The 55,974-nt window shown below is 70.9% G+C and carries 51 protein-coding genes; 11 read left to right on the plus strand and 40 right to left on the minus strand.

What is annotated here, in order from left to right; all coding sequences use genetic code 11:
* The first annotated feature begins 396 nt into the window (after positions 1-396).
* Positions 397-717 carry a glycoside hydrolase domain-containing protein gene (locus tag JMO03_RS21450; protein ID WP_202839853.1) on the plus strand — a complete coding sequence of 107 codons (321 nt, stop codon included), beginning with the start codon at positions 397-399 and terminating at the stop codon, positions 715-717.
* A 448-nt stretch (positions 718-1,165) separates the two neighbouring features.
* Here the strand turns inward: JMO03_RS21450 and JMO03_RS02420 are convergent, their stop codons facing one another.
* The 6 genes from JMO03_RS02420 to miaA form a co-directional block, all read right to left on the minus strand.
* Positions 1,166-1,351, minus strand: coding sequence for a DUF2065 domain-containing protein (locus JMO03_RS02420; protein WP_202839855.1), 186 nt, complete (start codon positions 1,349-1,351; stop codon positions 1,166-1,168).
* A 246-nt stretch (positions 1,352-1,597) separates the two neighbouring features.
* A complete protein-coding gene (gene hflC, locus JMO03_RS02425; protein ID WP_202839857.1) occupies positions 1,598-2,461 on the minus strand; it encodes a protease modulator HflC in 864 nt (287 codons plus the stop codon).
* Positions 2,458-3,594, minus strand: a complete 1,137-nt coding sequence (gene hflK / locus JMO03_RS02430; protein ID WP_202839859.1) for an FtsH protease activity modulator HflK — start codon at positions 3,592-3,594, stop codon at positions 2,458-2,460. The genes hflC and hflK overlap by 4 nt, the downstream gene beginning before the upstream one ends.
* 144 nt (positions 3,595-3,738) lie before the next feature.
* A complete protein-coding gene (hflX, locus tag JMO03_RS02435; RefSeq protein ID WP_202840083.1) occupies positions 3,739-5,076 on the minus strand; it encodes a ribosome rescue GTPase HflX in 1,338 nt (445 codons plus the stop codon).
* Between the two features lie 103 nt (positions 5,077-5,179).
* Positions 5,180-5,455 (minus strand): RNA chaperone Hfq, encoded by a 276-nt coding sequence (gene hfq, locus JMO03_RS02440; protein ID WP_202839866.1) that lies wholly within the window; start codon positions 5,453-5,455, stop codon positions 5,180-5,182.
* Between the two features lie 630 nt (positions 5,456-6,085).
* The gene (miaA, locus tag JMO03_RS02445; RefSeq protein ID WP_202839868.1) at positions 6,086-7,117 is read right to left on the minus strand and encodes a tRNA (adenosine(37)-N6)-dimethylallyltransferase MiaA; all 1,032 of its coding nucleotides are present in this window, start codon (positions 7,115-7,117) and stop codon (positions 6,086-6,088) included.
* A gap of 422 nt (positions 7,118-7,539) precedes the next feature.
* Between miaA and JMO03_RS02450 the strand changes: the two genes are divergently transcribed.
* Positions 7,540-9,339, plus strand: a complete 1,800-nt coding sequence (locus tag JMO03_RS02450) for a vWA domain-containing protein (protein ID WP_202839870.1) — start codon at positions 7,540-7,542, stop codon at positions 9,337-9,339.
* On the opposite strand, the gene JMO03_RS02455 is transcribed toward JMO03_RS02450, so the two are convergent.
* Positions 9,320-12,244, minus strand: coding sequence for an EAL domain-containing protein (locus JMO03_RS02455; protein ID WP_337926345.1), 2,925 nt, complete (start codon positions 12,242-12,244; stop codon positions 9,320-9,322). The genes JMO03_RS02450 and JMO03_RS02455 overlap by 20 nt on opposite strands.
* A gap of 88 nt (positions 12,245-12,332) precedes the next feature.
* On the opposite strand from JMO03_RS02455, the gene JMO03_RS02460 reads away from it, so the two are divergent.
* The 4 genes from JMO03_RS02460 to JMO03_RS02475 are packed head-to-tail and all read left to right on the plus strand — an operon-like array spanning position 12,333 to position 16,518.
* The gene (locus tag JMO03_RS02460) at positions 12,333-13,010 is read left to right on the plus strand and encodes an RNA polymerase sigma factor (protein WP_202839873.1); all 678 of its coding nucleotides are present in this window, start codon (positions 12,333-12,335) and stop codon (positions 13,008-13,010) included.
* A complete protein-coding gene (locus JMO03_RS02465; RefSeq protein WP_202839875.1) occupies positions 13,007-14,125 on the plus strand; it encodes a hypothetical protein in 1,119 nt (372 codons plus the stop codon). The genes JMO03_RS02460 and JMO03_RS02465 overlap by 4 nt, the downstream gene beginning before the upstream one ends.
* Positions 14,122-14,706, plus strand: a complete 585-nt coding sequence (locus JMO03_RS02470) for an IMPACT family protein (RefSeq protein WP_202839877.1) — start codon at positions 14,122-14,124, stop codon at positions 14,704-14,706. Before JMO03_RS02465 ends, JMO03_RS02470 begins: the two co-directional genes overlap by 4 nt.
* A 6-nt stretch (positions 14,707-14,712) precedes the next feature.
* Entirely contained in the window at positions 14,713-16,518 is a 1,806-nt protein-coding gene (locus tag JMO03_RS02475; RefSeq protein WP_202839883.1) for an ABC transporter transmembrane domain-containing protein, read from the plus strand.
* A gap of 15 nt (positions 16,519-16,533) precedes the next feature.
* On the opposite strand, the gene JMO03_RS02480 is transcribed toward JMO03_RS02475, so the two are convergent.
* Positions 16,534-17,367, minus strand: coding sequence for an AraC family transcriptional regulator (locus JMO03_RS02480; protein ID WP_202839885.1), 834 nt, complete (start codon positions 17,365-17,367; stop codon positions 16,534-16,536).
* 290 nt (positions 17,368-17,657) lie between these two features.
* On the minus strand, positions 17,658-18,485 hold the full coding sequence (locus tag JMO03_RS02485; RefSeq protein ID WP_202839887.1) for a helix-turn-helix domain-containing protein: 828 nt from the start codon (positions 18,483-18,485) through the stop codon (positions 17,658-17,660).
* A 152-nt stretch (positions 18,486-18,637) separates the two neighbouring features.
* Here JMO03_RS02485 and JMO03_RS02490 point away from each other — a divergent pair, with 152 nt between their 5' ends.
* A complete protein-coding gene (locus JMO03_RS02490) occupies positions 18,638-19,414 on the plus strand; it encodes an isocitrate lyase/PEP mutase family protein (protein WP_202839889.1) in 777 nt (258 codons plus the stop codon).
* Positions 19,415-19,417: 3 nt separating this feature from the next.
* Here JMO03_RS02490 and JMO03_RS02495 read toward each other — a convergent pair whose 3' ends face one another.
* Positions 19,418-20,305: a LysR substrate-binding domain-containing protein gene (locus JMO03_RS02495; protein WP_202839891.1), complete on the minus strand. Its 888-nt coding sequence runs from the start codon at positions 20,303-20,305 to the stop codon at positions 19,418-19,420.
* Positions 20,306-20,409: 104 nt separating this feature from the next.
* Between JMO03_RS02495 and JMO03_RS02500 the strand changes: the two genes are divergently transcribed.
* Entirely contained in the window at positions 20,410-21,114 is a 705-nt protein-coding gene (locus JMO03_RS02500; protein ID WP_202839894.1) for a glutathione S-transferase family protein, read from the plus strand.
* A 19-nt stretch (positions 21,115-21,133) separates the two neighbouring features.
* On the opposite strand, the gene JMO03_RS02505 is transcribed toward JMO03_RS02500, so the two are convergent.
* The 4 genes from JMO03_RS02505 to JMO03_RS02520 all read right to left on the minus strand — a co-directional run bounded on the left by JMO03_RS02505 (position 21,134) and on the right by JMO03_RS02520 (position 25,139).
* Positions 21,134-22,759, minus strand: coding sequence for an acyl-CoA dehydrogenase family protein (locus JMO03_RS02505; RefSeq protein WP_202839896.1), 1,626 nt, complete (start codon positions 22,757-22,759; stop codon positions 21,134-21,136).
* On the minus strand, positions 22,756-24,012 hold the full coding sequence (locus tag JMO03_RS02510) for an FAD-dependent monooxygenase (protein ID WP_202839898.1): 1,257 nt from the start codon (positions 24,010-24,012) through the stop codon (positions 22,756-22,758). Before JMO03_RS02510 ends, JMO03_RS02505 begins: the two co-directional genes overlap by 4 nt.
* Before the next feature lie 67 nt (positions 24,013-24,079).
* Entirely contained in the window at positions 24,080-24,286 is a 207-nt protein-coding gene (locus JMO03_RS02515; protein ID WP_149102137.1) for a cold-shock protein, read from the minus strand.
* Between the two features lie 97 nt (positions 24,287-24,383).
* Complete coding sequence (locus JMO03_RS02520) at positions 24,384-25,139, minus strand: S-methyl-5'-thioinosine phosphorylase (protein WP_202839900.1); 756 nt, start codon at positions 25,137-25,139, stop codon at positions 24,384-24,386.
* Between JMO03_RS02520 and JMO03_RS02525 the strand changes: the two genes are divergently transcribed.
* Entirely contained in the window at positions 25,138-25,473 is a 336-nt protein-coding gene (locus tag JMO03_RS02525; RefSeq protein WP_202839902.1) for a hypothetical protein, read from the plus strand. The two genes, JMO03_RS02520 and JMO03_RS02525, sit on opposite strands and share 2 nt — an antisense overlap.
* Positions 25,474-25,937: 464 nt before the next feature.
* Here JMO03_RS02525 and JMO03_RS02530 read toward each other — a convergent pair whose 3' ends face one another.
* From JMO03_RS02530 to JMO03_RS02555, 6 genes are all read right to left on the minus strand, one after another.
* Complete coding sequence (locus JMO03_RS02530) at positions 25,938-26,507, minus strand: hypoxanthine-guanine phosphoribosyltransferase (protein ID WP_202839904.1); 570 nt, start codon at positions 26,505-26,507, stop codon at positions 25,938-25,940.
* Positions 26,504-27,511 carry a beta-N-acetylhexosaminidase gene (nagZ, locus tag JMO03_RS02535; RefSeq protein WP_202839906.1) on the minus strand — a complete coding sequence of 336 codons (1,008 nt, stop codon included), beginning with the start codon at positions 27,509-27,511 and terminating at the stop codon, positions 26,504-26,506. Before nagZ ends, JMO03_RS02530 begins: the two co-directional genes overlap by 4 nt.
* Positions 27,512-27,712: 201 nt before the next feature.
* The gene (locus JMO03_RS02540) at positions 27,713-28,216 is read right to left on the minus strand and encodes a CYTH domain-containing protein (RefSeq protein ID WP_202839908.1); all 504 of its coding nucleotides are present in this window, start codon (positions 28,214-28,216) and stop codon (positions 27,713-27,715) included.
* A gap of 169 nt (positions 28,217-28,385) precedes the next feature.
* The gene (gene rlmD, locus JMO03_RS02545) at positions 28,386-29,735 is read right to left on the minus strand and encodes a 23S rRNA (uracil(1939)-C(5))-methyltransferase RlmD (protein WP_202839916.1); all 1,350 of its coding nucleotides are present in this window, start codon (positions 29,733-29,735) and stop codon (positions 28,386-28,388) included.
* A gap of 124 nt (positions 29,736-29,859) precedes the next feature.
* The gene (locus JMO03_RS02550; protein WP_238345837.1) at positions 29,860-30,435 is read right to left on the minus strand and encodes a YdbL family probable chaperone protein; all 576 of its coding nucleotides are present in this window, start codon (positions 30,433-30,435) and stop codon (positions 29,860-29,862) included.
* A gap of 62 nt (positions 30,436-30,497) precedes the next feature.
* Positions 30,498-32,513, minus strand: a complete 2,016-nt coding sequence (locus JMO03_RS02555) for a translocation/assembly module TamB domain-containing protein (RefSeq protein WP_202839920.1) — start codon at positions 32,511-32,513, stop codon at positions 30,498-30,500.
* Between the two features lie 34 nt (positions 32,514-32,547).
* Between JMO03_RS02555 and JMO03_RS02560 the strand changes: the two genes are divergently transcribed.
* Complete coding sequence (locus tag JMO03_RS02560) at positions 32,548-33,264, plus strand: response regulator (protein ID WP_238345838.1); 717 nt, start codon at positions 32,548-32,550, stop codon at positions 33,262-33,264.
* On the opposite strand, the gene recO is transcribed toward JMO03_RS02560, so the two are convergent.
* The 9 genes from recO to rpoE all read right to left on the minus strand — a co-directional run bounded on the left by recO (position 33,240) and on the right by rpoE (position 42,353).
* Positions 33,240-33,998, minus strand: a complete 759-nt coding sequence (gene recO / locus JMO03_RS02565) for a DNA repair protein RecO (RefSeq protein ID WP_202839924.1) — start codon at positions 33,996-33,998, stop codon at positions 33,240-33,242. The genes JMO03_RS02560 and recO overlap by 25 nt on opposite strands.
* Positions 33,999-34,205: 207 nt before the next feature.
* The gene (gene era / locus JMO03_RS02570; RefSeq protein ID WP_202839926.1) at positions 34,206-35,129 is read right to left on the minus strand and encodes a GTPase Era; all 924 of its coding nucleotides are present in this window, start codon (positions 35,127-35,129) and stop codon (positions 34,206-34,208) included.
* Between the two features lie 55 nt (positions 35,130-35,184).
* Positions 35,185-35,862 carry a ribonuclease III gene (gene rnc, locus JMO03_RS02575; protein ID WP_202839928.1) on the minus strand — a complete coding sequence of 226 codons (678 nt, stop codon included), beginning with the start codon at positions 35,860-35,862 and terminating at the stop codon, positions 35,185-35,187.
* Entirely contained in the window at positions 35,849-36,235 is a 387-nt protein-coding gene (locus JMO03_RS02580; protein WP_202839931.1) for a DUF4845 domain-containing protein, read from the minus strand. The genes rnc and JMO03_RS02580 overlap by 14 nt, the downstream gene beginning before the upstream one ends.
* Before the next feature lie 59 nt (positions 36,236-36,294).
* Positions 36,295-37,089: a signal peptidase I gene (gene lepB, locus JMO03_RS02585; RefSeq protein ID WP_202840084.1), complete on the minus strand. Its 795-nt coding sequence runs from the start codon at positions 37,087-37,089 to the stop codon at positions 36,295-36,297.
* A gap of 16 nt (positions 37,090-37,105) precedes the next feature.
* Complete coding sequence (lepA, locus tag JMO03_RS02590) at positions 37,106-38,899, minus strand: translation elongation factor 4 (RefSeq protein ID WP_202840086.1); 1,794 nt, start codon at positions 38,897-38,899, stop codon at positions 37,106-37,108.
* 211 nt (positions 38,900-39,110) lie between these two features.
* Entirely contained in the window at positions 39,111-40,682 is a 1,572-nt protein-coding gene (locus JMO03_RS02595) for a Do family serine endopeptidase (RefSeq protein WP_202839933.1), read from the minus strand.
* A gap of 91 nt (positions 40,683-40,773) precedes the next feature.
* The gene (locus JMO03_RS02600; RefSeq protein WP_202839936.1) at positions 40,774-41,742 is read right to left on the minus strand and encodes an RseA family anti-sigma factor; all 969 of its coding nucleotides are present in this window, start codon (positions 41,740-41,742) and stop codon (positions 40,774-40,776) included.
* Positions 41,739-42,353: an RNA polymerase sigma factor RpoE gene (gene rpoE / locus JMO03_RS02605; RefSeq protein ID WP_202839937.1), complete on the minus strand. Its 615-nt coding sequence runs from the start codon at positions 42,351-42,353 to the stop codon at positions 41,739-41,741. The genes JMO03_RS02600 and rpoE overlap by 4 nt, the downstream gene beginning before the upstream one ends.
* A 236-nt stretch (positions 42,354-42,589) precedes the next feature.
* Here rpoE and JMO03_RS02610 point away from each other — a divergent pair, with 236 nt between their 5' ends.
* Positions 42,590-44,653 (plus strand): 3-hydroxyacyl-CoA dehydrogenase NAD-binding domain-containing protein, encoded by a 2,064-nt coding sequence (locus JMO03_RS02610; RefSeq protein ID WP_202839939.1) that lies wholly within the window; start codon positions 42,590-42,592, stop codon positions 44,651-44,653.
* A gap of 21 nt (positions 44,654-44,674) precedes the next feature.
* Here JMO03_RS02610 and JMO03_RS02615 read toward each other — a convergent pair whose 3' ends face one another.
* The 11 genes from JMO03_RS02615 to JMO03_RS02665 all read right to left on the minus strand — a co-directional run bounded on the left by JMO03_RS02615 (position 44,675) and on the right by JMO03_RS02665 (position 55,964).
* Entirely contained in the window at positions 44,675-45,745 is a 1,071-nt protein-coding gene (locus JMO03_RS02615) for a DUF4380 domain-containing protein (protein ID WP_202839941.1), read from the minus strand.
* A gap of 5 nt (positions 45,746-45,750) precedes the next feature.
* A complete protein-coding gene (locus JMO03_RS02620; protein ID WP_202839950.1) occupies positions 45,751-46,110 on the minus strand; it encodes a PilZ domain-containing protein in 360 nt (119 codons plus the stop codon).
* Positions 46,107-47,057: a DNA polymerase III subunit delta' gene (locus JMO03_RS02625; RefSeq protein WP_202839951.1), complete on the minus strand. Its 951-nt coding sequence runs from the start codon at positions 47,055-47,057 to the stop codon at positions 46,107-46,109. Before JMO03_RS02625 ends, JMO03_RS02620 begins: the two co-directional genes overlap by 4 nt.
* Positions 47,054-47,686, minus strand: coding sequence for a dTMP kinase (gene tmk, locus JMO03_RS02630; protein WP_337926346.1), 633 nt, complete (start codon positions 47,684-47,686; stop codon positions 47,054-47,056). The genes JMO03_RS02625 and tmk overlap by 4 nt, the downstream gene beginning before the upstream one ends.
* 134 nt (positions 47,687-47,820) lie before the next feature.
* On the minus strand, positions 47,821-48,876 hold the full coding sequence (gene mltG / locus JMO03_RS02635) for an endolytic transglycosylase MltG (RefSeq protein WP_202839956.1): 1,056 nt from the start codon (positions 48,874-48,876) through the stop codon (positions 47,821-47,823).
* A 38-nt stretch (positions 48,877-48,914) separates the two neighbouring features.
* Positions 48,915-50,288, minus strand: coding sequence for an aminodeoxychorismate synthase component I (locus JMO03_RS02640; RefSeq protein WP_202839958.1), 1,374 nt, complete (start codon positions 50,286-50,288; stop codon positions 48,915-48,917).
* Between the two features lie 762 nt (positions 50,289-51,050).
* The gene (gene fabF / locus JMO03_RS02645; RefSeq protein ID WP_202839960.1) at positions 51,051-52,289 is read right to left on the minus strand and encodes a beta-ketoacyl-ACP synthase II; all 1,239 of its coding nucleotides are present in this window, start codon (positions 52,287-52,289) and stop codon (positions 51,051-51,053) included.
* 185 nt (positions 52,290-52,474) lie between these two features.
* Positions 52,475-52,714 carry an acyl carrier protein gene (gene acpP, locus JMO03_RS02650; RefSeq protein WP_146387575.1) on the minus strand — a complete coding sequence of 80 codons (240 nt, stop codon included), beginning with the start codon at positions 52,712-52,714 and terminating at the stop codon, positions 52,475-52,477.
* 189 nt (positions 52,715-52,903) lie between these two features.
* Positions 52,904-53,647, minus strand: coding sequence for a 3-oxoacyl-ACP reductase FabG (gene fabG / locus JMO03_RS02655; RefSeq protein ID WP_202839962.1), 744 nt, complete (start codon positions 53,645-53,647; stop codon positions 52,904-52,906).
* Between the two features lie 31 nt (positions 53,648-53,678).
* Positions 53,679-54,626, minus strand: a complete 948-nt coding sequence (fabD, locus tag JMO03_RS02660; protein ID WP_202839965.1) for an ACP S-malonyltransferase — start codon at positions 54,624-54,626, stop codon at positions 53,679-53,681.
* A 354-nt stretch (positions 54,627-54,980) separates the two neighbouring features.
* Positions 54,981-55,964: a beta-ketoacyl-ACP synthase III gene (locus tag JMO03_RS02665; protein WP_202840093.1), complete on the minus strand. Its 984-nt coding sequence runs from the start codon at positions 55,962-55,964 to the stop codon at positions 54,981-54,983.
* Positions 55,965-55,974: the final 10 nt, after the last annotated feature.

A 55,974-nucleotide genomic window follows, 5' to 3' on the forward strand; every position in this document is an offset into this window, starting at 1 on the left:
GCCGGACGACCGGGTCGCGCCTGAAGGCGCTCCTACGGGCGTCACGCTCGGAACGAGCGGGTGGACCGTCTCCGCGCCCGACACTACGACCGACCAACCCATTACCGCATTGCTCCTGTAGGAGCGGCTTCAGCCGCGACCACGTCCGGATGTTCGCCCGTGCCGGACGACCGGGTCGCGCCTGAAGGCGCTCCTACGGGCGTCACGCTCGGAACGAGCGGGTGGACCGTCTCCGCGCCCGACACTACGACCGACCGACCCATTACCGCATTGCTCCTGTAGGAGCGGCTTCAGCCGCGACCACGTCCGGATGTTCGCCCGCGCCGGACGACCGGGTCGCGCCTGAAGGCGCTCCTACGGGTGTCATGCACGGAAAAAGCCGGTGGACCGTCTCTCGTGGAATCGGCCCATCCGGCTTTTGTGCATTATCCGGGTTTTGCCGGACCGGGGCCAGTTCCGCCCTTCTCCCCTTCACGCGACCTCGGTGCCCTTCACGCGGCGCGCCCGGACGGCCTGTCGGGCAGCGACGACCTGGGGCAGATGGCGGCGTGGTACGTGTTCACCGCGCTGGGGTTCTATCCGGTCGCGCCGGCGAGCAATACCTGTGTGATCGGGCGGCGGTTCGTGCCGCGTGCGACGCTGACGCTGCCTGGGGCAAGCGCTTCACGGTGGTGGCGGACAACTTCGCGCCAGAAAACGGGTACGTGGCAGGGGTGACGCTGGACGGCGCGCCGCTTCGCGGGCGGAACTGCGCCAGAAGCAGATCATGGCGGGTGGCGAGCGGCGCTTCACGATGCAGGCGTCGCCGGGCGACTGGGGCGCCGCGCCGAACGTGGATTGACAGTGGAGCGTGGCGGCGGCACGGGTGCAGGGTGCGGCCGCCATGTCAGCCGGTCGCTGGATGCCTCAGGGCCACCCTGTCATCCCGAGCGCAGCGAGGGATCTGCGTGAAGGGGGGTCTCGAGCCAGATCCCTCGCTGCGCTCGGGATGACAACTTCACACGCTGGTCGGGATGGCGATATTGCGCTCCGGTCGACCGAGGCGCGTAGGAGCGCCTTCAGGCGCGACCGTTCACGAGGCCGGCCAGACCGTTTTGCCCCGGATAGCCTGCGCGTTTGCGAGGTGCCCGGTCGCGCCTGAAGGCGCTCCTACGGCGAGGCGGCGTCAGTTGCGGATGAAGTACAGGGCAACCAGGCCGAGGGCGAGGACGATGCCGCCGATCCTCCGCAACCGGGCGTCGGGCATCGCCAGAAGCTGCTGGGCGGCGCGCTTCCAGCCGCCGGGGGCGACGAACAGCATCAGGCCTTCGAGGATGGCGACGAGGCACAGGGCGGCCCAGAGGTCATTCATGGTGGGGCATCCTCGGGGTGGATGTGTCGACGGGATGGGGGCTTTTTCGCCCTTGGTGCCGGGTGGGCATGACGCACGACGCGGCTTCGCTTGAGACAGGACGCGCCTTCGGCGCGCCCCATTCCGCCTTCGGCACCTTCCACCCCTGAAGGGCGCAATGCCCCGCCAACGGGGGAAGCAACTGCTGCCCTCTCCCGCGTGCGGCAAAGAGTCGTGGTGAGGGGAGCGCGGCGAAGCCGCGCGGCCTCAGCGGTCGCTGCGCATGTACTGCAGGAACGGGTCGTCGCGTTCGAGCACGATCACGCCGTTGCCGTCGGCGAACGAGGCGCGGTAGGCCTCGAGGCTGCGCTGGAAGGTGTAGAACGCCGGGTCGCGCTGGGCCGCGATGCCGTAGAGGCGCGTGGCCTCGGCATCGCCCTCGCCTCGCAGCTTCTGCGCATCGCGCTCGGCTTCGGCGACCAGGACGGTGCGCTCGCGGTCGGCCTGGGCGCGGATGATGCGCGCCTGCTCTTCGCCCTCGGCGCGCAGGCGGCTGGCCACCTGGCGGCGTTCGGCGCGCATGCGGTCGTAGACCTGGGCGATGACGTCGCTGTCGGTCGGCAGGTCGATCTGCTTGAGGCGGATGTCGATCACACGCATGCCCAGGGTGCTGGCGGCGGCGTTGATGCCCTCGAGCTGCTTGGCGATGATCTCGGCACGGTCGCCCGAGACCAGCTGCTGCAGGGTGCGCGCGTTGATCTCGTTGCGCAGCGAGTCCTTGATGATCGGCGCCAGGCGCTCGCTGGCCAGGTCCATCTGCCCGCCGGTGGCGCGGTAGAAGTCGGCGACGTCGCTGATCAGGCCGATCGCGACGAAGTCCACGCTCACGTCCTTGCGCTCGGAGGTGAGGTAGCGCTCGGGCGAGAACTCGGCGGCGTAGAAGCGGCGGTCGAACACGCGCGCCGATTCGATCAGCGGGATCTTGAAGTGCAGGCCGGGGCCGATGTCGGTGCGGGCGACGCGGCCGAGGTTGAGCACCAGCGCCGTCTGGCCCTCGCGCACGACGTAGACCGAGCCGAGCAGGGCCAGCAGCACGATCACCACGATCGGGGCGATCAGGTTGAGTCTCATCGGTTGCCTCCATCGGCGCGCGCGCCACGGGTCGGGCGCGGCAGGCTGGCGTCAGGCGTGGCGCCGACCGGCGGCGACACGATGTCGGCCGGCAGCACCGGTGGCGCCGGGCTGTCGCTGCCACCGGCGGCCTGGTTCATCGGCACGTAGATCAGCTGGCGGCCGTCGCCGCCGACCACCTTGCGGTTGTCGGCCAGCACCTGCTCCACGGTCTCCAGCCACAGGCGCTTGCGGGTCACCTCGGGCGCGCCGCGGTAGGCGTCGACCAGCAGGGTGAAGCGTTCGGCGTCACCGGTGGCGCGGGCCACCGAGGCGGTCTTGTAGCCCTCGGCGGTGGTGCGCAGGCGCTGGGCGTCGCCGCGGGCCTCGGGCACCACGCGCGCGGCGTAGGCACGGGCCTCGTTGACCAGGCGCTCGTTGGTCTGCTGGGCGCTGTTGACCTCGTCGAACGCGGGCTTGACCTCTTCCGGCGGTCGCGCGTCCTGCAGGTTGAGCTCGGTCACGACCAGGCCGGTGCGGTAGGCCTCGAGCGAGGCCTGCAGCGCGGTCGACGCGGCCACCGACAGCGGGCCGCGCGCGTTGAGCGCGGTGTCGAGGTCGGCGCGGCCGATCTGTTCGCGCACGGCGCTCTGCGCGATCTGCTCGAGCACGCGCACCGCGTTCTGGGTACCGAACAGGAACATTTCCGGGTCGGCGACGCGGTACTGCACGTTGAACGAGACGGTGACGATGTTCTCGTCGCGGGTCAGCACCGGCAGGCTGTTGCTGAAGGTGCGCACGCTGGTGGCGTCGACCTTGGTGACGCGCTCGATCGGCCACGGCAGCTTGAAGTTCGGGCCCGGCTGCATGATCCGCGCCACCTGGCCGAAGCGCAGCACCACGCCGCGCTGCTGTTCGCCGATCAGCACGAAGCAGTTGAACACCAGCCAGACCACCAGGGCGATGCCGATCCAGCGCAGCGGATTGCCGCCACCGCCGCCACCGAACAGGTCGCGCAGGCGGTTGCCGACGTCGCCCAGGCCGTTGCCGCCGCGGCGGCGCTTGGGAGGCCATGGGTTGCGGCCGTTGCCGCCGGACCGGTCGCGTTCGGGCGGCCGGTCGTCGTTGTTCTTGCCGGGAATGTTCCAGGCCATGCCTGCTCCAGTCGGGTGGTCACGCTGCCCCGGGCAGGGACGGCGCTGCTTGCTGCGGCTCGCGGCCGCGGGGCGTGCATGGCGCGGGGATGCTCGGCATCCGGGTGCGGACATGCCCCGCCCTGCGGCAGCGGGTCGATTAGTTTACAGGGTGGGGTCGGCGGCGAGTTCGGGCAAGAGCCGGCGCAGCGCGGCGCCGTCGGGCTGCGCGGCCAGGCGCGCGGCGTCGGCCTCGGACAGGTCGATGCTGATCCGCCAGCCGGTCTCGTCCTGCGACTCGCCGCGGACCGCGTCGAGCTGGTGCAGGCGGGCGCGCAGGCGGCCTGCATCGGACGGCAGGTCGATGTCGGCGACGATCCGCCGCTGCGCCAGCCGTGCCGACAGCGCGTTGCGCAGCAGGTCCAGGCCCAAGCCGTCGCGGGCGGAGATCCACACCCGCTCGCGGCCGGCGAGCTGGTCGGGCACCGCCGCGGAGGCCTCGCCCTCGGCGCGATCGTGGCGCGCGACCGCGCCTTCGATGCGGTCGATCTTGTTGAACACCAGCAGCTGCGGGATGTCGCCGGCGCCGATCTCGGCGAGCACCGCCTCCACCTGGCCCATGCGCTCCTCGCGCAGCGGGTCTGCGGCGTCGATCACGTGCAGCAGCAGGTCGGCCTCGCGTGCCTCGGTGAGGGTGGCGCGGAACGCGGCGACCAGTTCGTGCGGCAAGTCGCGGACGAAGCCGACGGTATCGGACAGCACCACCGGTCCGCTGGGCAGCCCGATCCGGCGCACGGTGGGATCGAGGGTGGCGAACAGCTTGTCGGCGGCGTAGGCGTCGGCGCCGGTCAGGGCGTTGAACAGGGTCGACTTGCCGGCGTTGGTGTAGCCGACCAGGGCGACCCGCGGCATCTCGCTGCGCACCCGTGCGCGGCGCATCTGGGTGCGCTGCACTTCCACCTTGTCCAGGCGCTTCTGCAACTGGTCGACGCGCTTCTGCAGCAGCCGGCGGTCGGTCTCGAGCTGGGTCTCGCCGGGGCCGCGCAGGCCGATCGAACCGCCGCGCTGGCGCTCCAGGTGGGTCCAGCCCCGCACCAGGCGCGTGGCCATGTGCTTGAGCTGGGCCAGTTCGACTTGCAGCTTGCCCTCGGCGCTGCGGGCGCGCTGGGCGAAGATGTCGAGGATCAGGCCGGTGCGGTCGACCACGCGCCGCTCGAGCAGCTTCTCGAGGTTGCGTTCCTGGCCGGGGCTGAGGTGGTGGTTGACCAGCACCAGGTCGGCACCGGAGGCCTCGCAGGCGGCCTTGACCTCGTCGAGCTTGCCGCTGCCGATCAGGGTGGCGGGATTGGGCTTGTCGATCCGCGCGGTGAGCAGGGTGGCCACGCTGGCGCCGGCCGAACGCGCCAGTTCGGCGAACTCCTCCAGCTCGGCCTCGTCGGGCGCGCCTCCGGCATGGGGCTGGATCAGCAGGGCGTGCTCGCCCTTGCGGGAGCGTTCGAACAGTTGGGTCGGCATCGGGACTCGGCGGGTGGCTCAGCCACTGGACATAGAGGCCGCCGGCCCGGACTTCAACCGCGGGCGCCGAGGGGCGCCCGCATCCGGACGATCAGGCGGTCTCGGCGGTCAGGTCTTCTGCGCCCTCGGCGGCCTGGACCACGCCCCCGCCTGGCCCCACGCGCACGTTGCGCGCCGGCACCACGGTGGAGATGGCGTGCTTGTAGACCATCTGGCTGACCGTGTTGCGCAGCAGCACGACGAACTGGTCGAAGGACTCGATGACGCCCTGGAGCTTGATGCCGTTGACCAGGTAGATCGACACCGGTACGCGTTCGCGCCGCAGCGCATTCAGGAAAGGATCCTGCAAGGATTGCCCCTTGGACATTGCTGTTTCCCCAGCTTGGTTATTGTTGTGTCCGGCGGGGGACCCTCGACAGGCCTCCCCGGCCGCATCGCCCGACCCGCGTCTTCCCCGACGGCGGCGACCTCCCGATGGTACACAACCGGCCGGCCTGCGCGGGGCGTCGGGGCGTCGGCGGTCACAAATGCGGTGCCTGCGGGGGTCCATCCGACGGGCGGGAGGTGGCGCTGGAACGCTTGGATCGCGGTCGCGCCTGAAGGCGCTCCTACGCGTCGGGGTCGATGCCGTCGTGCGCCATCGGGGGTCGGCTGCCCGTAGGAGCGGCTTCAGCCGCGACGGGGCGCCCCGATCTCGTTCTCGAATGCCTGGGTACCCGGTCGCGCCTGAAGGCGCTCCTACGCGTCGGGGTCGATGCCGTCGTGCGCCATCGGGGGTCGGCTGCCCGTAGGAGCGGTTTCAGCCGCGACGGGGCGCCCCGATCTCGTTCTCGAATGCCTCGGTACCCGGTCGCGCCTGAAGGCGCTCCTACGCGTCGGGGTCGATGCCGTCGTGCGCCATCGGGGGTCGGCTGTCCGTAGGAGCGGCTTCAGCCGCGACGGGCGCCCCGATCTCGTTCTCGAATGCCTCGGTATCCGGTCGCGCCTGAAGGCGCTCCTACGCGTCGGGGTCGATGCCGTCGTGCGCCATCGGGGGGCGGCTGTCCGTAGCGACGGGCCGCTGGCGAGGCCGTCCAGAGCCCAGGAAGCGATGCACCGCGTCGTCCAGCTCGCCGCCCCGCCCGGCCGGATCGAACCACAGGGCGTCGAGTTCGCCGCGCAGCCAGGTGAGCTGGCGCTTGGCGAGCTGGCGGGTGGCGAAGATGGCGCGGTCGCGGAACGCCGCGGCGTCCCCGCCACCGTCGAGGCATTCCCAGGCCTGGCGGTAGCCGACGGCGCGGATCGCGGGCAGGTCGAGCGGCGCCGGATGGGCGCGCAACTGCGGCAGGGCGCGCAATGCGCGCACCTCGTCCAGGAACCCGGCGGCGAGCATCGCATCCAGGCGCGCGGCGATGCGCGCATGCAGCACGGCGCGCTCGTGCGGCGCGACCACCAGCTTGAGCACCCTCACCGGCAGGCGCGGCGACACCGAGGGTCCGCGCTGCCATTCGCTGATGGGGCGGCCGCTGATGCGGAACACTTCCAGTGCGCGCGCGATGCGCTGCGGATCGCCGGGACGGATCCTGGTCGCGGCGGCAGGGTCGATCCTGGCCAGGTCCGCATGCAGCGCCGCCCAGCCGCGATCGCCCGCTTCGGCCGCGATCGCCGCGCGCGTGGCCGGATCGGCGTCGGGCATCGGCGACAGCCCGCGCAGTAATGCGCGGAAGTACAGCCCGGTGCCGCCGGCGAGGATCGGCAGATGGCCGCGGGCGAGGATGGCGGCGATCGCATTGCGCGCGTCGCGTGCGAACTCGGCGGCCGAGTAGGTCTGCCAGGGATCGCGCAGGTCGAGCATGTGATGCGGTGCGCGCGCGCGTTCGGCGGCGTCGGGTTTGGCGGCGCCGATGTCGAGGCCGCGGTAGACCAGGGCCGAGTCGACGCTGACGATCTCGCCGCCGAAGCGTTGCGCCCAGTCCAGCGCCAGTGCGGTCTTGCCGGAGGCGGTGGGGCCCATGAGGGCGATGGCGGGGGGGCGGGTGTCGATGGGCATCGGGGGATTATCGATGCCGGGGCGGTGGGAGGGGTCCGGATTGCGGAATCGTATGCGGGAAGCCTGCGCGCCGGTGGCGCGCCCCATCCGCCTTCGGCACCTTCCCCGCCAAGCGGGGGAAGGGAATGCAAGGCGATCGCCTTCGGCGCCTCCCCTGCCAGGCGGGGGAAGGCAGTGCAAGGCGATCGCGGTCGCCCGTCCCGCGGAACGGGGGACGGGATCGCAGGGCGGCCGCGGCCGCCTTCGGTACTCCCTCGAATCCATGAGCAGAAGAACAATCCGCGTCCGCGGCCCTCTCGGTGGGAGGCGAGCCACCTCTGCTGCGAACGCCCGGATGGCGCAGCCAGCGCGCACGCACACCGTCGCAACCCCATCAGGAAGCCTCGCGCGTTCATTCCCGCGTCCACCACGGGAGTCCTGCCATGCAACGCACCGCCCTCGCCGCCGCCCTGTTCGCCGCCATCGCCCTGTCCGCCTGCAGCACCGCGCCGGAGGGGCGCGGCGCACAGTCGCCCGCCACTGCGTCCAGCGACGGCACGGCGCACCAGGCACCGATGCCGCCACCAACCCCGCCCGCGCCACCCGCGCCGCCGACCGAAGCGCGTCTGGTCGACGCCGAGCGCTCGCGACGCGACCAGGTCGTGGTGACCGGCACGCGGGTGCACGCGGAAGAGGCGATGGCCGTGCGCATGCTCGCCGCGCCCGCGCCGGCTTCCGCACCGCTGCTCTACGACATGGTCGCGCCGCCGCCCCATGCGCAGCCGGCGAATACGGAGAACTACGCCGAGCGCGATGACAACCCGGTGCAGCGCGTGGCCGAGCAGCCGGTGTCGACCTTCTCGATCGACGTCGACACCGGCAGCTACAGCAACGTGCGGCGCATGGTGCGCCAGGGCGTGCGTCCGCCGGCGGACGCGGTGCGCGCGGAGGAGTTCATCAACTACTTCGACTACGGCCATCCGGGGCCGGATTCGCTGGCCACGCCGTTCCTCGCCACCACCGAGGTGGCGCCGGCGCCATGGGACGAACGCCGGCACCTGCTGATGATCGGCATCAAGGGCTTCGACGTGCCGAAGGCGGAACTGCCGCCGGCGAACCTGGTGTTCCTGCTCGACACCTCGGGTTCGATGAACTCGCCGGACAAGCTGCCGCTGCTCAAGCAGTCGTTCGCGGAACTCACCGGACAGCTGCGCGCGCAGGACCGGGTGTCGATCGTGGTCTACGCCGGTTCCGCGGGCCTGGTGCTGCCGCCCACGCCCGGCGACCGCAAGGATGAGATCCTCGCCGCACTGGAACGGCTGGAAGCCGGCGGCAGCACCAACGGCGGCGACGGCATCCGCCTGGCCTACGCGATGGCGCGGCGCGCGTTCGTCGAGGGTGGCGTCAACCGCGTGATCCTGGCCACCGACGGCGACTTCAACGTCGGCACGGTCGATGGCGGCTCGCTGGAGACGATGGTCGCCGACCAGCGCAAGTCGGGCATCGCCCTGACCACGCTCGGCTTCGGCCAAGGCAACTACAACGACCACCTGGCCGAACGCCTGGCCGATGCCGGCGACGGCAACCACGCCTACATCGACACCCTGCAGGAGGCGCGCAAGGTGCTGGTGGAGGAGATGTCCTCGACCCTGTTGACGATCGCTCAGGACGTGAAGATCCAGGTCGAGTTCAACCCGGCGCAGGTAGCCGAGTACCGCCTGATCGGCTACGAGAACCGGATGCTGGCGCGCGAGGACTTCGCCAACGACAAGGTCGACGCCGGCGACATCGGCGCGGGGCACGAGGTCACCGCGCTGTACGAGATCACCCTCGCCGGCTCGGGCGCCGAACGGCTGCCGCCACTGCGCTATGGCGCAAGGCAGCCCACGGCGGCTCCGGCGCAGGCCGGCGAGCTCGCGCACCTGCGCCTGCGCTACAAGCGCCCGGGCGAGACCGCGAGCCGCCTGATCGAGACGCCGATCCTGCGCAGCGCGATCCGGGCGCAGCCCGGCGAGTCGATGCGCTTCGCGGCGAGCGTGGCGGCGTGGGCGGATGCGCTGCGCGGCGGAGAGAACCTGGCGCAGTGGGACTGGCAGGCGATCGCCGGCACCGCTCGCGCCGCGCAGGGCGCGGACCGCTGGCGCCTGCGCGCGGAATTCCTGGAACTGGTGGAAGCCTCGCGGGTGCTGGTGGCCGACGGCGAAGGCGCCGGCGAACCGCAGGTCAGCGCGATCGCACGCTGACGGCGGCAGGCCGCGCCTTCGCGGCGCGGCCTTCGACCTGGGCCGACGGGCGCCCGAACAGGTAGCCCTGGCCGTAGGCGCAGCCCAGGCCGGCCAGCAGCTGGCGCTGGTGCTCGGTCTCCACGCCCTCGCCGATGGTGTCGATGCCGAGCGTCCCGGCCAGCGCCAGGATCGCGCGTACCAGCGCCAGGCTCTCGGCATGGGTCTCGCCGGAGAGCCCGGCGATGAAGCTCTGGTCGATCTTCAGCGCCTGGATCGGGAACCGGTGCAGGTACGACAGCGCCGAGAACCCGGTGCCGAAATCGTCGAGCAGCGCGAGCACGCCCTCGGCGCGCAGGGTGTTGAGGACGCGGGCGGCGCGCGGGGCGTCGTCGAGCAGCGCGCCCTCGGTGATCTCGATCCGCAGCCGGTGCGGATCGACCCGCGCGTCGGCGATGATGCGCAGCAGCCGCTCGGCGAAGTCGTCGGCGTGGAAGTGCTTCGGCGACACGTTGATCGACACGTAGCCGTCCGGGTGCCGCCCCATCCAAGCCACCACGCGCTGGTACAGCAGCCAGTCGACCTGTTCGATCAGGCCGCTGTCCTCGCACACGCGCAGGAACTCCGACGGCGGCAGCGCGCCGTGCAGCTCGTGCTTCCAGCGCAGCAGCGCCTCGTGCCCGACCACGGCGCCGTCGGACAGGCGCACGATCGGCTGGAAATGCGGCTCGAACGCGTCGCGCTGGATCGCGCGGCGCAGGTCGGCCTCGAGGTCGAGCAGGCGCATCGCCTCGGCGCGCATCTCCTCGTCGAAGCGCTCGCTGCGGTCGCGGCCGCGCGCCTTGGCGCGGTACATCGCCGCGTCGGCGTCGCGCAGCAGCTCGTCGGCGTGGCGGTAGCGCGGCTGCCACAGCGCGATGCCGATGCTGGCCGAGGGGAACAGCTCCCGCCCGGCCACCCACATCGAGCGCCCGAGCTTCTTCAGGATCCTGGTCGAGGTCTCGGTGGCGGCGTCGCCATCGGCGACCGCGTCGAGCACGATCGCGAACTCGTCGCCGCCCAGCCGCGCGACCACGTCCTCCACCCCGATCGCGCCGCGGATGCGGCGCCCGACCTCGATCAGCATCGCGTCGCCCGCGGCGTGCCCCATCGAGTCGTTGATCAGCTTGAAGCGGTCGAGGTCCAGGAACAGCACCGCGAACGGCAACCGCCCCGGCTCGTACATCTGCAGCATCATGCTGTCGAGGCGGTCGAGCAGGAACACGCGGTTGGGCAGGCCGGTGAGGTGGTCGTGGCGCGCCTGGTGGGTGAGGCGCTGCTGCGCGCGCACGCGCTCGCCGATCTGCGCGCGCAGCTCGCGGTTGGCCTGTTCCAGCTCGCGGGTGCGCGCCTCGACCCGGAACTCGAGTTCGGCGTGGGTGGCCTTGAGCGATTCCTGCGCGCGCTTGCGCGCGAGCGCGCCGTCGACGTGGTGGGCGACGAAGGTGAGCAGTTCCTGGTCGGCGGGGGTGAAGCCGACGTCCGCGCTGTAGCTCTGCACCGCGATCACGCCGACCGTGGCGCCGTCGCGCGACAGCGGCACCCCCAGCCAGCAGTGCGCGAGCGAACCGTGCCCGCGCATCTGCCCGGCGCTCTCGAGCTGGGCCATGCCGTAGCGGTCGACCAGCAATGCCTCGCCGTGGCGGATCACGTACTCGGTCAGGCCCCGGCCCAGGCGCCGCGGACGGCGCACCGGGTCGCGCTCGTCCACCGAGTACGGGAACTCCAGCCGCGCCCCGTCGTCGCTCAGCAGCGCGATGTAGAAATTGCGCGCGTCGAGCAGTTCGTCGATCACGCCGTGCACCTCGGCGTAGAAGCGTTCGATGCTGCCGGCGGTGATCGACAGTTCGCTGATCCGGAACAGCGCGCGCTGCAGGCGCTCGGCGCGCTCGCGCTCGACGATCTCGGCCTCCAGCACCCAGTTGGCGTGCTGCAGTTCGCGGGTGCGCTCGTCGACCCGGCGCTCGAGTTGCTCCTGCGCGGTCTTGCGGTCGAGCGCGGTGAGGATGTGCTGGGCGACGAACTCCAGCAGCGCGCGGTCCTCGTGGGTGTAGCGCTGCGGCTGGTCGTAGCTCTGCACCACGATCGCGCCGCTGACGTAGCCTTCGCGGCGCATCGGCACGCCCAGCCAGTCGGCGCTGTCCGGGCCGTGCGCGGGATCCTTGTCGACGCCGAGCGAGCGGCGGACCTGCGCCGACGGGCCGAGCATCGGCTGCCCGTGGCGCAGCATCGCCACGGTCAGGCTGTTGGGCATCTCCCGGACCGGGATCTCCTCGTCGGGATCGGCCACCCACGGATCGCGCTCGTCGACGAAGTAGAGGAAGCGCACGGTCTCGCGCACCTCGTCGTAGCGCACGATGTAGAAGTTGTCGGCCGGCATCAGGGTGCCGACGACGGCGTGGATGCGCGCCAGCATTTCCTGCATGTCGAGGCTGGCGCCGGACAGGTCCGCGATCTCGTACAGGGCCTGGCGCAGGCGCTCGGACTTGCGCAGGCCGTCGATGCGCGACTGCGCGCGCGCGCTGGAAAAGGTGGCGTCGATGGTGCTGCGCGCCAGCGCCAGCCAGCCCTCGCGCAGCGCGCTGGGCAGTTGCCGGCCGGGCTGCGCGACCAGGGCGACCCGGGTGGCGTCGAGGGTCCAGGCGGCGCTGATGTCGTAGCCGTCCGCGCCCGGCGGGTCGCCGCCGAGCATGCCGTCGACCGCCGAGGCGTGCGCGGGCGTGGCGGCCGCGCTGCGCGAGGCGCCGACGCCGAGCAGCGGATCGTTCCAGCCGACCGCGACGGTCGCGCCCGCGGGCAGCGTGCGCGCCAGCAGCGGCGCGATGCCGTCCAGTCCCGCATGCGTCTGGGGGCCGGGCACGTTCGCCTCGGTGGCAGGGACATTCACGGGGTCGGCATCTCCATTCAGGGAGCATAACGAGATTCGGGTCCCGCTCCGGCAACCCCTTGGCCCTCGCCGATCCGTTAGCCTGGACATGCCGATCGCCATCGCCCACCTGCCGCTTCCCCAACGGCCCTGGCGCCACGGAACCCGCTTCCCGCCGCCCGGGGCAGGCCTTACCCTGCTGCGGGTGAACGAGGCCGCCCCCGACGATCCACCCGAGCCCAGCGACGAGACGCTGATGCTGGCCTATGCGGCCGGCGACGTGGCGGCGTTCGAGGCGCTGTACGGGCGGCATCGCCTGCGCCTGTACCGCTACCTGCTGCGGCAGCTGCGCGACGGGGCGCTGGCCGACGAACTGTTCCAGGACATCTGGCAGAAGGTGATCACCGCGCGTGCGAACTGGACGCCCGAGGCCGCGTTCGCGACCTGGCTGTACCGGATCGCGCACAACCGGCTGGCGGACCACTGGCGCGCGCGGCAGCACCGCCCGCCGGCGCCGGTCGACGCCGACGAACGAACCGCGCGCGTGCCCGACCCGGACACGCCGGAGCGGCAGCTGTCGCAATTCGAGCAGCGCCGGCAACTGCAGCTGGCGCTGGACGCGTTGCCGCCGGAGCAGCGCGAGGTGATCGTGCTGCGGCTGGAGCAGGAACTGAGCCTGGAGGAGATCGGCGAGGTGACCGGGGTCGGCCGGGAAACGGTGAAATCGCGCCTGCGCTACGCGATGGACAAGCTGCGCGCGCAGCTCGGCGCGGGGGTTGGGGCATGAGCCGCCGCGACCACGAACCGCTGACGCCGGAAGAGCGCGACCTCGCCGGTCGGCTGTCGCGGCTGGATCCGCAGGCGGCGCCCTCCGCGGCGCTCGACGCGGCGATCCTGGCCGCTGCGCGCGCCCAGCACAGCGGGGGAGGCTCGACCTCGCCGGGCGTGCGCGGGCGGTCCCGGCGCCCCCGCTGGCCGGTCGGGCTGGGGATCGCGGCGTCGCTGGCGGTGGCGGTGGGCATCGCCTGGCAACTGCGTCCGCTGCCGGAAACCCGGGCCCTGTCGGCGCCGTCCGAGCTCGAACTGCCGCGGGCCGTGGTCGCCGAGCCCGTGCCGGCACGCGCGACCGCCGCGCCACCGATCGCGACCGGCGACGCCGAAGAGGCGCCTGCCGCCGAAGCCGGTGCCGCCACGGTCGCGGCGGACGAGGCCAGGGCGATGTCCGGACCCCGCCCCGCACCCACGGCATCCGCCGCACGCGATCGGCGCGAGGCCGCGGCGGCGGACGACCGCACCGCGACGGACGCCGCCGCCCGGCAGGCCGCCACGCGCAAGGCAGAGCATCCGCGGGAGCAGGCGTCGGCTCAGCGCGCGGCCGCGCCGCCGGCCGAGGCGCGGGCGCGGCACAGCGATTCGATCGAGATCGTCTTCGACCAGGTCGCCCCCCCGCCGCCGCCCCCTACGCCCCCGGCCCCGCCGGCACCGGCCTCCGGGGAGCTGAGGTTCGTGCCGTCGCCGCCCGCCGCGGCAACGGACTCTCCGCGCCCCGACGCCGAAGGCGGGGACGCCGCGTTCGAGCGCAGGCCCTCCGCCGCTCCGGCCGCCGTGCCGCCGGCTGCACGCACCGAGGCAGAGGGCGCGGCCCTCGACGAGATCATCGTGACCGGCTCGCGGATCGAACCGGCGCCCGCGACGGTCGACGCGCACGCCGACCAGCCGCTCGACGACCAGCCCCCGGCCTCGGTCGATTCGCCCGAAGTGCGCGCCACGTGGCTGCAGCGCATCCGCGAGCTGCGCGACGCCGGGCAAGCCGAGGAGGCCAGCGCCAGCCTGCGCGAATTCGTGCGCCGCCACCCCCAGGCCGAAGTCCCCGCCGACCTGCGTCCGCTGCTGCGCGAATGAGCCCGGACACGCTGGCCGCGCCGGCGCAATACGCCATCGAGGTCAAACACAGTCGGTTCGTGGCGAATGCGGCGCCGGTCGCTTCGCTGGAAGACGTTGTCGAGGTCATCCGCCAGGCTTCGGTCGCCGACGCCAACCACAACTGCTGGGCCTGGCGACTGGGCAGCGAATACCGCAGCAGCGATGACCGCGAACCGGCCGGAACCGCGGGACGCCCGATCCTGGCCGCGATCGACGGCCAGGGCCTCGACCGGGTGGTGGTGGTGGTCAGCCGCTGGTTCGGCGGCATCAAGCTCGGGGCCGGCGGGCTGGTGCGTGCCTATGGCGGTGCGGCGGCCGAATGCCTGCGCCTGGCGCCACGCCTGGCACTGGTCGAAACCGCCCGGGTGCGCGTGCACGTGGGGTTCGAGGACGTCTCGACCCTGCACCAGCTGCTGCCCGTGTTCGCGGCGACCAAACTGGACGAGGACTTCGACGCCACGGGCGCCTGCCTCGCGCTGGAGCTGCCCGCAAGCGCGCTCGCGGACTTGAAAACCCGGCTGCGCGACGCCACGCGTGACCGGGCACGTTTCGAAGACTGAAGGCTGATGGCGTTTTCCCACGACCGGCGCGGCGGCGCGCCCGGCACCCCGCCCATCGCGCAGGATGCGCCCGCCTCGAGGGTGCCGCTCGGTTCGCTGCGCACGCTGTGGCCGTTCGTCATGCGCCAGAAGGGCCTGTTCTTCGCCTGGCTGCTGGCGCTGGTGGCCTCGTCCAGCGCGACCCTGGCGCTGCCGGTCGCGGTGCGCCACATCATCGACCGGGGCTTCAGCAGCGGCAGCAACATCGATGCGACCTTCGCCATGGTCCTGCTGGTCGCGCTGGCGCTGGCGCTGGCCACCGCCGCGCGCTTCTTCTTCGTCTCCCTGCTGGGCGAGCGCGTGGTCGCCGACCTGCGCAACCGGCTGTACGGGCACCTGGTCGGGCTCGACCAGGCCTTCTTCGAACGCAACCGCAGCGGCGAGCTGGTGTCGCGGCTCAGCGCCGACACCGAACTGCTGCGCAGCGTGATCGGCACCACCATGTCGGTGGCGCTGCGCAGCACGGTGACCGTGCTCGGCAGCGTGGTCATGCTGCTGGTGACCAGCCCGCGGCTGGCGGTGTGGGCGCTGGTGGGCATCCCGCTGCTGGTGCTGCCGCTGGTGCTGGGCGGGCGACGGCTGCAGAAGATCTCGCGGCAGAGCCAGGACCGCGTCGCAGAGGCCAACGCGCTGGCCGCCGAGTCGCTCGGCGCGATCCGCACGGTGCAGGCGCACGCGCGCGAGGATTACGAGCGCGGACGGTTCACCGACGCCGTGGCGCTGTCGGTGGCCACCGCGCGCAAGCGCATCGGCGTGCAGTCGCTGGTCACCGCGGTGGCCATTTCGCTGATCTTCGGCGCGATCATCCTGGTGCTGTGGTCGGGCGCGCACGACGTGATCCGCGGCGACATGACCGCCGGCACGCTCGGCCAGTTCGTGCTCTATGCGCTGCTCGGCGCCGGCTCGGTCGGCGCGCTGGCGGAAGTCTGGAACGAACTGCAGCGCGCGGCCGGCGGCATGGGCCGGATCGGCGAACTGCTCGACGAACGCGGCGACATCGCGGCGCCCGAGCATCCAGCCGCGCTGCCGCGCCCGTTGCGCGGCGAACTGCGCTTCGACGCGGTCTCGTTCCACTACCCGACGCGCCCCGAGGCGCCGGCGTTGCAGGAATTCTCCCTGCGCGTCGCGCCCGGCGAAACCGTGGCCCTGGTCGGTCCCTCCGGGGCCGGCAAGAGCACGGTGTTCTCGGTGCTGCTGCGCTTCCACGATCCGCAGGCGGGCCAGGTGTCGGTCGACGGCGTCGACGTACGCCAGCTCGATCCGGTGGAACTGCGCGAAGCGATCGCGCTGGTGCCGCAGCAACCGGCGATCTTCGCCGCCAGCGCGCGCGAGAACATCCGCTACGGCCGGCTGGAAGCGGACGACGCCGAAATCGAGGCCGCCGCACGCTCGGCCGAGGCGCACGAGTTCCTGTCCGCGCTCCCGGCCGGCTACGACGAACAGCTCGGCGAGCGCGGCGCGCGCCTGTCGGGCGGGCAGCAGCAACGCATCGCCATCGCCCGCGCCCTGCTCAAGGACGCGCCGATCCTGCTGCTCGACGAGGCCACCTCCGCGCTCGACGCGCAGAGCGAACGCGCCGTGCAGACCGCGCTCGAGCACCTGATGGAAGGCCGGACCACGCTGGTGATCGCGCACCGGCTGGCCACCATCCTCAAGGCCGACCGCATCGTGGTGATGGACCAGGGCCGGATCGTCGCCCAGGGCACGCACGCCGAGCTGCTGGCGCAGGACGGGCTCTACGCGAATCTCGCGCGGCTGCAGTTCATCGATTGACGCTGGCCCGGCCGCTCAGCCGGCCGCGGCGACGACCTGCTTGCGCCACTCGCGCGGCGATCGCCCGGTCTGGGCCTTGAACGCGCGCGACAGCGCCGCCTCGCTGCCGTAGCCGATCTGCGGCGCCACGATCTTCAGCGGCCGCCCGCGCCGCAGTGCCTGCTGCGCCAGGCCGATGCGCCAGCCCTGCAGGTACTGCCCCGGCGTGGTGCCCACCGACTCGCGGAAGCTGGCGGCGAACACGCTGCGCGACATGCCGGCAACCTGCGCCAGTTCGTCCAGCGACCAGTCCTTCGCCGGCGCCTCGTGCATCGCCACCAGCGCGTTGCGCAGGCGCGGATGCGACAGCCCCGACAGCAGCCCGCCCTGCACCTCGCCGCTTTCCATCAGCTGGCGCAGGATCTGGATCATCACCACCTCGAACAGGCGCTCGACCAGCGCGACGCGTCCGCAGCGATGCTCGAACGCTTCCTCGAACAGCAGCGCCAGCACCGGCGCCGCGCCGCCGACCTCGTCCAGCGGCAGACACACCACCGGCGGCAACGCCGCGGCGATGGGATTGGCCGAGCCGCCCTCGAAGGCCAGGTGCGCGCAGACCATGTCCGCGCCGCGCTCGGGATCGGTGACGAAGCGGTGGGTCAGCGGCCGCGGATACAGCAGCAGGCTGGGCCGCTCCACGCGCAGCGATTCGCGGCCGTGGACGACCTCGACCGCGCCTTCGCGCACCAGGTGCAGCTGGCCGTGTTCGCCATCGCTTTCGACGGTGTTGATGCCGCACAGCGGGCCGGTGTTGAACACCTGGGCGCTCACCGGGAAGTGGATCATAAGGGCGGCGAGCCTGTCGGCCATGCGGGACTCCTGGTCAATTTTTCGCGACTTTACCTCACCCATGATCCCGGCAGGTGTCGCGCAATACGCCTTCCCGGTCCGACGCCCGGCGTCGGGCATGCCGAGGCTGGCCCCCTCTGCTCCGGCGCGCCGCACGGCCTCACCGACACCCGCAAGCACCGGCTCCCCAGGACCTGCCGGATTTCCTGCGCGAGTGTGGCGTCGTCACGCATCGCCAATCCGCCCGGAGGACGCATGCCCCGGCATGCGTCCTCTTTCGTGTCCGCTTCACGGCGCCGTGCAGCGCGACTTCAATCCGCGCGTGCCAGCGCCCGGCAATGCGCGGCGGTGTCCTCGTCCACCGGGAAACAGCACTCGATGTGCAACTCGTCGAGGGTGACGTCGCGCGGCATCGCGAAGGTGGTGATGGTGGAGAAAAAGCGCAACACCACCTCGCCGCTGCGCAGCTGCGTGGTCAGCAGCGGCGACGGCGCGCGCGACAGGTCGCGCAGGCGCCAATGCGCGGGCACGCCGGGATAGGCGAGGACCTCGTCGAGCAGCGCACGCGCGCTTGCGTCGGTGGGCGCGGCCGCAACGCGGTCGTGCAGGTGGTGGACCAGTTCGCCGGCCACCTCCTCCCAGTTGGCGATCGCCGAGCGCAGGTCGGCCGGGTCGAAGAACTGGCGCATGATGTTGCGGTGGGCGCTGTCGCGTCCGAGCACGGCGCGGTTCACCCGGACGGCGGCGGCGTTCTCGCGCAGCACGTCCCATTGCCGGTTGATCAGGAACGCGGGGTACGGTTCCTGCTGCGCGAGGATCGCGTCGATCGCCTGGTCGATCCGCGCCAGCGACACCGCATGCAACGCGCTCTCCGGATAGGCCGGGGCGTAGCCCGCGGCGAGCAGCAGCGCGTTGCGTTCGCGCAGCGGCATGTCCAGTGCATCCGCGAGGCGCGCCAGCAGCTCGCGGCCCGGCTGCGCCTTGCCGGTCTCGATGCAGCTCAGGTGGCGGGTGGAAATGCCTGCCGACAGGGCGAGGTCGAGCTGGCTGGCGCGTCGCGCGGCGCGCCACTCGCGCAGCAGCGTGCCCACCGGTGCGAGGGCCGCGGGATCGGTCTGGCGGACGCGACTGCTCTCCATGCGCCGAGCATAAGCCGCACGTGTTCAGCCGCGCCATGACCTGCGAGGTCATGCCGGCATGACCGTGCGCGTCATTGGCGCCATGCCCCCGATCGAGCAGTCTTCCGCCGCACCACAGCCACCACACACCATCCACTTCCCGGGAGCGATGCATGGGCACGCAAGCCGACAAGGCCGTTGTATTCCGTTCGCTGCACGCAGGCTTGCAGCCGCTGGTGCTGTACAACGCCTGGGACCCGGGCAGCGCGTGCGCGGTGGCCGAGTCGGGTGCGCACGCGATCGCCACCGGCAGCTGGTCGGTGGCCGCGGCCCACGGCTATGCCGATGGCGAGCGCATGCCGCTGGCGCTGGCGATGGACAACCTCGCGCGGATCGTGGCGACGACCACGCTCCCGGTCACGGTCGACCTGGAGGGCGGCTACGGCGAAACGGCCGCGGAGGTGGGCGCCACCGTCGCCCGGGCGATCGGGGCCGGCGCGGTGGGCTGCAACCTGGAAGACGGCCATCCCGCAGGCGGTGGCCTGCGCGCGGTCTCGGACCAGGCCCTGCGCCTGGCGCAGGCGCGCGCGTCCGCCGATGCGGCAGGCGTGCCGCTGTTCCTCAATGCGCGCACCGACGTGTTCCTGCAGTCGCCACCCGAGGCGCACGACGCGGCGATGGTCGAACGCGCGCTCGAGCGCGCACGCGCGTATGCAGCGGCGGGCGCGGATGGCCTGTTCGCCCCGGGACTGGCCGACGAGGCCCTGATCGCGAGGCTGGTGCGGGACTCGCCGTTGCCGGTCAACGTCATGGCGGGTCCGGACACACCGTCGCTGTCGCGGCTCGCCGCGCTGGGCGTGGCGCGCGTCAGCCATGGTCCCGGCCCTTATCTCGCAGCGATGGGCGCGCTCACGCAGGCGGCCAGGCAGGCGGCAGCAATCGACGCCTGAGGCTCACTCCGGCGTCGCGTGCGCCACCAGGTGATCGAGTACCGCGCGTACCGCCGGCAGCATCCCCCGCCGGTGCGGCATCACCACGGTGGTGGTCACCTCGCCCGCCTGCCAGTCGGGCAGCACGCGCCGCAACGCGCCGGACGCGATCGCGTCGCGGCACATGGGCGCCGGCAAGGGCGCGATGCCCAGGCCGTGCGCAGCCGCGGACAGCAGCACCACCGATTCGTTCGCCGTCATCCGCGGACGCGGCGCGACCCGCACGCGGCGGCCGCTGCCGTCGGCGAGGATCCATTCCCGCGCATGGGTGCCGACCAGGACGCCGTCGTGCGACTGCAGGTCCTCCGGCGCCTGCGGTTCGCCGCGTGCGGACAGGTAGGCCGGCGCGGCGACCAGCACCACCGGCTCCACATGGAGCAGCCTCTGCACGAGGCCGGAATCGGGCAAGGGCGCGAAATGGCTGCGCACCGCGAGGTCGTAGCCCTCCTGGACCAGGTCGACGAAGCGGTCGGTGACGTCGAGGTCCAGCCGCAGCGCTGGATACCTGGACGCGATCTGCGGCAGCAGGCCGGCCAGCAGCCCCTGCGCCACCGGCATCGACGCGGTGAGGCGGACCGTTCCGCTGGGCTCGGCGACGCGCCGGCGCACCACCTCTTCCGCGGCGTCCATCTCGATCCGGGCCGCCCGCGCATGCTCGTGGAAATCGCGCCCGACCTCGGTCAGCTGGAAGCTGCGCGAGGTGCGCTGGATGAGGCGCACGCCGAGCGCGGCCTCAAGCTGCGCCACGCGCTTGCTGATCGTCGACTTCGGGATGCCGAGCTGGCGCGAGGCCGCCGCGAAACCGCCGTGCTCGACTGCGGCGGCGAACAACAGCAGGTCGTTGGGATTCATGTGAAATGTCTGCATTCATGGACGATAAGTCCATTTATCGCCGACTACCCCGCCAAAGTCCACGCCGGTACCGTGGCCGCTCCTCCACTTTCGATCCCCGAGCCATGTCCCCGATCCTGTTCTACGGTGTTCCCTCCGGCTGCTCGTTCGGCGCCATCGTCGCCCTGGAGTGGCTGGGCCGGCCCTACCGGCTGTGCCGCATCGCCCTGCCCGAGGGCCTCACCGCCGCCTACCGTCGCATCAACCCCGTGCGGGAAACGCCCGCGCTGCTGACTGCGGACGGCGCCGCACTGAGCGAGAGCGTGGCCATCCTCAACCACATCGCCGCGTCCGGGATCGACCGCGGCCTCGGCTTCGCCCAGGGCACGCGCGATTTCGACCGCCTCAACCGCATGCTGGCCTGGCTCAACACCACCTTCTTCAACGCGTTCGCGCCGTTGTGGCACCTGGTCGATCACGCGTTGCCCGAAGCGGACAAGGCCGCGCTGCGCGGGTACGGCCGCGACCAGGTCGCGCTCGCGCATGCGCAGCTCGAAGCCATGCTCGGCGAGCGCGAATGGCTGCTGGGCGACCGGCGCTCGCTGGCCGACGCCTACTTCGTCGGCATCGCGCGCTGGACCAAGTATCACGACGTGGTCGACCGCCAGGACTATCCCCACGTGCAGCGTCTGTTCGACAGGCTGCAGGCCGATCCGGCCGTGGTCTTCGCCCACGCCATCGAGCGCGGGGAGTCCCCGGCCGGCGGCGGCGGCTTCCTGGGCCACGTGACGCTGGAACAGGCCCTGGACGAGCTGCGCGTCGAGGGGTGAGCGCCGGCGGGTTCGCCGCTCAGCCCGGGCAGGCCCGGGCGAGCAGGTCGCCGGCCGGTGCGTCGTCGGGCAGCAGGCCGAAGACCAGCCCGCGCGCGCCGCCGAGCCGGCTGCGGCAGAACGTCGCCGCGGCCGGGGATCGGGCGCGCAGCAGCACCGCCGCCTGCAGCAGCAGCGCCATGTCCGCCACACGCCGGCGCGCATCGGCCTCGGCGGCCGGCTTCGCCAGGTCCGCGCGCAACGCCGCGAGCGCGGCATCGAAGCCGGCGTCGATGCCCGCCGCCAGGTCCAGGCGCGCCAGCAGCGCCTCGCCGGTCGCGGGCTCCCGCGCAAGCGCGCGCAGCACGTCCAGGCACTGGATGTTGCCGCTGCCTTCCCAGATCGAGTTCAGCGGCGCTTGCCGGTACAGGCGCGGCAGCAGCGATTCCTCGACATAGCCGGCGCCGCCCAGGCATTCCTGCGCCTCGTTGACGAAGGCCGGCGCGCGCTTGCAGATCCAGAACTTGCCGATCGCGGTGGCGATGCGGGCGAACGCGGCCTGCGCCGGGTCGCGCGGCGCGGCGTCCACCGCGTTCGCCACGTGCATCGCCAGCGCGGTCGCGGCCTCCGATTCGACCGCGAGGTCGGCCAGCACGTTGCGCATCAGCGGCTGGTCGGCCAGCGCCCTGCCGAAGGCATGCCGGTGCCGGCAGTGGTGCAGCGCCTGCGCCAGCGCCATCCGCATCAACCCGGCCGAGCCGAGCATGCAGTCGAGCCGGGTCAGCATCACCATGCCGATGATGGTGGCCACGCCGCGCCCCTCGTCGCCGACGCGGTGCGCGCGCGCGGCATCGAACTCGATCTCGGACGAGGCGTTGCTCCAGTCGCCGAGCTTGTCCTTCAGCCGCATCAGGCGGAAGCCGTTGAGCTCGCCGCCTGGCAGGCGCCGCGGCAGCAGGAAGCAGGTCAACCCACCCGGGGCCTGTGCCAGGACCAGGAAGCCGTCGCTCATCGGCGCGGAGAAGAACCACTTGTGGCCGCGCAGCAGGTAGTCGTCGCCGCCCGGCAGCGGTGTCGCGTTCGTGGTGTTGGCCCGCACGTCGCTGCCGCCCTGCTTCTCGGTCATGCCCATGCCGAGGGTGAGGCCGGCCTTGTCGGCCATCGGCAAGTCGCGCGCGTCGTAGCGGCAGGCAACCACCTTCTGCACCCAGCCGTACAGCGCCGGCGCGCGCGCGAGCACCGGGACCGCCGCATGGGTCATGGTCAACGGACAACTGCTGCCCGGTTCGGCCTGGTAGTGCAGGTAGCTCAGCGCCGCGCGGGCGACATGCGCGCCCGGCACCGGCTCGGCCCACGACAGGCCGGCGACGCCGTGTCCGATCGCAGCCTCCATCACGCGGTGGTAATGCGGATGGAACTCGACCGTGTCGATGCGGTGGCCGCCGCGGTCGTGGGTGTGCAGGCGCGGACGGTCGCGGTGCGCCTCGTACGACCACGCGAGCACGTCGCCACCGGCGAGCGCGCCGTAGGCCGCGATCCGGTCGGCGAACGCCGCGCCGCCTTCGCGCGCGAGCGCCTCGCGCAGCAGGACATCGTCGCGCCACAGGTCGCGCGGGCCGAATTCCGGCGGCTGGTTGGACACCTCGTGGGTGGCAGATCCGGTCATGACGCGATCCTCCCTTCGCCGCGGCCACGCACGCCATCGGCCAGCGCGTCGACGAAGCCTTCGTCGAGCGCGATCCGGCCGAACAGGCCCTGCTGGGTGCCGCTCAGCACCCGCAGCATATGCGTTCTGCCGAACGGGAGCCTGCCCGCGGGCAGCAGCGCGAGATCGCGCAGCTTCGCCACCGTGTCGTGGTCGGACTGGAACATCGGCGTCAGCCAGCGGCTCCACTGCTGGTAGATGGCCACGTGACGGACGCGCTCGCGCTGGAACGCGGCCAGCGCCTCCGGCAGCGGATCGCCGCTGCGCAACGCATCGGCCAGCGCCATCGCATCCATCAGCGCCATGTTCACGCCCTGCCCCAGTTGCGGGCTCATCGCGTGTGCGGCATCGCCGATGAGCACCGCATGGCCGCGATGCCACTGCGTCAGCACCGCGTCGCGGTAGCTGGCGCGCGCCAGGTGCGCGGGCGCGGCGATCGCATCGAGCAGCGGCGCGACCTCCGGCCACATCGCCCGCACCTCGGCCTTCCAGGCATCGAGGCCGGCTTCGCGCCAGGTGTCGAACGTGCCTGTCGGCAGGCTCCAGAAGAATCCCAGCTTCGGTGCGTCGTCTCCGGGGCGCGTGCCCACCGGCAGCAGCCCGATCATCCTGCGCGCGGCGACATAGCGCTGCCGCAGTTCGCGCAGGTGCGGCCAGCCGGATGCCGGCAGCAGGCACCACAACGCCCCCCAGGGATACGGCTGGTCGAGCCGGACGCGCCCGAGCCGCGCGCGCAGCAGCGAACCCGCGCCATCTGCCACCACGACGAGGTCGTACGGCCCGTGGCGCGCGCCGGCCTCGTCGTGGAGCGTGCGCCCGTCGTCGTCGAGCGCGACGATGCGCACGCCCGCGCGCACGTCCCGATGGCCCTCGAACGCCTGCGCCAGGATCGAGAACAGCGCACCGCGCTGCAGCCCGATCCCCGCCAGCCGCGGATCGAGCGCCGCGTAGCGCATGTCCATCACCGCGCGCCCGCAGGGCGTCTGGCCGAACAGGCGTTCGACCACCGCACCATGCCGCAGGACCTGCGGCAACAACCCCATCCGCCACAGCACCTGCAGGCCGCTCGGCTGCAGCAGGAATCCGGCGCCGATCGGCCCGGGCACCGGCACCCGCTCGAACACCTCCACCGCGTGCCCGTCGCGCGACAGCAGCACCGCCGCGCACTGGCCGGCGCTGCCGTAGCCGACGATCGCGATGCGCAGTCGCTTCACCCGACCGGCCCGCGCGCAGAAAAAAGCCCCGCCAGGGCGGGGCCGGAAGATTCCGTTGCCGACATGGTCAGACGACCGGTTGCACCCCTGCCGCCTGCGCACCCTTCGGACCCTGGGTGACTTCGTACTGGACCCGCTGGCCTTCCTGCAGGCTGCGGAACCCCTTCGAGTCGATCGCCGAGTAATGGACGAAGACATCGGCGGTGCCGTCTTCCGGCGCGATGAACCCGAACCCCTTGGCGTCGTTGAACCACTTCACTGTGCCGTATTGCATGACTCGCGAACCTCGTGATGGCTGGTGGCGCCCGGCGGGGCTTGCAAGGCGTCCGGCCGGGCCCGCCGAGTATGCAAAGCCCGCCGGGTCGATGCAATCACCCCGCCAGCAGCGCGGAAACGAGCGCCGGCACGCCCGCCGAGGCCGCGGCGACGTTGTCGAGCACGTCCTGCAGCGTGATCGTCTCGTCCGGATCCGGGCCCGCGCCGGCCGCCCAGTTGGCGACGATCGCGAGGCACGCGTAGTCCAGTCCCAGCTCGCGCGCGAGCCCGGCTTCGGGCATGCCGGTCATGCCGACCAGGTCGCAGCCGTCGCGGCGCAGGCGCGCGATCTCGGCCTTCGTCTCCAGTCGCGGACCCTGGGTGGCGCCGTAGCAGCCGCCGTCGACGAGCGCGACGCCGGCGACCTGCGCCGCGTCGAGCACGCGGTGCCGCAGCGACGGCGTGTAGGGGTCGCCGAAATCGACGTGCAGCACCTCGGTGCCGGGCTCCTCGCAGAGGGTGGACACGCGCCCCCACGTGTAGTCGATCAACTGGTCCGGGCAGGCGAGCACGCGTGGGCCGAAGCGTTCGGTGATGCCGCCGACGGTGTTCAACGCCAGCACCCGGGTCGCGCCCAGCGCCTGCAGCGCGGCGAGGTTGGCGCGGTAGTTCACCTGGTGCGGCGGCACCGAATGGCCCTCGCCATGGCGCGCGAGGAACGCGACCCGCCGGCCGTCGAGCGTACCGACGCGTACGGGCCCGGACAGCGCGCCGTAACGGGTGACCGGCTGGTGGGTCTCGACGTCCTGCAGGTCGGCGAGCGCGTAGAGGCCGGTGCCGCCGATGACGGCGAGGGAGGGAGTGGGGTTCATGGGGTTGGAGAGCGATTTGGTGGTTCGGGGAGGATACAGCCGCATCGCGAAGGACACTCATGTGGCGGAATGTTCGTGCCTTGACCGCATCGGATCGTTCGGCGGCACAAGTCGCTTGTCTCGCCAGAATTCGTTACTCAAGGGCTTCCGTCCGCCTGCGGCGGCCGGGTTCATTTCTTTTGGAAAGCGCCAAAAGAAACGAACCAAAGAAAAACGCTTTCCCCGCAACGGCACAAGCTCGAGGCTGACACAGGATCTCGATTTTCCGACTCGCCATCCATGGCTCGGTCGGAAAACGCCGCACATCCTGTGCGGCGCCCTCCGGGTCTGGTGAGTTCTGCAGGCGATTCCACAACAAGCGCTGCTTGTAACGCTTCTGTCTCTGCAGGGACGGCGATGATTCAACACAAGGACTCCATTTGCCAAAAGCGTCTTATCGCCTCCCGACTGGCGAGACGAAGACGCGCGTTCCGCGCTTTTCGAAAGTGATGCGCCTGCGTGGGTCGGTAACCCGGAGGGCGGCGCGCAGGACGCGCGCCGTTTTTCGCCACGGCATGGATGCCGTGTCGAAAAATTCCGTCATCGGGCCAGATCGCGAGCTTGTGCACTTGCGGGGAAGCGTTTCTCTTTGGTTCGTTTCTTTTGACGCTCATCAAAAGAAATGAACCCGCTCGCCCATGGCGAGCGGAAGCTCTTGCCTCACAAGAATGCCACCGCGCCAACAACAGTCAAATCCCGATTAGGCGAGCGCAGGTCAGGTCAAACTTTGCGACGAAAGCAGCAGCGCACCACCCCCGCCTATTCCCCCCCATCCCCCAACGCATAAATCCCCGGCAGATTCCGCCCCTGCTCGTGGAAATCCATCCCGAACCCGAACACGTAGCGGTCGGGAACTTCCACGCCCACGTAGTCGGCGCAGATGCCGTCCACGCAGCGGTCGTGCGCCTTGGTCGCCAGCACCGCGACGCGCACGTCGAGCGCGCCCTGGTCCTCGCACCAGTACTTCACCGCCTTGAGCGTGTGGCCCTCGTCGAGGATGTCGTCGGCCAGCAGCACCCGGCGGCCGCGCATCGGGGTCGCCGGGCGGTGCAGCCACGCAAGGCCGGAGCCGGTGGTGTTGCCGCGGTAGCGGGTGGCATGCAGGTAGTCGAATTCCAGGTCGAGGCCGCGTTCGCCGAGCGCGAACGCGAGCTGCGCGGCGAACGGCAGGCCGCCATGCATGACGGTGATGAACAGCGGCGGCAGCTCGTCGTCGATGTACTCGGGACAGATGGCATCGGCCATCTCCTCGATCGCGTCTTCCAGCGCCTCGCGATCGTGGATCAGCTCGGCGCTGTCGAGCACGTCGGAGAGCCTCGGCACGTTCATGCGGTCTGTCCCAGTCGGGTCGCGAGCTGCGATTGCGTGCCGCTGTAGCGGCTGTCGGCCAGCAGGCCATCCCAGCCCAGGCCACCGCGGCCGAGCAGGCCGACCAGGGCCATGGTGTTGAGCTTGCGATCCTTGACCGCCGCCAGCGATTCGTCGACGAGCTCGGGATGGCAGACCAGCACCACGTCGCAGCCCGCATCCAGGTGCGCGTCGACGCGGGCCTTGATGCCGCCGGCGGAGAACGCCGCGGCCATGCCGATGTCGTCGGAGAACACGACGCCGCGGAAGCCCATCTCCCCGCGCAGGATGTCGTTGATCCAGAACGGCGAGTAGCCGGCGGGTTCGGGCGCGACCTGCGGGTACACCACGTGCGCCAGCATCACCGCGTCGGCGCCGGCCTCGATGCCGGCGACGAAGGGCACCAGGTCGTGCGCCCGGATCGCGTCGAGCGGACGGTCGTCGACGGCGTCGTCGAAGTGCGTGTCCTCGCGCACGGTGCCGTGCCCGGGGAAGTGCTTGAGCGTGGCGGCCATGCCCACAGCGTGCATGCCGCGGACGTAGGCGCGCGTGAACTGCGCGACCACCTGGGGATCGTCCGAGAACGCGCGGTCACCGATCGCGAGGTTGCCGTGACCGACATCGACCACCGGCGCGAAGCTCAGATCGACGCCGGTGGCGCGGATCTCGCTGGCCATCAGCCAGGCGTGTTCCTCGGCCAGCTTCAGCGCCCCATCCGGATCCTGTGCATACAGGCGGCCGAAGCCTTCGAGCGGCGGCAGGTCGCTGAATCCTTCGCGGAAGCGCTGCACGCGGCCGCCTTCCTGGTCGACGCAGATCAGCACGGGGCGCGGCGCCGCCTCGCGGATCGCGGCGCACAGCGCCATCACCTGCGATCTAGAACTGAAGTTTCGCTTGAACAGGATGACGCCCGCGCAGGCGTCGTTCCGCAGCCAGTCGCGCTCCTGCGCGGTGAGTTCCATGCCGGCAACGCCGATCACGAGCATCCTTTGGATCTCCATGGCGTGCGCGGCTGCGCACGGGCGGCATTGTCGCAGATGCCGGGTGGTCGCCGCGGGGCAATCGGCCTTCGCCATCGCATGGAGCCGGCCTCCCGAAACGAATTCTTCACGAGTCGCCGGCGGGGATGCTCCTTCTTCCGGCGCTCAAGGGCGTGGACCCGCACGGCGGGCCGAGCCCGCGTGCAGTCAATCCCGTTCCGCGGCGCCCCAGCGTGCATACGGTCGCGATGCCAGCGCAAGGTTGTAGTAGCGCGCCTGGTCCGTGACCTCCCGCCCCGCCCAGGCAGGCATGGCGAAGGCTTCGTCGGCGCGCGCGAGTTCGATCTCCGCGACCACCAGGCCGGCGTTCTCGCCGAGGAACTCGTCGACTTCCCACAGATGCCCCTCATGCCGTACGAGGTGCCGTCGCTTGTCGATCACGCCCGCCACGCAAAGGGCCAGCAGCGCGCGCGCATCCTCGACCGGGATCGGATAGTCGAACTCCTGCCGGGTGTGGCCGGGCTCGCGCGACTTGATGTTGAGGTAGCCCGCTTCACCCTGGATGCGCACGCGCACCGAGGCCTTCTGGCCGCCGTGCTCGAGCGAATCGAGGGTGTTGAGGTAGCCCTGCGCGATCGGCAGGACCGCATGCGCTTGCGCGCGCCAGCCATCGCCGGAGACCAGGAATTTGCGTTCGATTTCGAGGGGCATGGGGTTCGTGATTCGTGATTCGTGATTCGTGATTCGTGATTCGGCGGAGCATACGCCGTGATTGCTCGCCGGCAAGGAAATTCGACCTCTCCCGCCGGAATCGGAAGAAAAAACCCTGTGCTCCGAGGAAGCGATGCAGATCGCGCTCCTTCGAATCACCAATCACCAATCACGGCTTCTTCTCGAACAGCGCGATCGACTCCACGTGCGCGGTCTGCGGGAACATGTCCATCGCGCCGGCGCTGCGCAGGGACCAGCCGCGCTCGTTGACCAGGTAGCTTGCATCGCGCGCGAGCGAGCCTGGATGGCAGCTGACGTAGACGATGCGGCCGAAGCGCTCCAGCGGCAGCTGTTTGAGCACGTCGATCGCACCCGATCGTGGCGGGTCGAGCAGCAGCTTGTCGAACCCCTGGCGCATCCAGGACGTGCCGCGATGGTCCCGGGTGAGGTCCGCGTCGTGGAAGGTGGCGTTGTCCAACCCATTGAGCGCCGCGTTTTCCCGCGCGCGCGCCACCAGGGCCGCTTCGCCTTCCACGCCGACCACCTCCGCCGCGACGCGCGCCATCGGCAGGGTGAAGTTGCCGAGGCCGCAGAACAGGTCGAGCACGCGGTCGCCGGCCTGCAGGTCGAGCAGCTCGAACGTGCGCGCGATCATCGCCTCGTTGAGCCGGGCGTTGACCTGGATGAAATCCAGCGGCCGGAAGGCCAGCGTCACGTTCCACGGTTCCAGCCGGAACGAGAGGGCGGGTTGCGCCGGCCACAGCGGACGCACCGAGTCCACGCCCCCGGGCTGCAGGAAGACGGCCACGCGGTTGCGCTCGGCGAATCCGCGCAATGCCGCGAGATCCACGTCGCACAACGGCTGCAGGTGGCGCAGCACCAGCGCCACGCCGTCGAAATCCGGCGTCGGGTCGCCGACGATGAATTCGATCTGCGGGATCTCGCGCCGCGCCCGCAGGCCGTCGACCAGCGTCGACAGCGGCACGATCAGCCCCTCCACGGCCGGCACCACGGTATGGCACTCCCGCAGGTCGGCGACGAAGCGCGGATCGCGTTCGCGGAAGCCGACCAGGGTCTTGTCCTTCTTCTCCACCCGCCGCACCGAGAACCGGCCCTTGCGGCGGTAGTGCCAGGCGCCGCCGGTCAGCGTCGGCAGCACGTCGCGGGGGGCGACATGGCCGATGCGCTCGAAGTTCTCCAGCAGCACGCGCTGCTTGGCGAGGATCTGTCGAGACGCCTCGAGATGCTGCAACGCGCAGCCACCGCACACGCCGAAATGGGCGCAGCGCGGCGCGACGCGCTCGGGCGAGGCCTCCAGCACCTGCAGCGTGTCGGCTTCGTCGAAATGGCGCGAACGCGCGACCTGCTTCGCCAGCACCCGCTCGCCGGGCAGTGCGCCGGCCACGAACACGGTCTTGCCGGCGTTCGGATGTCCCGCTGCACGGCGGGCGACGCCGCGGCCGTCGTGGCTCAGGTCGAGGATGTCGAGCTCGAACGGGGTCTGGTCGATCCGGGCCACGTGACGTCAGGCTGCGTGCGGGCCGCGCATTGTCGCAGAAACAGGCTTTTCCCGGCCGTTGCGCAACGGCCCGAAGCCTGCGTCACCACCTGCCGGCCGGCCCAGGGCCGGCCGTCCCGCGCGGCTACTTCTGCTTCCAGGCCCCGCCCTGCTGGTACCACCAGCCGGGGCGTGCGCTCGCGATCCATTGCCGGGCGAACACGTCGCGGATCTGCGATTCCCACTCCGGATGACCGTTGGCGACCGCGATCTCGCGGTACACCGCCTTGCGGTCGCGGTTGTCGTCGGCGACCGCGGCATTGACCGCGACCCGGTCCTTGATCGCCAGCGACGCCGCGTCGCGCACCACGATCGTGCCATCGCCCGCGAAGCCCAGCGCGCCGGAATCGAAGTGCGCGCGCAGGGTCGAGTTGAAACGCGACTCCATCCGCGACTGGATCGCCTGGATCGCCGGGGTGCGGATGGTGATGTCGGGCTGCGACTGGGCGTGCGCCGAACCGATGCCGAGCAGCATCCACGGATCGAAGCGCGGCTGGCGCAGCGCCATGCCGCCGTCGCCGGACGGTGGCGGAGCGGGCTGCGCCTCGTCGCCGATCACGTTCTCGACGAACTCGCGGGCCGCTTCGCGCGCCTCGGCGGCGGGAAAATAGACGTTGATGGTGACGCAGGCGCACAGCGCCAGCGCGAAGAGGATCGGCATTGCTACCAGGCGACGCATGCGAGGCTCCCGTTGCGATGAATGACCGCCTCGCGGCGGCCGGGTCAGTCCACCACCGGCGCGACATCTCCGGCGGCCACTGCAGCGAGGCGTTCCACCAGCGTCGGCCAGTCGACGTCGCGATTGAAGCCGACGACCTGCAGCTTCGGCACGCCCGCCCCTTCGACGATAGTAAAGCCCTCGCCCGCTGAATGCAGGCCCGACATCCGGCAGACCTCGTTCGCCAGCCGGCAGCCGATGCCGATGCGGCGATACCCGAAGTCGTCGAACAGGCCGATCAGTCGCCCCTGCAGGCTGGTCACGAACGAGGCGTCGCCGACGCTGGAGATGTCCTGCACCGCGCGCTGGCTGATGCGCTGGCGGACCCCGGCGCGCCGCTGTGTATGCAGTTCCGCATCGAAGGCGGTGGCGGTCCAGTCGACCAGGCGCAGGCCGTCGATGCGGCCATGCAGGCGGCCGGTGATGCTGCCGAAGTCGAACACCTCGGTGATGCCGAGCAGGTCGAGGTCGTGCAGCGACAGGTCCGCCGACAGCGTCGGGGCGACGCCGAACGGACGTTCCATCGACAACGCGCCCACATCGATGCGGCCTTCGAACAGCTGCATCGACAGGCCGCCATCGAACTCGAGCCGTTCATCGGCATAGCGCGCGCTCGGGATGCGTCCGCCGAGCGTGCCGCGGAATGCCGGCCAGCCCAGCGCCTGCGCGAGCTGGCCGAGGTCGAGCGCATCGAGTTCGAGGCCGAAACCCAGGCGCAGACCCGCTCCGGCGTCCGGGGGACGCAGGGTGAAACCGTCCAGGCGCACCCTTCCGCCGAGCATCGACAGTTCCGCCGGCTCGCGCAGGCGCAGCGTGCCCGCTTCGCTGCGCATCGGCAGGCGGATCGGACCGAAGGCGAGTCCGTACAGCGCGCCACCCTGCCACTGCAACCCGCTGTCGCCGGCGTCGGCGAAGGCGTGGCGCAAGGTTCCCTGCAATCCGTCGATCCGGAACCTCTGCTGCGGATCGCGCACATCGACGGCGGCAAAATCCGCGTCGAGCAAGCGCAGTTCGCCCGCATCGATCCGCACCCGCACGCCGGCCGAGCCTTGCAGTTCCAGATCGGACAAGCCGGCCAGGCCGAGCCAGCCGGACAGATATCGCCCGGGCAATGCAGCGAGCACCGGGCTGCGCGCATCCAGTTCCAGTCGTTCCAGTCCGCCGTCGGCGGCGAGCACCGCGCTGCCCTCGGCGGACAGGGTGTCCGCGTCCTGCCACGCCAGGCGCGGCGCAGCCCAGCCGCCGCCGGGCAACTGCCGTGCGTCGAGGCCGAACCGGACCGGTCGCGCGCCGAGCGCGAGGTAGGTGTTGCCGACCAGCACTTCGCCGTCGCGCAGTCGGCCGTCGATCGTCACCAGCGCGCCGGCACCGGCGGGCTGGCGATAGTCGAAGACCACTTCGCCATCGAGATCGCCGATCGCGACGCTGGCATCCTCCGATTCCAGTGCCAGCCCCGCCACCGCGAGCCGGCCCTCGAGGCGCAGCGGCCGGCCGGCCGGCGTGTACAGCGCGACCGTGCCATCGGCCACGCCCGCGCCGATCCGGCCCGCCGGCCAGCCCTGCGCGAGCAGCGCCTGCGCCCACGCCAGCGGCACCCGTTCCAGGCGCAGGCTTGTGGTGTCGGGTGCGGCGGCATTGCGATGCAGCGCCAGGCGCGCATCGCCTTGGGTGAGCGCCGCATCGGTGCGCGCGGTCGACAGGTCAACGGCAAGCCGCATCGGCGCACCGCCCTTGCCGCGCAACGGCCCGGCGCATTGCCACGCGTCGTCCTGCGCACGCGCCAGCGGACACTCCCACTCGACGTCGAAGTAGCCATCACCCAGCGCGTCCGCCTCGATCCGCGCGGCCTCGACCCGCAACTCGCCGCTTGTCGCGCCGGCGGGCCAATGCAGCCGCACCCGCACGTCGCGAAGTTCGACGCCCGGTGCCCGGATCGTGGCGATGCTGGCGGTCGCGGTCCGTGCCTGCACCTGGCAGGCGGCGAACGCCATCAGCAACAGGGTTAAGATGCGGACAGGCATCGGGCGAGCATATCCGCTGCGCAGGGAGGCGACGATGAATCCGAGGATCCTGCTGGTCGAGGACGACCCCACCAGCCGCGCCTTCCTCCAGGCTGCGACCGAGGGCTTGCCGGCCGTGGTCGATCTGGCTGGTAGCGTGGCCGAGGCCCGCGTGCTCGCCACCCGCCACGCGCATGCGTTGTGGCTGATCGACGCCCACCTGCCCGACGGTAGCGGCAGCGAGTTGCTGCAGGACCTGCGCGAACGCGGACTGACCACGCCGGCGATCGCGCACACCGCCTCGCGCGACCGCACCGAACACGCCGCGCTGCTCGCCGCCGGCTTCGCCAGCACTCTCGCCAAACCGCTTCCGGCCGGCGCGTGGACGGACGCGCTGCGGCTTGCACTCGACGACGGATCGACCGCGCAAGTCGCCGCGGATGTCGAAACGCCCGTCGAAGCGCGCGACACGCCGGTATGGGACGAGGCGCAGGCGCTCGCGGCGCTCGCCGGCGATGCCGGGAATGTCGCGGCGCTGCGCGCGTTGTTCATCGCGGAGCTGCCTGCGACGCGCGACACGGTGGCGTCCGCCGCAGGCCTTGGTGACGACGACGCGCTGCGCGGCGCCCTACACCGGCTACGCGCCGGATGCGGTTTCGTGGGCGCGGCGCGGCTGGATGTAGCGGCTACACGGCTGCGGGACGCCCCTGCCTCGAATACGGCGCTGCAGGACTTCCTGGCCGCGGTTCAGGACACGCTGTCGTCGCCCTGACCGGGGCGACGGGCCGCCAGCCGCGCGAGGTCGGCCGCCAGCTCCCAGGATTTCAGCCCCCGTGGCCCCAGATGCTGGGACAGCACGTCGCGCATCGCGCGGCGCAGGCTGTCGAGATCCCCCGGGCCGGGCTTGCGATCGTCGCCCAGCGCGATCAACGCGCTGCCGGTGGCGTAGCGGCCTCGCGACTCCCCGACGCGTTCTCCCAGCACGCGCCGCGGCCCGTGCTCCGGGTCCAACCGGTAGCGCGCGGCCGGATCGATGTCGCCGCCGTCGCCGTCGCGCGCCCAGTCGAATCCGACCCCGAGCGCGTCCAGCAGGTCGCGTTCGAAACGGCGCAGCGTCCACGCCAGGTCGGCGGCATCGTGCAGCCGCGCGCGCACTTCTCCGTAAAGGGCGTAGAGCGCGGAATGCGGATCCTGCCGCGGCGCCAGGCGCAGTACCAGCTCGTTGACGTAGAACGCAGCGAGCGCGGCATGTCCCGGCAACGGCGGCGGTGCATCGAGTGCCTCCACCGACGTCAGCTGGGCGAGTTCACCGCGCTGCACGGCGTCGATGCGCACGTGCTGCAGCGGTTGCAGCGCAGCGAACTGGGCCTGTTTCCTCGGGCCGCGCACCCCGCGCGCCACCAGGCCGAGACGGCCATGCGATTCGCTGAGCAGGTCGACCAGCAGGCTGGTCTCGCGCCACGGCCGCGCGTGCAGGACGTAGCCGCGTTCGCCGGCGTAGCGCACGGTCAGACGTCGGCGAGCGCGGCGACGACCCGGGTTGCGGTCATCGGGCGGGCAGGAACCGCGGACGCATGCGAGCCGGGTACGCGATCAGCCACGACCCGCGGCGCCCCGGCACGATCCGTAGGTGCGGCGTGTCACCCGGACGGTAGCCTTCGAGCGGTGCGATCGCTTCGTGTCCCATCACCCCGCTCCGCGCGTGACCGGCGGTCAGTCGCCGTATCCGAGGCTGCGCAGCGCCGACTCGTCGTCCGACCAGCCCTCGCGCACGCGCACCCAGGTCTGCAGGAACACCTTGGCGTCGAACAACTGCTCCATGCGTTCGCGCGCGCGCTTGCCGATGTCGCGCAGGCGGGTGCCGCCCTTGCCGATCACGATCGCCTTCTGGCCCTCGCGCTCGACCCAGATCACCGCGCCGATGCGGTACATCACCCCGGCCTTCGGCGAAGGTTCCTCGGTGAACGACTCGATCTCCACCGTGGTGGCGTACGGCAGCTCGGCGCCGAGCTGGCGCATCAGCTGTTCGCGCACCAGTTCGCCGGCGAGGAAGCGCTGGCTGCGGTCGGTGAGTTCGTCCTCGCCGTACAGGGCCGGCTGCGCGGGCAGTTGCGCCAGCAGCGAGGCGACCAGCGGCTCCAGCCCCTGGCGCTTGAGCGCGGACACCGGATGCACCGCCGCGAAATCGCGTCCCTCGTTGACCCGCTGCAGGTAGGGCAGCAGGCTCGCCTTGTCGGCGATCCGGTCCACCTGGTTGACCACCAGCACCACCGGCAGGCCGCTCGCGCGCAAGGTGTCGTAGGCCAGGGTGTCCTCTTCGTCCCAGCGACCGGCCTCGACCACAAGCGCGGCCGCATCGACGCCTTCGATCGCGCCGCGCGCGGCGCGGTTGAGCACGCGATTGAGCGCGGTCGACGCCCGCTTGCCGTCGTCGCGGTGCAGGCCCGGCGTATCGACCAACACGATCTGGCCGCCGGGCACGGTGGCGATCCCGAGCAGGCGGTGGCGCGTGGTCTGCGGCCGGTTGGAGACGATGCTGAGGTTGGCGCCGACCAGCGCGTTGACCAGGGTCGACTTGCCGACGTTCGGCCGGCCGATGACCGCGACGTGCCCGGCCCGATGCGTTTGGTTGCTCATGCCGCATTGTCCGCGCGCGGACGGGGCGAGGGCAAATCCACCCGATTTCCCCGGCTCAGCCGGCGGGCAGCTGGCGCAGCACCACCTCCGCCGCGACCTGCTCCGCCGCGCGACGCGACCCGCCCTCTCCCTCGCCCGACATCGCCGGATCGGACAGCACGCAGCGGACCACGAACACGCGGGCATGCTCCTCGCCGGCCTCCGATTGCAGGACGTACTGCGGCAACGGCTTCTGCCGCGCCTGCAGCCACTCCTGCAGGCGGGTCTTGGGGTCCTTGCCGACCTTGCTGGCCGGGACCGCCGACACCGCCTCCTCGAACCAGGGCAGCACGATCCGGCGGCAGGTCTCGAAACCGGCGTCGAGGTAGATCGCGGCGATGATCGCTTCGAGGGCGTCGGACAGGATCGAATCGCGCCGATGCCCCCCCGACTTCATCTCGCCGGGTCCCAGCACCAGCCGCTCGCCGATCTCCAGCCGCCTGGCGACCGAAGCCAGGGAGGATTCGCGCACCAGTTCGGCGCGGGCGCGCGTGAGCGACCCCTCGTCGGCCTTCGGCCAGCGCGCGTACAGCGCCTCGGCGACGATCAGCCCGAGCAGCGCGTCGCCGAGGAACTCGAGCCGCTCGTTGTGCGGCGCGCCCGCGCTGCGGTGGGTGAGCGCCTGCGTCAGCAGCGCCGGATCGAAAAAGGCATGGCCGGCGAACTGGCCGGCGGCACCCTCAGTTGGCCTCACCGCTTCGGATCAGGTTCTGCGTCGCATTGAACCGACCGACCACGTCCAGATTGGCGACCAGAGGCGTACGTACTTCGTACTTCACATCCATCTGCCATCCGCCGTCGATGCGCGTGAGCTTGACGTGCTCCTGCTTGACGTTCTTCGAATAACTCACGTACAGGCGACGGAAGAACAGATCGTTGATCCGCCTCGGCTCGTAGCTGCCGACGCCAGGCTCCGCAGCCAGTCCTTTCAATGCCGACTTCACTCCGTAGTACTCGGAGTACATGGGGAACAACTTGATGGCGATATAGATGAAGAAACCCACCACCGCCGCGACGATGATGAACCCCAACAGCGTGATGCCGTCCTGCTTGCGACGCGTCTTCATGTCTCGATCCCCCGTTGGTCCCGTTGTCGCCGGCCCCGCGTTGACAGCTCCGCCCGGCCCTACGGAATGCTGCCGCCGATCCGGCCCCAGTCGACCCAGCCCGGCGCGCTGGAGTCGAGGTTCATCCACACCAGGAACGCCTTCCCGCGCAGCTGGCTCTCCGGCAGCGTACCCCAAAACCGGCTGTCGTCGCTGCGGTCGCGGTTGTCGCCCATCACGAAATACTCGCCCGCCGGCACGCGCCATTCGCCCTCGCCCGGGTCGAAGCCGCCGGGGCGCCGGGTCTCGAGGACTTGGTGGGTGCGCCCGGGCATGGTTTCATCGATCAGCCCGGCGCCGGTCATCTCGCGACCGCGGCCGACGCCGACGTATTCGCGCGGCGGGCCGTAGGCGAACGGTTCGCCGTTCACGTAGACCGTGTTGTCGCGGTAGGCCACGAGGTCTCCCGGCAGCCCGACCACGCGCTTGATCCAGTCCTGGTCGGGATGGTGCGGCGGCCGGAACACCACCACGTCGCCCCGCTGCGGCTCGCCCAGCGCGATCACCTTGCGGTTGTTGATCGGAAGGCGGATGCCGTAGGTGAACTTGTTGACCAGGATGAAGTCGCCGACCAGCAGCGTCGGCATCATCGAACTGGACGGGATCCGGAACGGCTCGGCGATGAAGCTGCGCAGGATCAGGACGAAGAACAGCACGGGAAAGAACGCCCGCGCGTAGTCGACGACGACCGGTTCCTTCTCCTCCAGCAATCCGCCGCGTCGTGCGCGGCGCTTGGCGAACAGCAGCCTGTCCAGCAGCCAGGTGATGCCCGTGGCGAAGGTCAGGACGACCAGCGCGACCTCGAACCATTTCATCATGTCACGCCATCCCCTACTTGTTGTCCACCTGCAGCACCGCCAGGAACGCTTCCTGCGGGATCTCCACCCGGCCCACCTGCTTCATCCGCTTCTTGCCTTCCTTCTGCTTCTCCAGCAGCTTCTTCTTGCGGCTGATGTCGCCGCCGTAGCACTTGGCCAGCACGTTCTTGCGCAGCGCCTTGACCGTGGTGCGGGCGATGACCTGGGAACCGATCGCCGCCTGGATCGCCACGTCGAACTGCTGGCGCGGGATCAGCTCCTTCATCCGCTCGGTCAGTTCGCGACCGCGACGGTCGGCGTGGGTGCGGTGGACGATGATCGAGAGCGCATCGACCTTGTCGCCGTTGATCAGCGTGTCCACGCGCACGAACGGGCCGGCGTCGAAGCGCAGGAAGTGGTAGTCGAGCGAGGCGTAGCCGCGGCTGACCGACTTGAGCCGGTCGAAGAAATCGAGCACCACCTCGGCCATCGGCAGTTCGTAGCTGATCTGCACCTGGCTGCCGAGGTACTGCAGGCCGATCTGGCTGCCGCGCTTCTCCTCGCACAGCGTGATCACGTTGCCGACGTAGTCGGGCGGGGTCAGGATGTTGGCGCGGATGATCGGCTCGCGGATCTCCTCGACCTTGTTCACCGGCGGCAGCTTGGCCGGGTTGTCGAGCGGCATCACCTCGCCGTCGGTCAGCAGCACCTCGTAGACCACGGTCGGCGCGGTGCTGATGAGGTTGAGGTCGTACTCGCGTTCGAGCCGTTCCTGCACGATCTCCATGTGCAGCATGCCGAGGAAGCCGCAGCGGAAACCGAAGCCCATCGCCTCGGAGCTCTCCGGTTCGAAGCGCAGCGCGGCGTCGTTGAGGCGCAGCTTGTCCAGCGCTTCGCGCAGATCCGGGTAGTCCTCGGCATCGACCGGGAACAGGCCCGCGAACACGCGAGGCTGCATCTCCTGGAAACCAGGCAACGGCTTCGCCGCCGGGTCGGCGGCCAGGGTCAGCGTGTCGCCGACCGGCGCGCCGTGCACGTCCTTGATGCTGGCGGTGATCCAGCCCACCTCGCCGGCGCCGAGCTTCTTGAGCGCCTTGCGCTTGGGCGTGAACACGCCGACGTTGTCGATCTGGTGGGTGCGTCCGGTCGACATCACCAGCATCTTCTGCCCCGGCACGATCTCGCCCTGCATCACCCGCACCAGCGACACCACGCCCAGGTAGTTGTCGAACCACGAGTCGATGATCAGCGCCTGCAGCTTGTCGGTGTCGCGCGGCCGCGGCGGCGGGATGCGGTGCACGATCGCCTCGAGCACCTGTTCGACGTTGAGCCCGGTCTTGGCGCTGACCGCGACCGCGTCCGAGGCATCGATGCCGATCACCGCCTCGATCTCGGCCTTGGCCTTCTCGATGTCGGCGGTGGGCAGGTCGATCTTGTTGAGCACCGGCACCACTTCCAGGCCCTGCTCGACCGCGGTGTAGCAGTTGGCGACCGACTGCGCCTCCACGCCCTGGGCGGCGTCGACCACCAGCAGCGCGCCTTCGCAGGCGGCCAGCGAGCGGCTGACCTCGTAGCTGAAGTCGACGTGCCCGGGGGTGTCGATGAAATTGAGCTGGTAGGTGTTGCCGTCGGCCGCGGTGTACGGCAGCGACACCGACTGCGCCTTGATCGTGATCCCGCGCTCGCGCTCGATCGGGTTCGAGTCGAGCACCTGCGCCTCCATCTCGCGCGCCTCGAGCCCGCCGCAGAGCTGGATGATGCGGTCGGCCAGGGTCGACTTGCCGTGGTCGACGTGGGCGATGATGGAAAAGTTGCGGATCAGCCGCATCGGGTCGGACATGGGGAGGCGGCGGCCGCAGGGTCGTCAGGACAACGTGGGATTATCGCATAGGGCGAACCCCGGTCCGCCGCTCGGCGCGGCCCGCGCACGGCCTGCGGCGCGGGCCCGGGGCACGCCCCGGATCGGAAGATCTGCCGCCACGCAGGCGTCGAGCCCGATGCCCTCGCTACCCCGCCGGCAGGTCGAAACGCGCCGGAGGTCAGTCGTCCGCGTCGGGGGTGATCGCGACAAAGCGGCTGCCGCCACCGCGGCTGCGCACCAGCAGCATGACCGTCTGGCCCGGCTTCACATCGCGCAGTTCGCGCGCCAGCGCGGCGGCACTGCCCACCGGCGTGCGGCCGACACGCAGCACCACGTCGCCCGGCGACAGCCCCGCTTCGCGCGCGGCCATGCCCTCGACGCGCGTGATGGCGACGCCTTCCCTCGCATCCAGGCCAAGCTGGCGCCGCTGCGCGTCTGTGAGGTCCTGGGTGACCAGTCCCAGGGCATTCGCGTTGCCCGCCGGCGCGCCGGCGGAGGGCGCGCCCGGCCGCAGCGCGTCGCCGCCGGCCACCGCGCCCTCGTCGAGTTCGCTCAGGGTCACGTCGAACGTACGCTCGCGACCGTCCCGGAGCACGCCGATCTTCATCTTCGTACCCGGCACCTTGTTGCCCACGATCGGCGGCAGGTCGCTGGGCTGGCGGATCGCGATGCCATCGGCGCTGCGGATCACATCGCCCGGCTCGATGCCGGCCTTCTCGGCGGGGCTGCCCGGCACCACCTCGCTGACAAGCGCACCGAGCGTATCGGGCAAGCCGAAGCCACGCGCCTGTTCGGACGTGATGCCGCTGGCCTGGAACTGCACGCCGAGTTGCCCACGCTGCACGCGCCCGGTCTTCTTCAACTGATCGACCACGTTCATCGCCACGTCGATCGGGATCGCGAAGCTCACGCCCATGTAGCCGCCGGAGTTGCTGAAGATCTGCGAGTTGATGCCGATCACCTCGCCGCTCGTGTTGAGCAGCGGGCCGCCGGAGTTGCCCTGGTTGATGGCGACATCGGTCTGGATGAAGGGCACGTACTGCTGGTTGGCGTAGGGGTTGCTGCGGCCGACCGCGCTGACGATGCCCGCGGTGACCGACTGCTCGAGCCCGAACGGCGAGCCGATCGCCACCGCCCATTGCCCCGGCTTGACCGCCGCGCCGTTGGCGGTGCGCAGCACCGGCAGGCCCCTGCCGTCGATCTTGAGCAGCGCCACGTCGGACCGCTCGTCGCTGCCGACCACTTTGGCGGTGAATTCGCGGCGGTCGCTGAGCGTCACCTTGACCTCGTCGGCCCGGTCGATGACGTGGTGGTTGGTCAGCACGTAGCCGTCGTCCGAGATCAGGAAGCCCGTGCCCATCGCGCGACCACGCGGTACCGGGCCCTGACCGCCGGGGCCGGGCATCTGGAAACCGGGGCCGAAGAAACGGCGGAAGATCTCGGGGATCTGGTCCTCGCCGGGAACGACGTCGTCCGGCGACTGTTGCGCGTTGCCACGCGCACCGGCGCGTCGGCCCGTGGTGGTGTCGATCTTCACCACCGCCGGGCCGACCTGTTCGACCAGCCGGGTGAAATCCGGCAGGCCGCTGACCAGCGGCGCGGCCGGCACCGCGGTCGGCTGCCCGGCGAGCGGCACGGCCGCGGCCTGCGGCTCGGGAGACGGCTGGGCGGTGGCGATCGGCAGCACCAGTGCGGTGGTCGCGGCCGAGGTGAGCAGGATCAGGGCGAAGGCGTAAAGCGGGGTTTTCATCGGGACGAAGCGCTCGACAAAGACAGGAAGGGAAAACCGGGCAGGCGCGGGGATCGCGGCCGCGGACGCAGCGACTCCGTCGCCAGGGCGATCAAGGTTGCGCCGTGGGCGTGCCGGACGGCTCAGGCGACTCGGTCGCCGGCCAGGGCGCACTGCGATGGCCGGGCATGAACGGTTCGAATTCCTGCTCGCGCGGCGCCAAGCCACCGCCCGCCACCGTGTAGGCGGCGCTGGTCGACGGCAGCAGCGAACGCGGCCACGGGCGCGCGCTGGCGGTCTGCGGCATGGCGAAGGGATCGCCTGCGGGCGCGAGGTCTCCGGGCAACAGGATCGACCCCGGCACGCTCTCGTCGTTGGCCGCGACCGCGACCGGCGCGGGCAGGTCGCTCGCCGCCTGCACGCGACCGGAGGTCGGCCGGGGCTGCGTGCGTGCGCGCCGCTCGGAAACGCGCCGCGGCACCTCGGCCGCGGCCAGCGCGGTGGCGGCGAGTGCGGCCGAAGCGTCCCGCAGCGGAGTGGCGGGCGCTGCGGGCACTTCCGCATCGGCCATCGCAGGGGCCGCTGCCGGCTGCACGGCCGGCAGCGCGATCGAAGGAGGTGGCGTGGAGGCTTCCGCGACCAGCGGGGCCGCGGCGCCCTCCTGGTGCAACTCGTCCGGTTCCGGCAACTGGCGGGTGGCGAAGACCGCGAGCAACGCGACCGAGGCCGCGATCGCGGCGCCCCCGCCCCAGCGGGCGAACCTGGGACGGCCGCCACGCGTCGCGGCTGCGATCTCGACCGACACCGTGGAACCCGCGGCCAGGGCCAGCGCCACGCGCTGGGCGAAATCGCCCGGCAACAGGTCGTTGTGTCGGCCACGCAGCACGTCGCCACCGACCTGCCAGCGCTCCCAGCACGCCGCCAGCTCGGTATCGTGCTGCAGCCTGCGCAGCATGAACTTGGCCTCGTCGGGCGAGAGCTCGCCGTCGAGCATCGCCGACAGCTGCTGGCGGTGGTACACGAACAGCTTGTCCGGGTCCGGGCCGATGTGCAGGGCTTCGTTGTCGTCGACGGGGTTCATCGTGCCGCACGCTCCGTTCTGGTGTCGCTGTCCAACAGGGGTTTCATCTCCTGGTCGATCGCCTCGCGCGCCCGGAAGATGCGCGAGCGCACCGTGCCGATCGGGCAATCCATGCGCTGGGCGATCTCCTCGTAGCTCAGGCCGTCGACCTCGCGCAGCGTGATCGCCAGCCGCAACTCCTCGGGCAGTGCTTCGACCGCACGCATGACGGTTTGTTCCAGCTGCTGGCGCATCAGTTCACGCTCCGGCGTATCGCCGTCGCGCAGGCGGATGCCGGAATCGAACTGCTCGGCATCCTCGATGTCGATGTCGCCGCCGGGGGGACGGCGATGGCTGGCGACGAGATGGTTCTTGGCGGTGTTCACGGCGATCCGGTGCAGCCAGGTATAGAACTGGGCGTCGCCGCGGAAATTCCCGATCGCGCGATAGGCGCGGATGAAGGTCTCCTGGGCGACGTCCTGGACTTCGCTCCAGTCGCCGACATAGCGGCCGATCAGCGCCGCGATCCGGTGCTGGTACTTGCGCACCAGCAGGTCGAAGGCCGCGCTGTCGCCGCGCTGCACGCGCTTGACCAGCTCGAGGTCCAGTTGTTGGGTGTCGATCTCGGCCATCGGGCCCGGCGCTCCTGTCGCCCGGCCTTCCGACCGGGAGCTGTGACCTGTTGCAGGGGTGGAAGTTCCGTCCCCGAGTCTGTCCGATCTGGGGCCAGGCGGCCCATGCCGCAAGCCATGCCGCCTCCGCGGCCGCGTTCCGCCCTTCAGGGGGCGTTGCCGGGGCGCCGATTTGACGGCGGCGAAACAAGCCCGGGATCATAAAGGGCTTCCCATACGTTAACGGATGGTCCCGCATGATCGCTGGCCTCGATGGACTGCGCTTCAGCCACTGGCAGGTCGAGCTGCGCCCGGATGGCGTGCTGGTGCTGTCGTTCGACCGCGAGGGCGAGTCGGTCAACACCTTCGCCCAGGACGTGCTGCTCGAGCTGGACGGCCTGCTGGAACGGCTTGCGCTGGAGCCGCCCCGGGGCCTGGTGCTGCGTTCGGCCAAGCAGAAGGGGTTCATCGCCGGCGCCGACATCCGCGAGTTCGCGGAGTTCGACCGCAGGGGCACGATCGGCGATTCGATCCGCCGCGGCCAGCAGGTCTTCCAGCGCCTGGCCGAGTTGCCCTGCCCCACGGTCTCGGCGATCCACGGCTTCTGCATGGGCGGCGGCACCGAGATCTCGCTGGCCTGCGACTACCGCATCGCCAGCAACGATCCTTCGACCCGGATCGGCCTGCCCGAGGTGAAGCTGGGCATCTATCCCGGCTGGGGCGGCAGTGTGCGCCTGCCGCGCCTGGTCGGCGCGCCGGCGGCGATGGACGTGATGCTCACCGGGCGCACGCTGTCGGCGTCGTCCGCGCGGGCGATGGGCCTGGTCGACAAGGTGGTCGAGCCGGCGCTGCTGCTGGACGAGGCGGTCAAGCTCGCGCTCGAAGGCCGGCAGCGTCCGTTCAAGCAGCGCTTCCTCGGCTGGATCACCAATACCTGGCCCGTGCGGCAGGTGCTGGCGCCGGTGCTGGTCAAGCAGGTCGCGCGCAAGGCCCGCAAGGAGCACTATCCGGCGCCGTACGCGCTGATCGAGACCTGGCGGCGCAGCGGCGGCGGGATCCAGTCGCGGCTCTCGGCCGAGCGCAGGTCGGTGGTGAAGCTGGCCGGCACGCCGACCGCGCGCAACCTCACCCGCGTGTTCTTCCTGCAGGAACGGCTCAAGGGGCTCGGCGGGAAGGAACCGCATGGCATCGCCCACGTGCACGTGGTCGGCGCCGGGGTGATGGGCGGCGACATCGCCGCGTGGTCGGCCTACAAGGGCTTCCGGGTGACGCTGCAGGACCGCGAGCAGAAGTACATCGACGGCGCGCTGGCGCGCGCGCAGGACCTGTTCGCGAAGAAGGTCAGGGACGAGGCGAAGCGGCCCGAAGTCGCCGCGCGGCTGAAGTCCGACCTCGCCGGCGATGGCGTCCGCGAGGCCGACCTGGTGATCGAGGCGATCATCGAGCAGGCCGAGGCCAAGCGCGAGCTGTACGCCACCGTCGAACCGCGGCTCAAGACCGACGCGCTGCTGACCACCAACACCTCCTCCATTCCGCTCGAAGAACTGACCGGCGATCTCGCGCGACCTGCACAGTTCGCCGGCCTGCACTACTTCAACCCGGTGGCGCTGATGCCGCTGGTGGAGATCGTGCGCCACGACGCCATGGCCGCGACCACCGAGCAGCGCCTGGCCGCGTTCTGCAAGGCGCTCGACAAGCTGCCGGTGCCGGTCGCCGGCACGCCGGGCTTCCTGGTCAACCGGCTGCTGTTCCCGTACATGCTGGAAGCCGCGCTCGCGTATTCCGAGGGCATCCCGGGACCGGTCATCGACAGGGCCGCGGTGAAGTACGGCATGCCGATGGGGCCGATCGAGCTGATCGACACCGTCGGGCTGGACGTCGCCTACGGCGTCGGCCAGGAGCTCGCGCCGTTCCTCGGGCTGTCGATCCCGCCGGCGCTGGCCACACCGCCCGAACAGGGCAAGCGCGGCAAGAAGGACGGCCAGGGCCTGTACGCCTGGGAAGACGGCAAGCCGAAGAAGCCCGAGGTCGCCAAGGACTACAAGGCGCCCGACGACCTGGAGGACCGCCTCATCCTGCCGCTGCTCAACGAGGCGGTGGCCGCGCTTCACGACGGCGTGGTCGAGGATGCGGACCTGCTCGACGCCGGCGTGATCTTCGGCACCGGCTACGCGCCGTTCCGCGGCGGCCCGATCCAGACCATCCGCGAAACCGGCGCCGACGTCCTGCTTGGACGGCTCATGGCCCTGCAGGCGAAGTACGGCGATCGCTTCGCGCCGCGCCCGGGCTGGGACAACCCGGCGTTGCGGCAACCGGACTGACCTCGTCGCGCCCGGGCAGATTCACTCGGGTGGCGACTTGCGCGGTGACTGCCAGCCATCGATGTCCAGCGCCGCAAGCGCCTGCACGAGTGCCGCACGCTGGGCTTCGATCCCGTCGGGGCCGTCGTAAGGCAATACCGTCCAGGTCTCGCCGGCATGCATCGATTCGGCTGGCGCCAGCGTGCGCATCGGCGCGTGCACTTCCAGTTCCAGCAGTCCCGCGTCGGGATCGCCGTGATGCCAGTCGAGGTAGAGTTCGACCTGGCCATGTTCGGGATCGATGGCCTCGTCCGGCTGCCGCCCGAAACGGATCAGCAACAGTTGCCCTGCGTTGAAGCCGGCGATCCAGCCCGCGGAGGGCGCGATGAAGATCTTGCCGCGCCGTCCGGTCTTGCCCTGCGGCGGCGGATCGAGCTGCAGCGAGTACAGGCCATCCTCCCACCAGGCGACCGGACCTGCGTACGCCTCGGTCTCGTCGGCGCGCAGCCGCGCGTCGCCCGGTGTCGCCACCGGCACGAACACCCGGCTGCCGGCAGGCAGGCGGGTGTTGAACCAGAGATCGCGGCGCACCTCGCGATCGCGGACGTTGACCGCTTCGGCCGACAGTTCGAGCGTCGCGGGCGACTGGCCGGACAGGCGGAAGGCCTGCGTCGCCCGCAGCCCGCTCACCGGGCTGGGCATGCCCTCCAGCACCAGCCGGTCCGCAGCCCGTTCGACGATGCGGTTGCGTGCGTTCGCCAGCCACGGGTCCGGCGGCCACTGCGCGGCGGCGGCGCGGCGCTGCGGGTTGACGTCCTGGTCGAGCCACCAGCCCGACTGCGGGCCGGTCCAGAGCTCGTGGCCCATGTAGGGGATGTTCTCGCCGTCCGCTGCGGGGACCGGGTCGGGCACGGCATCGACCGCCGCGCCCACCTTCAGCAGGTTCGGACGGCCGGGCAGCGACACATGCACGATGCGCCCGCCCAGGGCCGGCGCGATTTCGACCTGCAGGTGCCCATCATCCAACTGCACCCGCCCGACGCCGGCCACCACGAAGGCTGGAGCGAGGAGCGACGCCGCCAGCAGCCCGGCGACCGGAAGACGCAGGCCCATCGCCCTCACATCGTGTGCGTGGGCTTGTCCGCGCTCAGCGTGCCCGCGAGCAGGGTCTCGATCCGGTTCTTCGCCGCCTCGCCTTCCGGCGTGTCGGCGAACTGCACGCCGACGCCGGCGGTGCGGGCGCCCTGCGCACCGGTGGGCGTCACCCAGACCACCTTGCCGGCCACCGGAAGGCGGTCGCTGGATTCGGGCAGGGTCAGCAGCAGGAACACCTCGTCGCCGAGGAAATAGCGCTTGGGCGTGGGTACGAAGATGCCGCCGTACTTCAGGTACGGCATGTACGCGCCGTACAACTGGGTCTTGTCCTTCAGCGTCAGCGACAGGATGCCCTGCCGTGCGCCACCCGCGGTGCTGCTCATCGGTGAGTCCTCGATCCCGTCCCGGCGCGCTGCGCTGCGGGGCCACGCCATGCCAGCAGCAGTTCCGCGACCGCGAGGTCCGCGCGCACCGTGGTGCGCAGCAGGTCGCGGGTGCGGTTGGCCGCATCGAACCACTGCGCCAGCTTCCGGATTCGCGCCGGATCGGTCAACCCCGCGGCCTCGGCCAGTGCCAGGTCGGCGGCGTGGCGCAGCCGCAGCGCCGCGTCCTCGTCGGCGACCCAGCGTTGCGCGGTTTCGATCGGCGCCGCATCGCCGCGCGCGAGCTTGGCCAGATCCCCGGCCACGTCCTTGCGCAACTGCATACCGCCATCGCGCAGCCAGCTGTCGGCGAGGCCGGGATGGCCACGCGCGGCATCCAGCGCTTCCGCGGCGGCCTTGTCGACGTGTCCGGCCGCGCGCAGCCACGCCAGTGCTTCGTCGCGCGGCGGCAAGCGCAGTTCCAGCCGCTGGCAGCGGCTGCGGATGGTCGCGGGCAGGCGCGCCGGGTTGGACGCCACCAGCCACAGGTAACGGCCGGGCTGCGGCTCTTCCAGGGTCTTGAGCAGGGCGTTCGCGGCCGAGGCGTTGAGCGCATCGGCCGGATCGACGATCGCCACCTGCGCGCCGCCGTACTGCGGCGTCAGCGACAGCTTCTCCGAAAGTTCGCGGATCTGTTCGATCACGATCTCGGTGCGCAGCTTCGTGCCTTCGCGGTTGGGTTGCAGGGTCACGAGATGGAAGTCGGGATGGGTGCCGGCCGCGATCAGGTGCGCCGCGCGTGGCTCGTGCGCATCGAGCAGGTGTGCCGCGAGCCGCTCGGCGACCGCGCGCTTGCCGAGCCGGGCCGGGCCGCAGACCAGCAGCGCGTGGCCGAGCCGGCCGTCGGCGAGCGACGCCAGCGCCTGGTCGTGCGCGCGCTGCTGCCAGGGGGCCAGGGCATCGTTCATGCCTGCTCCCGCCATGCCCGCCACTGACGCACCGCCTCGGCGGCCACCTCGGCGGCCGCCTGCGAGGCGTCGATGACGCGGAAGCGACCCGGTTCGGCGGCCGCGCGCGCGCGATACGTCGCCCGCACGCGCTCGAAGAACTCGTCGCGCTCGGATTCGATCCGGTCGGGCACCAGGTCGCGGCCGCGCGTACGTTCGCGCCCGCGCGCCACGTCGATGTCGAGCAGCAGGGTCAGTCCCGGCTGCAGGCCGACCACGCGCCGCTCCAGCTCCGCGATCCAGGCGGCGTCGAGGCCGCGGCCACCGCCCTGGTAGGCGTAGCTGGAATCGGTGAAGCGGTCGCACAACACCCATGCGCCGCGCGCCAGCGCCGGCGCGATCGTCTCGTGCACGTGCTGCGCGCGGGCGGCGAACATCAGCAGCAGCTCCGCCTCGGCCGACGGCGCCTCGTGCGCGGGATCCAGCAGCAGACCGCGGATCCGCTCCGCCAGCGGCGTGCCGCCGGGCTCGCGGGTCGCCACCACCTCGTCGCCGCCCTCGCGCAGGGCCTCGCGCAGGGCGTTGAGCACCGTGGTCTTGCCGGCGCCCTCGCCGCCCTCCAGCGAGACGAAGCGCGGATGAGGCGTCACGCCTGGCCGTTGCCCGATCGGCGGCTGCCGCGGGTCCGGATGCCCGGCCGCCGCTGGCCGGTGCCGGGCGTCCGGAACTTGCGCCGCTTCGCCACGGACGGCGTCGGTCGGCTTCCCGGGAGATCCCGTCCCGCTCATCTCGGCCCGAACTGTTCGCGGTAGCGGCGCACGTACTCGCGTACCGCGGCGTTGTGCTCGTCGAGCGTACGCGAGAACACATGGCGGCCGCTGCCGTCTCCGACCGCGACGAAGTACAGCGTGTCGCCGTCGGCCGGGTTGGTCGCGGCGCGGATCGCGTCGATGCCGGCCATCGCGATCGGCGTCGGCGGCAGGCCGTCGCGGGTATAGGTGTTGTAAGGCGTGTCGGCGAGCAGGTCGGCGCGGCGGATGTTGCCGTCGTACGCGCTGCCCATGCCGTAGATCACGGTGGGATCGGTCTGCAGCCGCATGCCGCGCTTGAGCCGGCGCGCGAAGACGCCGCCGATCTGCGCGCGCTCCTCGGCGATCCCGGTTTCCTTCTCGATGATCGAGGCCAGCACCAGCGCCTCGTCTGCGCTCTTCAACGGAATGTCGGCGGCACGCGATTCCCACGCCGCCTGCAGCGCCCGGCCGAGCGCGGCGTTCGCGCGCCGCAACAGGTCGAGGTCGCTGTCGCCGCGGGTGTAGACGTACGTCTCGGGCAGGAACCGGCCCTCGGGATGCACGCCGGGATGGCCGAGGGCGTCCATCAGCGCGGCGTCGTCGACCTCGCCGATCGTCTGCACCAGCGGACTCGCCTTCGCCAGCGCCGCGCGCAGCTCGCGGATGTTCCATCCCTCGACCAGGGTGAAGCGGTAGCTGACCACCTTGCCGTCGCGCATCCGCTCGAGCAGCAGTCGCGGCGTCAGCGCGGGATCGAGCGCGTACTCGCCGACCTGGATCCGGCCATCGGCGCCGAGCTGGCGCGCCAGCAACTGCCATTCGGCGTCGTGTCCGACGGTCGCGCCCGCGGCCCGCAGCTTGCCCAGCACGCGGGCGAAAGAATCCCCGCGCTCCACGACGAGCGACGCGTCCTCGCCGATGCCCGCCAGCGGCGTATCGGCGAAGCCGGTGTAGCGGTCGTACAGCCAGTATCCGGCGGCGCCCGCCAGCAGCGCCGAGAGCATGAAGAACAGGCCCAGGCCGCGTCTGCGCCTGCGCTCAGCGGCCATGCCGCGGCTCCATCGATGGGGATCGGTTCGTCATCGGCTCAGGATACCCTGCCGTCGACGCCGGTCGGGAACAGCGCCTGCAGCATGCCGCGCGCCTTGGCCCGGGTTTCGTCGAGCTCGCGCTGCGGGTCCGAATCGGCCACGATCCCGGCGCCGGTGCGGAAGCGCGCGCGCGCACCTTCGACCTCGGCGCTGCGGATCAGGATGTTGAGGTCGAGGTCGCCGTCGCGATTCAGCCAGCCCATCGCGCCGGTGTAGGCGCCGCGCCCGGTGCCCTCGAGTTCGGCGATGACCTGCATGCAGCGCACCTTCGGGCAGCCGGTGATGGTGCCGCCCGGGAACACGGCGGCGATCACCTCGCCCGGCGTCGCCTGGCGGCGCAGTCGTCCACGCACGTTGCTGACGATGTGGTGCACGTGCGCGTAGCTCTCGATCGTCATCAGCTCGTCGACCTCGACGCTGCCCGGCACGCAGACGCGCCCGAGGTCGTTGCGCTCCAGGTCGACCAGCATCACGTGTTCGGCGCGCTCCTTGGGATGCCCGATCAGTTCGCGCATCCGGGCGCCATCGTCGTCGCCGGGGAAGCGCGGCCGGGTGCCGGCGATCGGCCGGGTCTCGACCACGTCGCCGCGCACCGAGACCAGGCGCTCGGGCGAGGCGCTGACCACCGCCCAGTCCGGGCCGGCATAAAGCCCCGAGAACGGCGCGGGATTGGCCTCGCGCAGGCGCGCGTAAAGCCGCGCCGGATCCATCGGAACCTCGAACCCGACGCACCAGCCACGCGACAGGTTGACCTGGAACACGTCCCCGGCGGCGAGGTATTCGAGGATGCGGGCGACGCCCTCGACGAACCGATCCGGCGCGTCCTCATCCACACTCGTAGGCGGCTGCCACGCGGGCATCGCGGCGAGCCGACTCGTCCGGGCGAGGTCGTCGCCGATGGTGTCGAGCATCGCTGCGTCGTCTGATTCGACAACCGCGACACATTCGCCGCTGGCGTGGTCGCGCAGCACCGCGGCCGGGCAGCGCAGCGCCTGCGCCACCGGCAAGCCTCCCTCGGCCGAGGGCAACTGCAGGACCGGCTCGACCTGTTGCGCGAGTTCGTAGCCGAGCAGCAGCGCCCAACCGCCGCGGAACGGCCAGCGCGGCTCCTCGCGCGCCACCCGCAGCGATTGCCAGGCGCGATCGATCGCGTCGAGGAATGTGCCTGGAAGCGCGTGGCCGGCCTGGTCGCGCGTGGTCCCGTCCGGCGCGAGGGTCAGGGACTGGCCCGTCGCCATCAGCAGCAGGTCCCAGCGTCCCTGCGCGGTGCCGTGCGCCACCGATTGCAGCAGCAGCGGATAGCGCGCGGGTGCCAGCCGGTGCAGCGACAGCAGGTCGGTGGTGGTCGGGAGGGGGCGGGTGACCAGCATGCAACGCCGTGGGGCGATATCCCGGTTCGGGAGAGCAAGGATAAGAGCAAACGCATCGCGGCAGGACGCGAGCGGGCAAAGTCGTCGGGCTGCCGGGTATCCCGACTGCCTTCCGTAGCCCCGATCTCAAGAGCTTCCGTCCGCCTGCGGCGGCCGGTTCATTTCTTTTGATGGCGCCAAAAGAAACGAACCAAAGAAAAGGCGCTTCCCCGCAAGTGCACAAGCTCGCGACCTGAGGCGGGAACGGGATTTTTCGACACGGCATCCCTGCCGTGGCGAAAAACGGCGCGCGTCCTGCGCGCCGCCCTCCGGGTCTCCGAACCCCAAGGTCGCCTCACCCAGGTCAAGAGCAGGAAACAGGAGAGAGCAGACGCGTCAACGCGCTGCTCGCCGGAACTGGTGGTGCCAGTAGCACCGGCGTGTTTTTCCCAAGTTGCAGGAAGATCACCTTAACTTGTGCTTTCCATAAACCACCGCGTCACCCTGCAGACCCGGAGGGCGCCGCACAGGATGTGCGGCGTTTTCCGACCGAGCCATGGATGGCGAGTCGGAAAATCTCGATCCTGTGTGAGCCGCGAGCTTGTGCCGTTGCGGGGAAAGCGTTTTTCTTTGGTTCGTTTCTTTTGGCGCTTCAAAAGAAATGAACCCGCTCGCCTACGGCGAGCGGAAGCTCTTGCCTCAGATCTGTAGGCCAAAAACCCAACGGATCACGGATCACGGATCACGAAAACGACGACCCTGTCCCGATCGCACCGGAATCGATCAGACCCGCTTGAACACCAGCGTCCCGTTCGTCCCACCGAACCCGAACGAATTCGACAACGCGATGTCGATCTTCGCCTCGCGCGCCGTATGCGGCACGTAGTCGAGGTCGCAGCCCTCGGACGGGTTGTCGAGGTTGATCGTCGGCGGGATCACGCCGGCATGGATCGCCATGGCCGAGAACACCGCCTCGACCCCGCCGGCGGCACCGAGCAGGTGCCCGGTCATCGACTTGGTCGAGCTGACCATCAGCTTCGACGCATGCGCGCCGAACACCGACTTGATACCCATGGTCTCGGCCAGGTCGCCCTGTGGCGTGGACGTGCCGTGCGCGTTGATGTATCCGACCGCGGACGGATCGATGCCGGCATCCCGGATCGCGGCGACCATGCAGCGCGCCCCGCCCTCGCCGTTCTCGCTGGGCGCGGTCATGTGGTGCGCATCGCCGCTCATGCCGAAGCCGGCCAGCTCGGCGTAGATGCGCGCGCCGCGCGCCTTCGCGCGCTCGTACTCTTCCAGCACCAGCACGCCGGCGCCGTCGCCCATGACGAAACCGTCGCGATCGCGGTCCCAGGGACGCGATGCCTGTTGCGGATCATCGTTGCGCGTGGACAGCGCCTTCATCGCGCAGAAGCCGCCGACCGAGGTCGGGGTGGTCGCGAACTCGGCGCCGCCGGCGATCATCGCGTCGGCATCGCCGTACTGGATCATCCGCGCCGCCAGCCCGATGTTGTGGGTGGCCGTGGTGCAGGCGGTGACCACAGCGATGTTCGGTCCCTTCGCGCCGGTGATGATCGAGACATGGCCGGAGATCATGTTGATGATCGTGCTCGGCACGTAGAACGGCGAGATCTTGCGCGGGCCGCCCTCGTGGTACTTGATCGCCGTGTCTTCGATGCCCTTGAGGCCGCCGATGCCGGCGCCGATCGCCACGCCGATGCGGTCGGCCGCCTCGCCGGACACTTCAAGTCCGGCATCGGCGATCGACATCAACGCCGCCGCCACGCCGTAGTGCACGAAGGGATCCATCTTCTTGATGTCCTTCGCGGCGATCCATTGCGAGGCATCGAAGTCCTTGACCTGGCCGGCGATGCGGGTCGCGAACGCGGACGGGTCGAAGTGGGTGATCGGGCCGATCCCGGACCGGCCGTTGACGATGCCGTCCCAGCTCGACGCCAGGTCGTTGCCGAGCGGCGACAGGATGCCGATGCCGGTAATGGCGACGCGGCGCTTGGACATGGTCGACTCTCTCCTCACTGCATGGGACGGCGCTGCACGCCACGATGCGGCGCGCCGCAAAACACGCGAGGCCGCAAAAAGCGGCCCCGGTGTTGTTTCAGGTCGACCGGTTCAACGGTCGACGGATGGCATCGCCTGCGCGGCTGCGCCGGGCCGGATGCGACCGGGCGTGGAGCCGACGGGCATCACGCCTTGACGTGGGCCTTGATGTAATCGATCGCCTGCTGCACCGAGGTGATCTTCTCGGCTTCCTCGTCGGGGATCTCGCACTCGAACTCTTCCTCGAGTGCCATCACGAGTTCGACGGTGTCGAGCGAATCCGCGCCGAGGTCGTCCACGAAGGAAGCGCTGGCGCTGACCTCCTCTTCCTTGACGCCCAGTTGTTCGACCACGATCTTCTTGACGCGTTCTTCGATGCTGCTCATTGGCTGTTGGCTCCGCGGAGGCTGTTTCGGTGACAAGTGTAAGGGCTGATCCGGGGGGAGGATAGCGCGTTGCCGCCGCGCGGCCCCGGGAGTGTGGATGCGGACCGCGAATCCGGTCACGCAATCCCTTTGGAATCGGCAACTTAGGGTGTGTCGCGGCCAGGCCGCGCCCACCCTGGAACGTCTCCCTCAGGGCATGTACATGCCGCCGTTGACGTGCAGGGTTTCGCCGGTGATGTAGCCGGCGCCGGGACCGGCGAGGAACGCGACCGCACTGGCGATGTCCGCGGCCTGGCCGAGACGGCCGAGCGCGATCTGGCCGATCAATGCGTTCTTCGCGTCCTCCGGCAGCACGGCGGTCATGTCGGTCTCGATGAAGCCGGGGGCGACCACGTTCACTGTGACGCCACGCGAACCGATCTCCTTGGCCAGCGACTTGCCGAAGGCGATGATGCCGGCCTTGGCCGCGGCGTAGTTGGTCTGCCCGGCGTTGCCGGTAACGCCGACCACCGAGGCGATGCTGATGATGCGGCCCTTGCGCGCCTTCATCATGCCGCGCATCACCGCCTTCGACGCGCGGTAGACGCTGGTGAGGTTGGTGTCGAGGATCGCCTGCCAGTCCTCGTCCTTCATCCGCATCAGCAGGTTGTCGCGGGTGATGCCGGCGTTGTTGACCAGGATCGAGATCGCGCCCACGTCCTTGCCGATCGACTCGACCAGTGCCTCGATCGCGCCGGGTTCGGCGACATCCAGCACGCGGCCATGGCCGCCGTGCGCCGCGAGACGCGCGGCGATCGCCTGCGCGCCGGCTTCGGAGGTGGCGGTGCCGACCACGGTCGCGCCTTGCGCGGCCAGCAGGTCGGCGATCGCGGCGCCGATGCCGCGGCTGGCGCCGGTGACCAGCGCGATCTCGCCGTGCAGGGGTTGGGTCATGACAGCTCCCTTTGGTTCGAGCGTTGGAGGATCAGGCGGCCGCCCAGTCGGCGAGCGCGGACTCGAAGTCGCCGACGCCGCCGATGGCGCGCGCATCGAGGTCCTTGTCGATGCGCCTGGCGAGCCCGGTCAGCACCTTTCCCGGGCCGCACTCGGCGATGCGCGAGGCCCCCTTGCCGGCGAGCGCACGCACGCAGCCGGTCCACTGCACCGGCAGGTAGAGCTGGCGCACCAGCGCGTCGCGGATCGCCTGCACGCCCTGGTGCACTTCCGCGTCCACGTTCTGCACCACGGGCAAGGCGGGTTCGCGCCAGGCCAGGCCGGCCATGGTTTCCGACAGCCGGTTCGCGGCCTCGCGCATCATCGGCGTGTGCGAAGGCACGCTGACGGCCAGTTTCACCGTCTTGCGCACGCCCCGTTCCGCCAGCAGCGCCAGCGCGCGCTCGACCGCCGCGGCATCGCCGCCGATCACGATCTGGCCGGGCGAGTTGTAGTTCGCGGGCACCACCACGTCGCTGTGCGAGGCGGCCTTGCAGACTTCCTCCACCAGCGCGTCCTCGGCACCGATCACGGCCGCCATCGCGCCGGTCCCGGCAGGCGCGGCATCCTGCATCAGCTGGCCGCGGATCCGCACCAGGTGCGCGCCATCCTTCAGCGACAACGCGCCGGCCGCGACCAGCGCGGCGTACTCGCCGAGGCTGTGCCCGGCGAGCAGCGCGGGCTGCGCGCCATCCTGCGCCTGCCATGCGCGCCAGACCGCGACCCCGGCCGCCAGCAGCGCCGGTTGCGTGTACTCGGTACGGTTGAGCTGTTCCTCCGGGCCGCCCTGCGACAGCGCCCACAGGTCGACCCCGGCGCCGTCCGACGCCTCGTCGAAGGTCTCGCGCACGACGCGATGCAGTTCCGAGAGTTCCGCGAGCATGCCCACCGACTGCGAGCCCTGCCCGGGAAACACGAACGCGAGTTGCGGATCGGTCACGCCGGCTTCCGGAGGAAAAACAGGGCGCGATGATACGGGCAAACGCGGGGCCTCGTCTGTACCGAGGCGTATGCCGCGCGGGTACGATCCCTGGAAACCCGGCATCGCCCGGGGCTGCCGTCGAATCCCGGGCGTTTCCCTTCGGGGAGTGCGTGGCGCGCCTGCTGGCAGCGCACCCTCCTCCTGTCACATCGGCCCATCCCATTCGTCATTTCGACCGCAGGGAGAAATCTCGGGGCAGCAGTCCGCAATGCAACGGCAGGGTTTCTCCCTGCGGTCGAAATGGCAGTGGAAGTCGCATCGAAACGACAGATGGCGATGACCCGTCCCCCGGGCGCGCCTGCTGGCACAGGATCAGTAGCGCAGCAGCGCCGAGCCCCAGGTGAAGCCGCCGCCGAAGGCTTCGAGCAGCAGCAGCTGGCCACGCTGCACCTTGCCCGAGCGCACCGCCTCGTCGAGCGCCAGCGGCACCGAACCCGAGGACGTGTTGCCGTGCCTGTCGACGGTGACGATCACGCGCTCCATCGGCATGTCCAGGCGCTTGGCCGTGGCCTCGATGATGCGCAGGTTGGCCTGGTGCGGGATCAGCCAGTCGATGTCGTGGCGGTCGAGGCCGTTGGCTTCGAGCGTTTCCTCGACCACCGAGTCCAGTGCCTTGACCGCGTACTTGAACACGTCGCTGCCGGACATGCGGATGCGCACGCCCGCGTTCTTCTCGTTCTCCCGGAACCCGACCGACACGCCGACGGGGTTCCAGAGCAACTCCTTCTTGCCGCCATCGGCGTGCAGGTGGGTGCTGAGGATGCCGGTCTCGTCATCGGCCTTGAGCACCACCGCGCCGGCGCCGTCGCCGAACAGAACGCAGGTCTCGCGTTCGGTCCAGTCGACCATGCGGGTCAGGGTTTCGGAGCCCACCACCAGCACCGTCTTCGCGTCGCCACAGCGGATGAACTTGTCGGCGACCGAAAGCGCGTACAGGAAACCCGAGCACGCGGCGTTGACGTCGAACGCGCCGCAGCCGGCGATGCCCAGCCGATGCTGCAGCAGGCAGGCCGAGGACGGGAAGATCAGGTCGGGCGTCGTGGTGCCGAGGACGATCAGGTCGATCTCGTCCGCCGCCACGCCGGCCGCCTCCATCGCCCGCAGCGAGGCCTGGAACGCGAGGTCCACCGTGGTCTCGCCTTCGGCGGCGATGTGGCGTTCGCGGATGCCGGTGCGCGACGCGATCCATTCGTCGCTGGTGTCGACGATCTTCGACAGGTCGTCGTTGGTCAGCACCTTGGAGGGCAGGTAGCTGCCGGTACCGGCGATACGGGAATACAGTCGCTCGCTGCTCATCTCGGGGACG

The organism is Luteimonas saliphila (assembly GCF_016774335.1).
GTDB lineage: Bacteria > Pseudomonadota > Gammaproteobacteria > Xanthomonadales > Xanthomonadaceae > Luteimonas > Luteimonas saliphila.

What these genes read in the sequence shown, in the direction of transcription:
- JMO03_RS02420 (WP_202839855.1), bottom strand. Translation starts at nt 1,351, where the DNA reads ATGAATGACCTCTGGGCCGCCCTGTGCCTCGTCGCCATCCTCGAAGGC.
- hflC (WP_202839857.1), bottom strand. Translation starts at nt 2,461, where the DNA reads ATGAGACTCAACCTGATCGCCCCGATCGTGGTGATCGTGCTGCTGGCC.
- hflK (WP_202839859.1), bottom strand. Translation starts at nt 3,594, where the DNA reads ATGGCCTGGAACATTCCCGGCAAGAACAACGACGACCGGCCGCCCGAA.
- hfq (WP_202839866.1), bottom strand. Translation starts at nt 5,455, where the DNA reads ATGTCCAAGGGGCAATCCTTGCAGGATCCTTTCCTGAATGCGCTGCGG.
- miaA (WP_202839868.1), bottom strand. Translation starts at nt 7,117, where the DNA reads ATGCCCATCGACACCCGCCCCCCCGCCATCGCCCTCATGGGCCCCACC.
- JMO03_RS02450 (WP_202839870.1), top strand. Translation starts at nt 7,540, where the DNA reads ATGCAACGCACCGCCCTCGCCGCCGCCCTGTTCGCCGCCATCGCCCTG.
- JMO03_RS02460 (WP_202839873.1), top strand. Translation starts at nt 12,333, where the DNA reads ATGCCGATCGCCATCGCCCACCTGCCGCTTCCCCAACGGCCCTGGCGC.
- JMO03_RS02465 (WP_202839875.1), top strand. Translation starts at nt 13,007, where the DNA reads ATGAGCCGCCGCGACCACGAACCGCTGACGCCGGAAGAGCGCGACCTC.
- JMO03_RS02470 (WP_202839877.1), top strand. Translation starts at nt 14,122, where the DNA reads ATGAGCCCGGACACGCTGGCCGCGCCGGCGCAATACGCCATCGAGGTC.
- JMO03_RS02475 (WP_202839883.1), top strand. Translation starts at nt 14,713, where the DNA reads ATGGCGTTTTCCCACGACCGGCGCGGCGGCGCGCCCGGCACCCCGCCC.
- JMO03_RS02480 (WP_202839885.1), bottom strand. Translation starts at nt 17,367, where the DNA reads ATGGCCGACAGGCTCGCCGCCCTTATGATCCACTTCCCGGTGAGCGCC.
- JMO03_RS02485 (WP_202839887.1), bottom strand. Translation starts at nt 18,485, where the DNA reads ATGGAGAGCAGTCGCGTCCGCCAGACCGATCCCGCGGCCCTCGCACCG.
- JMO03_RS02490 (WP_202839889.1), top strand. Translation starts at nt 18,638, where the DNA reads ATGGGCACGCAAGCCGACAAGGCCGTTGTATTCCGTTCGCTGCACGCA.
- JMO03_RS02495 (WP_202839891.1), bottom strand. Translation starts at nt 20,305, where the DNA reads ATGAATCCCAACGACCTGCTGTTGTTCGCCGCCGCAGTCGAGCACGGC.
- JMO03_RS02500 (WP_202839894.1), top strand. Translation starts at nt 20,410, where the DNA reads ATGTCCCCGATCCTGTTCTACGGTGTTCCCTCCGGCTGCTCGTTCGGC.
- JMO03_RS02505 (WP_202839896.1), bottom strand. Translation starts at nt 22,759, where the DNA reads ATGACCGGATCTGCCACCCACGAGGTGTCCAACCAGCCGCCGGAATTC.
- JMO03_RS02515 (WP_149102137.1), bottom strand. Translation starts at nt 24,286, where the DNA reads ATGCAATACGGCACAGTGAAGTGGTTCAACGACGCCAAGGGGTTCGGG.
- JMO03_RS02525 (WP_202839902.1), top strand. Translation starts at nt 25,138, where the DNA reads ATGGGGTTGGAGAGCGATTTGGTGGTTCGGGGAGGATACAGCCGCATC.
- JMO03_RS02520 (WP_202839900.1), bottom strand. Translation starts at nt 25,139, where the DNA reads ATGAACCCCACTCCCTCCCTCGCCGTCATCGGCGGCACCGGCCTCTAC.
- JMO03_RS02530 (WP_202839904.1), bottom strand. Translation starts at nt 26,507, where the DNA reads ATGAACGTGCCGAGGCTCTCCGACGTGCTCGACAGCGCCGAGCTGATC.
- nagZ (WP_202839906.1), bottom strand. Translation starts at nt 27,511, where the DNA reads ATGCTCGTGATCGGCGTTGCCGGCATGGAACTCACCGCGCAGGAGCGC.
- JMO03_RS02540 (WP_202839908.1), bottom strand. Translation starts at nt 28,216, where the DNA reads ATGCCCCTCGAAATCGAACGCAAATTCCTGGTCTCCGGCGATGGCTGG.
- JMO03_RS02550 (WP_238345837.1), bottom strand. Translation starts at nt 30,435, where the DNA reads ATGCCGATCCTCTTCGCGCTGGCGCTGTGCGCCTGCGTCACCATCAAC.
- JMO03_RS02555 (WP_202839920.1), bottom strand. Translation starts at nt 32,513, where the DNA reads ATGCCTGTCCGCATCTTAACCCTGTTGCTGATGGCGTTCGCCGCCTGC.
- JMO03_RS02560 (WP_238345838.1), top strand. Translation starts at nt 32,548, where the DNA reads ATGAATCCGAGGATCCTGCTGGTCGAGGACGACCCCACCAGCCGCGCC.
- era (WP_202839926.1), bottom strand. Translation starts at nt 35,129, where the DNA reads ATGAGCAACCAAACGCATCGGGCCGGGCACGTCGCGGTCATCGGCCGG.
- JMO03_RS02580 (WP_202839931.1), bottom strand. Translation starts at nt 36,235, where the DNA reads ATGAAGACGCGTCGCAAGCAGGACGGCATCACGCTGTTGGGGTTCATC.
- lepB (WP_202840084.1), bottom strand. Translation starts at nt 37,089, where the DNA reads ATGAAATGGTTCGAGGTCGCGCTGGTCGTCCTGACCTTCGCCACGGGC.
- lepA (WP_202840086.1), bottom strand. Translation starts at nt 38,899, where the DNA reads ATGCGGCTGATCCGCAACTTTTCCATCATCGCCCACGTCGACCACGGC.
- JMO03_RS02595 (WP_202839933.1), bottom strand. Translation starts at nt 40,682, where the DNA reads ATGAAAACCCCGCTTTACGCCTTCGCCCTGATCCTGCTCACCTCGGCC.
- JMO03_RS02600 (WP_202839936.1), bottom strand. Translation starts at nt 41,742, where the DNA reads ATGAACCCCGTCGACGACAACGAAGCCCTGCACATCGGCCCGGACCCG.
- rpoE (WP_202839937.1), bottom strand. Translation starts at nt 42,353, where the DNA reads ATGGCCGAGATCGACACCCAACAACTGGACCTCGAGCTGGTCAAGCGC.
- JMO03_RS02610 (WP_202839939.1), top strand. Translation starts at nt 42,590, where the DNA reads ATGATCGCTGGCCTCGATGGACTGCGCTTCAGCCACTGGCAGGTCGAG.
- JMO03_RS02615 (WP_202839941.1), bottom strand. Translation starts at nt 45,745, where the DNA reads ATGGGCCTGCGTCTTCCGGTCGCCGGGCTGCTGGCGGCGTCGCTCCTC.
- JMO03_RS02620 (WP_202839950.1), bottom strand. Translation starts at nt 46,110, where the DNA reads ATGAGCAGCACCGCGGGTGGCGCACGGCAGGGCATCCTGTCGCTGACG.
- JMO03_RS02625 (WP_202839951.1), bottom strand. Translation starts at nt 47,057, where the DNA reads ATGAACGATGCCCTGGCCCCCTGGCAGCAGCGCGCGCACGACCAGGCG.
- mltG (WP_202839956.1), bottom strand. Translation starts at nt 48,876, where the DNA reads ATGGCCGCTGAGCGCAGGCGCAGACGCGGCCTGGGCCTGTTCTTCATG.
- JMO03_RS02640 (WP_202839958.1), bottom strand. Translation starts at nt 50,288, where the DNA reads ATGCTGGTCACCCGCCCCCTCCCGACCACCACCGACCTGCTGTCGCTG.
- fabF (WP_202839960.1), bottom strand. Translation starts at nt 52,289, where the DNA reads ATGTCCAAGCGCCGCGTCGCCATTACCGGCATCGGCATCCTGTCGCCG.
- acpP (WP_146387575.1), bottom strand. Translation starts at nt 52,714, where the DNA reads ATGAGCAGCATCGAAGAACGCGTCAAGAAGATCGTGGTCGAACAACTG.
- fabG (WP_202839962.1), bottom strand. Translation starts at nt 53,647, where the DNA reads ATGACCCAACCCCTGCACGGCGAGATCGCGCTGGTCACCGGCGCCAGC.
- JMO03_RS02665 (WP_202840093.1), bottom strand. Translation starts at nt 55,964, where the DNA reads ATGAGCAGCGAGCGACTGTATTCCCGTATCGCCGGTACCGGCAGCTAC.